We start from the raw sequence: 45,479 nt of genomic DNA, 5'->3' as shown, positions 1-45,479 counted from the left end.
TCGCCCTTGTTGGTGAACGTCGCCGAGTGCCAGAACGCGAAGTTCTCGTCCCGCACCGTCTCGATCACCTCGGGCCGCAGGGGGTCGCTGATGTCCATGATCACGCCGTCGCCCATGCAGGCCCCGGCCGCCAGACCCTTCTCCGCGTAGGCGGTGATGTCGTGGCAGCCCTGGGTCGGACGCAGCAGGCCGTCCTGGTCGTGGTTGCCCCCGTCGGGGAAGAGCACCGGCTCCGCGACCACCGACGCGTCCTGCGGGTCGTCCTTGGGCACCTCGATGACCGAGATCTTGTCGTGCGGGGGCCGGCAGTTCGGATACCGGTCCGAGGGCGCGTAGGAGGAGACGTAGATGTGGTCGCTCTCCTCGCCCTGGATCAGGGTGTTGGTGTGCGATCCGCAGTCCGTGCGCACGGAGGCGATGTACTCGGGGCGGGACTTGTCCGAGATGTCGAAGATCCGGATGCCCTCGAAGGCGTCCGGATCGGCCGGGGTGCTCGCCGGGGCGCCGCACTCGTCGCCGGCGCGCGGGTACTCGACCGAGAAGTAGAGCAGGTCCCCGCTGACCGACACGTCGGCCTGGCCGCCCGGACACAGCACCGCCGCGGTGATCTCGGGCTCGGCGGGGTCCGAGACGTCGTGGACCACGAAGCCGTTGTAGTTGCCCACGATGACGTGGTCGCCGGTGAAGGCGAGGTCGGAGTTGGTGGGCTCGAACCCTTCGGGCTTGGGCAGGTTCGCCATGAGCTCGACGTTGTCGCTCTTGTCGATCTCGTCGACGGGGGTGTCCGCCTGCGCCGGCAGCGCGGAGGCGATCAGTCCCGCGGCGGCCAGGAGGGCCACGGCCGCGCCGGGTAGGCGCCGCCGGAACGGGCGTTTCTTGGACACCCGGGGGGATATCGGCATGAGGGCTCCTCTTCGTCTCCCTACCGAAGGTGAACACGAAGAAGATACATACCGATACGAACGGCGACCATAGGTAAAATCGTCACAAAAGACTACACAGGGCGATCACGCCAGCTCACATGGTGCACACCCGCTCCGTCACCGTCCGTCGACCCTGCGGATACTGGACAAACCGCCCTGCCGACCAGTAGACATCCCGGAAGCGGCCGACCGCCGCTCCGTTCCCCCGCCGAGAGGAGCCCCCGTGCCGCGTCGCACCCTGACGCTCGGAGCCGCCCTCCTCCTCGCCGCGGCCACCGCCTGCTCGGGCGGCGCCTCCGGCGACGAGCCCGACGTGCTCATGCCGGGCGGACCCGGCGAGTCCGCCTCCCCCGCCTCCCAGGAGCAGATCGACGCCGCCAACCAGGAGATCACGCACAACGAGGCCGACGTCGTCTACCTGCTCAAGATGATCGAGCACCACAAGCAGGCGCTGGACATGACCGCGATGGCCCCCGAGCGCGTCGAGAACGAGGACGTGGAGAAGATCGCCGACCGGATCGAGGACGCGCAGGGGCCGGAGATCGAGGCCATGGAGGCCTGGCTGGAGACCAACGTCTACGGGCCGGCCGAGGGCAACCCCAACTACGCCGACTCCTGCGGCCTCACGCAGTGGCGCGAGGGCGACGACGGGGTCGAGGGCGGCGGCCACCACGGCGGGGGCGGCCTGGAGGCCTGCCCCATCGAGATCGACCACACCGACATGCCCGGCATGCTCACCCAGGACCGGCTGGACGACCTGGAGGCCAGCGACGGCGCCGAGTTCGACGCGCTGTTCGTGGAGCTGATGACCGAGCACCACGAAGGCGCCATCGAAATGGCCGAGGACGTCACGGTCGACGGCAAGGACACCGACGTACTGCGGATGGCCAACGACGTCATCGCCGAGCAGCAGGCCGACATCGCCCGCATGGAAGAGGCCCTGGAGGGCTGAGCCCCGGGGCCTCCCCCGCCGCGCGGCCCCCTCTGCGGCCTTCGGTCCGCGGTAAGCGGATGCCGCTGCGCAGGACAGGGAACTGTACCGCGCAGGCGGTGTCGGCGCGGCCGACGAGTGACGGGCGGTGCGGACGCACCCGTCGGCGCGCACGGAACGCTCGGAGCCTCTAGAGCGGACGGATCCGGACGCGAAAGGAGCGGCCGCCCCTATCACGGGGCGGCCGCTCCTTTCGCGTCCGTGGGGAGGGCGCCTAGGCGCTCTTCTCCTCGGGCTCGTCGCCCGGTGCCACGCGCGGGACGATGGTGGGGTTGACGTGCTCCAGCACTGCCTCTCGGGTGATGATCACCTGGCCGACGTCCTCGCGGCTGGGCACCTCGTACATCACCGAGAGCAGAACCTCCTCGATGATGGCGCGCAGCCCGCGGGCGCCGGTGCCGCGGATGATCGCCTGCTCGGCGATGGCCTCCAGGGCGTCGTCGCTGAACTCCAGCTCCACGTTGTCCAGGTCGAACAGGCGCTGGTACTGCTTGACCAGGGCGTTGCGCGGCTCGGTGAGGATCTGCACCAGCGCCTCGCGGTCGAGGTTGTGCACGTTGGTGATGACCGGCAGGCGCCCCACGAACTCTGGGATCATCCCGAACTTGAGCAGGTCCTCGGGCATCGCGTCGGTGAACAGGTCCTCGGCCCGGTGCTCGGAGGGGGTGCGCAGCACCCCGTTGAAGCCCATCCCCTGCTTGCCCACCCGCTGGTCGATGATGCGGTCCAGGCCGGCGAAGGCGCCGCCGCAGATGAACAGCACGTTGGTGGTGTCGATCTGGATGAACTCCTGGTGCGGGTGCTTGCGCCCGCCCTGCGGGGGCACGCTGGCGGTGGTGCCCTCCAGGATCTTGAGCAGCGCCTGCTGCACGCCCTCGCCGGAGACGTCCCGCGTGATCGAGGGGTTCTCGCTCTTGCGGGCGACCTTGTCGACCTCGTCGATGTAGATGATCCCGGTCTCGGCCTTCTTGACGTCGTAGTCGGCCGCCTGGATCAGCTTGAGGAGGATGTTCTCCACGTCCTCGCCGACGTAGCCGGCCTCGGTGAGCGCGGTGGCGTCGGCGATCGCGAAGGGGACGTTGAGGATCTTGGCCAGCGTCTGGGCGAGCAGCGTCTTGCCCGAGCCGGTGGGGCCCAGCAGCAGGATGTTGGACTTGGCGATCTCCACGTCCTCGTCGCGGGGGCGGTCGCCCTCGGACTGGACCCGCTTGTAGTGGTTGTAGACCGCGACGGAGAGCGCCTTCTTCGCCTGTTCCTGGCCGATCACGTAGGAGTCGAGGAACTCGTAGATCTCCCGCGGCTTGGGGAGGCTGTCCCACTTGAGCTCGGTGGAGTCGGCGAGCTCCTCCTCGATGATCTCATTGCACAGGTCGATGCACTCGTCGCAGATGTACACACCCGGGCCGGCAATGAGCTTCTTCACCTGCTTCTGGCTCTTGCCGCAGAAAGAGCACTTCAGCAGGTCTCCACCGTCGCCGATGCGTGCCACCCAGCCACTCCTTAAAACGTAGGCCGCCCCGTCAACGGCGCCCGTGCGCCCGCTGCGCGGTCCGCTGTGCGAGGCGTCCCCAGCGAGCCATCCGCTATTGCAGGATATGCCCTCCGGCGCCGACTCCGTGCGGGGTGATCTGTGCGTCGCTCCTTACGAGCGTAAGCGAAGTGGGAGACCGGCTTCACCATCCGTTCCCCCGCGGCGTGTGGAGCCGGTGCCCCGAGGGCGGGCCCCGCGGGCCCTGCCGGGCCCGCGGAAGCCGCCTACTTCAGCGAGGTCTTGCGGTAGGGGAGCACGAAGTCGACGATGCCGTACTCCTTGGCTTCCTCCGCGGTGAGGATCTTGTCCCGCTCGATGTCCTGCGAGATCTCTTCCTCGGTCTTGTCGGTGTGCCGCGCGAGCGTGCTCTCCAGCTGCTTGCGGATCCGCATGATCTCGTTGGCCTGGATCTCGATGTCGCTGGCCTGGCCGCGCGTGACGTCGGTGGCCGGCTGGTGGATCAGGATCCGGGCGTTGGGCAGGCAGCCGCGCTTGCCCTTGCTGCCGCCGGCGAGGAGCACCGCGGCGGCCGAGGCGGCCTGGCCGATGCACACCGTCTGCACGTCCGGGCGGACGAACTGCATCGTGTCGTAGATCGCCATGAGCGACGTGAACGACCCGCCCGGGGAGTTGATGTACATCTGGATGTCGCGGTCGGCGTCGATCTGCTCCAGGGTGAGCAGCTGCGCCATGATGTCGTTGGCCGAGGTGTCGTCGATCTGCACGCCGACGAAGATGATCCGCTCCTCGAAGAGCTTGTTGTACGGATTCATCTCCTTGACGCCGTACGAGGTGCGCTCGACGAACGACGGAAGAATGTAGCGGTTCTGCGGGCTCGGCGGAGCCATACCGCCTGCGCCGAACGCCTTGTGCGCGTACTCGTTCATGTTCTGGCCCTCCACATGCACCGTACTTCGGGGGTAACCGGCCCTGCGCCCGTTCGCGGCCCCGGCCGCGGCCGGGAGCCCGGCCTCAGGACTGCCCGGAGACGTCGAGGGTGCCCTCGAGCACCTCGTCGATGAATCCGTACTCCTTGGCCTCCTGGGCGGTGAACCAGCGGTCCCGGTCGGAGTCCTTCGCGATCTGCTCCACCGTCTGGCCGGTGTGGAAGGCGATGCGCTCCTGGAACATCTTCTTCACGTAGAGCAGGTCGTCCGCGAGGATCCGGATGTCGGAGGCCGTGCCCCCGATCCCGCCGATCGGCTGGTGCATCATCACGCGGGCGTGGGGCAGCGCGAAGCGCTTGCCGGTCGCACCGGCGCACAGCAGGAACTGACCCATGGAGGCGGCCATGCCCATGCTGACGGTGCGCACGTCGTTGGGGATGTACTGCATGACGTCGTAGATCGCCATGCCGGCGGTGACCGAACCGCCCGGGGAGTTGATGTAGAGCGTGATGTCCCGCTGGCGGTCCTCGGCCGACAGCAGCAGCAGCTCACCCACGATGCGGTTGGCGATCTCGTCGTCGACCTGCTGGCCGAGGAAGATGATGCGCTGACGCAGCAGGCGCTGGGACGTCTGCTCGAACACCTGGGGAATAGGCGACTCGGCCGTTCGGGCATCGACTCGCATGGACTCATTCTGGGTCGGCGGCACTCTCGTCACCTGCTCCGAAATCGAAACGGTTGCGACGCTTGCGACACTAACGCTCTTCACAGGCCCGCTCGCACGCTTGGCGGTCCTGTTCGCTTTGAGCGCATGGCACGACCGGGAAAGGCCGCCCATTCCGCACGAAGCGAACGGGCCCCCGATCCGCGCACGGCGCGGCCGGGGGCCCAGAGCTTCAGAGCGCAAGCCTTACTCGGACTTGCCGTCCTCGGCCTTCTCTTCGACCTTCTCGTCGGCCTTGTCATCGGCACCCGGGTCCGCCTCCTCGGCGGCGGCGTCAACGGCGGCCTCGGCCGTGGCCTCGGCCTCGTCGCCGCCCTGGGCGGTCTCGACGGCGTTGCCGGACTCGTCGCTCACCTTGGCCTTCTCCAGGACCAGGTCCATGGCCTTGGAGCGGACGACCTCGGTGTAGGCGATCTGCAGCTGGTTGGACTGCACCAGGTGCTGGGCCAGCTGGTCCGGGGAGACGCCCATGCGCTGCGCCTGCTCGACGACGTAGGCGGTCAGGTCCTCCTGGCCGGCCGACAGCTCCTCCTGGACGGCGAGCTGGTCGAGGACGAAGCCGGCCTTGACCGCGGAGCGGGCGCTGGTCTTCAGCTCCTCGTCGAACTCCTCCTCGGTCTGGCCCTGGGACTCCAGGTAGGACTCCTTGGTCAGCCCGCCCTGCTGGAGCTGGTTCTCCAGGCTCTGGCGGCGGCGGTCGACCTCCTCGTCGACGACCGAGTCCGGCAGCGGGATGTCGACCGAGTCGACCAGCTTCTCCATGGCGCGGTCGCGGGCCTGGGAGAGCTGCTGGACGCGGCGCATCTCGCCGAGGCGCTTGCGCACGTCGGCGCGCAGCTCCTCGATGGTGTCGAACTCGCTGGCCAGCTGGGCGAACTCGTCGTCCAGCTCGGGGAGCTCCTTGACCTTGACGCTGTGCACCGTGACGGTGACATCGGCGTCCTGGCCCTCGTGCTCGCCACCGACCAGCTTGGTGGAGAAGGTGGCTTCGTCGCCCTCGGACATGCCCGTCAGGGCCTCGTCCAGGCCCTCGAGCATGGTGTTGGTGCCGACCTCGTAGGAGACGCCGCTGGCCTGGACGTCCTCCAGCTTCTCGCCGTCGACGGCGGCGGAGAGGTCGATGGACACGTGGTCGCCCTCGGCGGCCGGACGGTCGGCGCCGACCAGGGTGGAGAACCGCTCGCGCAGGTTGCCCAGCTGCTCCTCGACCTGCTCGTCGGCGGCCTCGGCGTCGTCGACCGTGACCTCGATGCCCTCCCAGTCGGTGACCTCGAACTTGGGTCGGACGTCGACCTCGGCGGTGAAGGCCAGCTCCTCGTTGTCCTCCAGCTTGGTGATCTCCACGTCGGGCTGGCCCAGCGCGAAGACCTCCTCCTTCTGGATGGCCTCGTTGTAGAGCTCGGGGACGGCGTGGTTGACCGCCTCGCTGATCACCGCTCCGCGGCCGACGTAGCGGTCGATCAGCCGGGCCGGCGCCTTACCCGGGCGGAAGCCCTTGATCCGGACCTGCTTGGCCAGCGACTTGTAGGTCTCGTCGAAGGCGTGGTCCAGCTCCTTGAACGGAACCTCGATGGTCAGCTTGACCCGGGTCGGGCTGAGCTCCTCGACATCGGTCTTCACGGGGCGGTACTCCTAGATTTCCGGCTGTTTTCCGGGACGACCCGGCACGCAGGGCACGACGCAAGGCCGCGGTGCCCGGGACGGCACCGGCCGAGCAGTCAGTGATCCGAGCCGTGGGGCCTTGATCCGAGACCGGCACCCGGTCTCGCGTTCGTCCCCCTGCTGATCACACCAAGTCTAGGGCAGAACAGCAGGGGCTCAGGGCCTACGGGAGCCGCAGCGCCCCCGGACCACGAGCCATGACGTACTCGTCGGGGAGGCGGGATTCGAACCCGCGGCCTCATGCTCCCAAAGCATGCGCGCTAACCAAGCTGCGCTACTCCCCGGACTGCTCGCGCCGGCCGTGCCTCCGGGTGTACGACCAACGCTGCGGAGACTGTAGTCTTGTCCCCGTCGGCTCAACGAGTCTAGAGGAAACTCTGACGCACCGGAGCCACGCGGGCGTAGTTCAATGGCAGAACTCCAGCCTTCCAAGCTGGTCATGCGGGTTCGATTCCCGTCGCCCGCTCGGACGACGAAGGGCCAGGGCACCGAAGGAAGTACGGTGCCCTGGCCCTTCGACCGTTAGGGGGGCCGGCCCGGCGCGTGCCCGCTACGTGCCCGTCGGCCCGTCCTCCTCGTCGGGACCGACCGCTCCGGGACCACCTTCCTGATCTTGGGGTTCGCCCGTTTCGGTGTGCGACTCGGCAGCTCCTAAGGCCTCACGCAGCTCCCTCTCCGCTCGCTCCCCCATCGCGTCGGACAGCTCTCGGGCGCGCTCGTCGCGCGCGTGGAGGTAGACGAGTGCCGCGCGGGTACTGGAGTGGCCCATCCTGGTCATCAGCTCCCGCAGCGAGGCGCCGGCTTCGGCCGCGAAGGTGTTGCCCGCGTGCCGAAGATCATGGAAGCGGACACCGGGGAGCTTGGCGTCGATCCGCGCCTTCTGCCAGTACTACGAAGGTGGGCACGGTTTCCGACAGGCACTTGCCCTGCTTGCCGAGACCGACGGTGCCAAGTGCCCGCTGAGACCTTCGGCCTCACGAACCGAGCAGTCCACCGCTCGACCACAAAGGCAGAACCCAACGGCAGGCAGGACGTGTGCCACCCCAAGTTGGGCGACCGCCGCCAGCAGGTCATCCCGGAGCCGAACCCCAGCTCCCGGGATAGGTGCTCCCAGGCGATGCCGGTGTGCAGGACGAACAGAGGATGCCCTAGAGGAGCTTTCGGTCATCGAGACGCTTCCTCCCGGGACGCCGGAAACGCCGTTCGGCTCTGGGGAGCAGCGGCTCGACCCCGGCCCACAGCTCGTCATCGACTTCCCCTGGCCTCGGCCTGGCCACCGGACAACTCCCAGATCATCGCCTCTGTGATGATCCAACCACTCTCAGCCTCATTCCGTTGGGAGTTCCAAGAGGGAAGGCGGCCATCGTCGCATCGACCAGCTTCAATCGGTCACCAAGGGCGCCGACGACACAGCCGCCCCTACGCGAGGAGACCGGGACAGGCCCACTAGGCCAAAGCTGGAATCAGGGAGCTGGCCGGGATCACCCACTAGTGACGTCACCAGCACCTTCGATGCGATCCCTAAGCAGGCTTGACCATTCGCAGCGCGTTGTCGGCTAGCTCCCGCATGCCCTGGAAGTAGCGCGCGTGGGTACGCTTAAGCGCCTCCCAGGAGTCACCACCGAGCACGACGACCTCGATGTCGGACTCATGACGATGCTTGCGTTCGGCGACGAAACGCTCACGCAGAGCGACTTGCCGGTCAGCGAACTCTGCCCTGTGGATGATCTCGCCCGCGGAGCGGTCAAAGACCACAAGGAATTGGGTCATATTAGCGCTCCTAGCTCGTCATCCAACCCGTCAACGCCTCCACTGTAGCCCGCAACCGGTCTTCATGGCCATGGAGGCGCTCCGAGAGAGCGTCACACTGACGCAGCACAGCCCCATCGCACTCGTGCCCGAGCTCTATAGCCCTCGCCTTGACCTCAGCGAGCTGCGCGCCAACGTCCTCAACCTCATGGATCCGCTCACTGATCCGAAGCAGCTTATCGAAGAGTTCTGACCTGGTCAGAGGGGGATCGACCCCTTCAACTGGGTCATCTGGGCGCTCAGGCCCCTCGCCGTACCTCAGCCCTCGCCCCCAACGGTCGCCCAGCTTCTCCACAATCTGAGCCCACGCGTCCTGGAGCTCTGTGCGAACTTGGATTTCCACGGGGAGGTCCGCGACGTAGACCACCACATGCACTGCCCTGTAACCACAGCTGGGCTCAGCTCTGCGGTCCCTCGGTGCGGGCTTCCTCGAGCCATCCGCGAACTCTGTGACGATCCTCTCGACGACCGCGTCCTGACCAGGCCACCCGTCGTCGACGACGATGCGGGCACCAGCCACGTCTTGGACAGACTTCAGCGGCATACTCGGTTCGCGGCGCAGCTTCTGCACTAGGGTTCCCGTGGTCTTCACACGGGTGGCCACTGGATAGCCCAATCGCCTTAGGCGCTTCTCAGCCAGATCCAGGGCATCCTGATAAGCGGCCAAGACCCGCGCAAGCAGGTCGAAGTCAGCGTCACTGATCTCCGTCCCCTTGGCCAGTCGTTTACCGAGCTGGCGGAGCTGCGTCGAGGTGGTGGGAAGCGGCACGGCTGGAAAACTACAGCAAGAGAGGAGCCTCCGCCCTGAACTTGCTCAAGGTCAGCTATAGGAACAGGCCAGCTCGAGCTGACTTGAGGGCGCTCGAGGAGTATCAACGTCTTCGGCCGGTGTCACGGCTTTGAAGAGTTCGACTTCATGGCACCAGAGAGGACGGCATCCCCATCGTCGCGGTCTTCGCTCGCTGCGGACTGGGGCGGGGATCCTGGGTCCAAGTCTGCGCGTTCGGCCGGGTCGCCTCGGGGCCTGGCCTTTTTGTCGTGTGGTGGGTCGTGCGTGCCCCGGGAGGGGCCGGGGCCCCCGGCGGGGATATCTTGGGTCGGGCGGGGAGGGCTCGCCTCGGCCGCTCCGCGTCCGGTCGATCGTGTGAAGGTGTGCAGATGCCGATGCAGGTTCCCGCGCTGACGGCCCGCTGGATCGCCGGGCCGCCGGCCGGTGCGGCCCCGGCCGTGGTGACCGGGGTGTTCGATGTGCTGCACGTGGGCCACCTGCGCTTCCTGTCCGCCATCCGCGACCGCGGGCTGCCCTTGGTCGTGGGGGTGGAGGACGACCGCCGGGTGAGCGCATGGAAGGGCCCGGACCGGCCGGTCAACCCCGACGACGAGCGGGCCGAGCTGCTGGCCGCGCTGCGCTGTGTGGACGGTGTGTTCATCGTCTCCGGACCGCCCGAGGTCAACGACTGGGACTCCTACGCCGGCCTGCTGCGCCCGATGGCGCCCGCAGCGCTGGCCATCACCGCCGGGGACCCGCACACCGAGGCCAAGCGGCGCGGTGCCGAGGCGCTGGGCGCCGAGTTCTGGGAGCTGCCGCTGACCCGCGGCCGCTCCACCAGTGCCACCTTGAACCGCCTCTCCCCCAGCCTGTAGAGCAGGAGCCCGCAGCCCCGGGTTCAGGGGGTGGGGCGCCCCTTCCTCCAGGCGGGCCATGCCCTTCCGGGCCGGGTCAGGCCTCCGCCGGCGGGCCGCACGTCCGCCAGGCGGGCCGGGCGGGGCCGAGGCTCCGGTGGCTCCCGGTGTGAGCGGACGGCGGTTCCGCGGCACGGGGGCCGGCTCCGGTGACGGCCGCTTCCGGCCGCCCGGCTCGAACGGAACGCCCGGGAACAGCCCGCACGGCGGGGCTGTTGACGACGCTGCAGGGCGGCGCCCGATCCGGCGCGCGCCGCCGTGCTTCCGCGCGATGTCCCGATGGGGAACGAGCCCGAGGGGGAATGAGGTCGAGATGGCGATGATGGGCGGGGGCGGGCCCCCGATCTACCGTTCCCTGGTCAACGACGGCAGCGCCGCCAAGACGACGCTGCCCAAGGGCCTCGCCCGGCGCATCGTGGGCTATGCCCGGCCGCACTGGCGCTCCATCGTGCTCTTCGTGACCGGTACCTCACTGGCCTCGGCGATCGTGGTGGCCAACCCGCTGCTGCTCAAGCAGATCATCGACCAGGGCGTCGGCGGCCGCGACACCGGCCTGGTGGCCTCGCTGGCCCTGGCCGTGGCCGGGCTGGCGTTCCTGGAGGCCGTGCTCAACCTGGCCAACCGGTGGCTGTCCGCGCGCATCGGCGAGGGCGTCATCTACCTGCTGCGCACCCAGGTGTTCACGCACGTCCAGCGGATGCCGCTGGCGTTCTTCACCCGCACCCAGACCGGGTCGCTGATCAGCCGGCTCAACACCGACGTGGTGGGCGCCCAGCGGGCCATCACCTCGGTCCTGCAGTCGGTGGTGTCCAACCTCATCAGCACGGTCGCCGTGCTGGCCACCATGTTCGTGCTCTCCTGGCAGATCACCCTGGCCGCGCTGGTGATGGTGCCGCTGTTCCTGGTCCCCGCAAAGCTGATCGGCCGCCGGCTCGCCGGCATCTCCCGCGAGGGGATGAACCTCAACGCCGAGATGAGCTCGCTGATGACCGAGCGGTTCAATGTCGGCGGGGCGATGCTGGTCAAGCTGTACGGCCGCCCGAAGGAGGAGGCGGCCGCCTTCGCCGACCAGGCCGGCCGGGTGCGCGACATCGGCATCACCCAGTCCGTGGTGGGCGGCCTGCTGTTCACCATGATCGGGCTGATCACCGCGCTGGCCACCGCGGTCGTCTACGGCGTCGGCGGCGCGCTGGTCATCGGCGGCGCCTTCGAGCTGGGCACGCTGGTGGCGCTCGCCACCCTGCTCACCCGGCTGTACGCGCCCATCACCGCGCTGTCCAACGTCCACGTCGAGGTGATGACGGCCCTGGTCAGCTTCGACCGGGTGTTCGAGGTGCTGGACCTGAAGCCGATGATCGACGAGGCCCCCGACGCCCGGCCGCTGCCCGCGGGCCCGCTGGACGTGGAGTTCGACGGGGTCTCCTTCCGCTACCCCACCGCCGCCGAGTCCTCGCTGACCTCCCTGGAGCTGACCCCCGCCGCCGAGTCGGGCGACGACACCCAGGTGCTCAGCGGGGTGTCCTTCACCGCCCCGGCCGGGGCGCTGGTGGCGCTGGTGGGCCCCTCCGGGGCCGGGAAGACCACCCTGACCCACCTGGTGACGCGGCTCTACGACCCGACCGACGGTGCGGTGCGCCTGGGCGGGACCGACCTGCGGGAGGCGACGTTCGACTCGGTGCGCGATGCGGTGGGCGTGGTCACCCAGGACGCCCAGCTCTTCCACGACACCGTCGGGGCCAACCTGCGCTACGCCCGGCCCGACGCCACCGACGCCGAACTGGAGGAGGCGATGCGGGCGGCGCAGTTGGGCCACCTGCTGGAGGCGCTCCCCGACGGCCTGGACACCATGGTGGGCGACCGGGGCTACCGGCTCTCCGGCGGTGAGAAGCAGCGGCTGGCGATCGCGCGGCTGCTGCTCAAGCGCCCCTCGGTGGTGGTGCTGGACGAGGCGACGGCGCACCTGGACTCCGAGTCCGAGGCGGCCGTGCAGCGGGCGCTGGCCACGGCCCTGGAGGGGCGCACCTCGCTGGTGATCGCCCACCGGCTGGCCACGGTGCGCGAGGCCGACCTGATCCTCGTCATGGAGGACGGGCGGATCCTGGAGCGCGGCACCCACGACGAGCTGCTGGACCAGGGCGGGCTCTACACGGCGCTCTACCGGACCCAGTTCGCCTCCCAGGAGAAGTCCCGGGCCTGACCCCTGGTGGCCCTGACCGCCCTACCGCCCCGGACGGGGCGGTAGGGCGGTTCCGTATTCCGCCCCCTACCCGAGATTCAGATCACGCAGAAATTCAGTTGCCGCATTTTTGCAGAGACTGCAATATAGAGAGTGGCGAGGACGGACCGACACCGAGGGGGCGCCATGGGACTGCGCGAGCGCAAGAAGCGCGAGACCCACCGCCGCCTGCACCGCGAGGCGGTCCGGCTGGTGCTGGAGAACGGCCTGGACGCGGTCACCGTCGACGACATCGCCGCCGCCGCGGACGTGTCCTCCCGGACCTTCTTCAACTACTACGCCTCCAAGGACGACGCCCTGGTGGGCGAGGGCCCACTGGCCGCCACCGACGAGGGCCGCGCCGAGTTCATCGCCGGCGGCCCTACGGGGGACCCCGTCGAGGACCTGAAGGCCTACCTGCTCACCTTCGTCCGCGACGACCCGGAGGAGCACCGTTCGGCGTTCGAGGACATGCTCCTGCGCAAGCGGCTCGTGCAGAAGGAGCCGTCGCTGATGCCGCGCGCCATGGCGCGGTTCGCCGAGACCGAGCAGCAGATCGCCGCCGACATCGCGGCGCGACTGGGCGAGGAGGACGACGCGATCCGCCCCCAGCTCGGTGCGCACCTGGCCTCCACCCTGATGCGGTTCACCCTGCACCGCTTCAAGGAGTCCGGGCACGGCCCCTGCCAGGACGCCCGGACCGCCGAGGCCTACCTGAAGGACCTGGAGCGGGTCATGGACGAGACCTTCCAGGCCCTGCGGGGGTTCTTCCTGCTCCCGGGCCAGGGCCCCTGAGCCCGGACCGCACCCGCCTCCCGTCCTCCCGGCGGCCCCGCCCCGGGCCCCGGCCCCACACCCCCCGCCCCATCGAATCGACGCGGCGCCCGCCCCGCGCGGGCGCCCACCCATCCCACGGGGAAGCGAGACCCATCCCATGACGACCACCGGCACCGAGGACCCCTCGGCTCCGCCGAGCGGCGGCAGCGGCGCAAAGGAGAAGAAGAGGCCGCACATCGGCTGGATCTTCTTCAGCGTCATGCTGACGATGCTGCTCGGCGCGCTCGACCAGACCATCGTCTCCACGGCCCTGCCGACCATCGTCGGCGAGCTCAACGGCCTTAAGCACCTGTCCTGGGTGGTCACCGCCTACATGCTCGCCGCCACGGTGGGCATGCCGATCTACGGCAAGGCCGGCGACCTGTTCGGGCGCAAGAACGTCTTCATCTTCGCCATCGGCATGTTCCTGGTCGGCTCGGTGCTGTGCGGCATCGCCCAGAACATGCCGCAGCTCATCGCCTTCCGCGCGCTACAGGGCATCGGCGGCGGCGGTCTGATGATCACCGCCCAGGCGATCATCGCCGACGTGGTGCCCGCCCGCGAGCGCGGCCGCTACATGGGCCTGATGGGCGGCGTGTTCGGGCTGGCCTCGGTGGCCGGCCCGCTGCTGGGCGGGTTCTTCACCGACCACCTCGACTGGCGCTGGATCTTCTACATCAACCTGCCGCTGGGCGCCGCGGCGCTGGCGGTCGCCGCCGCCGTGCTGCACCTGCCCACGCCGACCGGCCCGCGGCCGCGCCTGGACTACCTGGGCACGCTGCTGCTTGCGGCGGCCAGCGTGTGCGTGGTGCTGTTCACCAGCTGGGGCAGGGGCGAGTACGACTGGAACAGCCCGGTGATCATCGGCCTGGGCGCCGGCGCGGTGGTCAGCGCGGCGCTGTTCGTGCTGGCCGAGCACCGGGCGAGCGAGCCGATCATCCCGCTCTCGCTGTTCCGCAACCGCGACTTCGTGCTCACCGCGCTCATCGGCGTCACCGTCGGCATCGCGATGTTCTCCACGGTCTCCTACCTGCCGACGTTCCTGCAGATGGTCAACGGCGCCTCGGCCACCGAGTCCGGGCTGCGGATGGTCCCCATGGTGGCGGGCATGCTGACCGCGACCATCACCACCGGGCGGCTGATCTCCTCCACCGGGCGCTACAAGGTCTTCCCGATCCTGGGCACCCTGGTGATCATGGCCGGTCTGGTGCTGCTGTCCCGGATGGACGCCGGCACGAGCTACCTGTACAACGCCACCGGGATGCTGGTGCTGGGCCTGGGCGTGGGCACGGTGATGCAGAACCTGGTGCTGATCGTGCAGAACTCGGCCCCGGCACGGCACCTGGGCACGGCCACCTCGGCGAACAACTACTTCCGGCAGATCGGGGCGTCGTTCGGCATCGCGGTGTTCGGGTCGATCTTCGTCGGACGGCTCAACGAGCGGGTGGCCGACCTGCCCGGCGGCGGGCTGCAGGTGGAGGGCGGCGAGGCCGGGATCAGCTCACTGACCCCGGACATGCTGCAGGCCCTGCCGCCCGAGGTGCGCGAGGTCGTGGTGCACGCCTTCGCCGGCGCGCTTCCGCCCGTGTTCCTGTACGGGGTGCCGATCGTGCTGGTCGGGTTCGTGCTCTCGCTCTTCATCAAGGAGCGCCCGCTGGCGACCACCGTGGGCGCCGCCGAGGAGCCCGGAGACGGCGGCGGTCCCGGCGGAGAGGGCCCCGCGGAGCGGCCCGGCGACCCCGGGGAGCCGGAGAAGGCCGGCGCCTCCGCCTGACCCCCGGCCGACCTGCGGCCGGGCGCCCGCCCCCGCTGTCGGGGCGGGCGCCCGGAACGGCGGAGGGCGGACAGGAGCAGGAGTGGGGTGGCGCGGGGGCCCACCTCACTTCTTCTTTTTCTTCTTCTTTTTCTTCTCGCCCTTGCCGGAGCCGCGCTCGGGGGCCCCGTCCCCGGCGCCTTCCGGAGCCGCGGACGCCTTCTCCTTCTCGGCCCGCTTGCGCTCCTTCTTGCGCCGCTTCTTGAGGTCCTTCTTCTTGGGCTTCTTCGCGTCCTTGGACGTGAGGTGGGGGCGGAGGGGGTCGGGCACCGGCACCACCCCGGGGCCGCCCTCGAAGATCCAGTCGTCGAGCTCGTCCAGCAGCCCGTCCTCGGTGAAGTCGCCCAGCCACACCGGCCGCCCGCCGGACGCACGCCCCTTGGAGGAGGGCTGGACCACCACCACGTTGGCCTTGAAGCAGATGCCGAGGCACTTGCTCACGCGGACGGGCACGGACCGCCCTTCATGGTCCTCGATCCCGCCGAGCCGCTTCAGCTGCCCCTTGTGGTCCACTCCGGGGACCTTCTTCTTGGTCCCGCAGCAGCACCCCCGGCAGACGACGAGCTTGCACGGCTGGTCCGCTGGATCCGCTCCCACCTTCTCGCGCCCCTTCCGCGCCCTGTGCGGCGCGATGTGCCCATTGCCGCTTACCACGGTAGACGTGCGGGCCGACCGCGAAGAACGCGGCCCCGCGGCCCCGTCGGCCGGGGAAGCGCCGCCCCGGCCCCGCGACCGCAGGCCCGGGGCGCCCCCGGCGGTAGGGTGATCCGGCGCCGGGCCCGGCGCCGAGGAGGAACCGACCCGTACCGACGGAGGGCGGTGAGCGCGTGGCCGCCGACGACCGCGCCCCGAACGTGATCGAGGCCGACCGGGTGGACCTGGTCCGCTCCGGCAAGCCCCTGCTCGACCAGGTGGACCTGGTGGTGCGCCCCGGCGAGCACTGGGCGCTGCTGGGCCCCAACGGCGCGGGCAAGACCACCCTGCTCCACCTGCTCGGGGCCCGCGCCCACCCCACCCGCGGCACGGTGCGCGTGCTCGGCCACCTGCTGGGGCGGGTGGACGTGCGCGCGCTGCGGGCCCGGATCGGCCACGTCGACCCCCGCCACGACCTGCGGTCGGCACTGCCGGCCCGCCGGGTGGTGCTCACCGGGGCGACCGGGAGCATCGAGGTCCCGCCCCGCTGGGAGCCCTCCCCCGCACAGCGGGCGCGCGCCGAAGAGCTTCTGGACCTGCTCGGCGCCGCGGCCCGGGCGGACGACCCGTGGACCACGCTGTCCCAGGGCGAGCGCGGCCGGGTGCTGATCGCCCGCGCGCTGATGGCCGAGCCCGACCTGCTGCTCATGGACGAGCCGGCCACCGGGCTGGACGTGGCCGCGCGCGAGGGGCTGCTGGCGGCGGTGGACCGGCTGCGCGCCGCGCGCCCGCACATGGCCACGGTGATGGTCACCCACCACCTGGAGGAGCTGCCGGCGACCACCACCCACGCGCTGCTGCTGCGGGCCGGGCGGGCGGTGGCCCACGGACCCGCGGACTCCGTGCTGACCTCGAAGCACGTCTCGGAGTGCTTCGACCACCCGATCGGGATCGAGCGGCGCGGCGGCCGCTGGAGCGCCCGGGCCCGCCCATGAGCGCGGTGCGACGCCCGGGGCCTTCCCCGGGCGCCGCACCTCCTCACGTCTGCGCGCGCCGGCGCGGGCGGCTATCCCTTCCCGTCTGCGCCGCCGTCCTCGCCGCGCTCCTTGGCCGCCTGCTTGCGGAGGTACTCGGTCGCCGCACCGCCGGCCTTGTCGATCGTGTCGTCGTGCGCGCCGCCGGTCTTCTCCTTGGCGAATCCGACCGCCTTGTCCACCCCGTCGGCGAGCTTCTCGCCGTGGTCCGCGGCGGCCCTCTTGGCCTTGTCGAAAGCGTCCCCGATTCCGGACATTCCGTCCCCCTTCGGCGCGTCCGGCCAATCTCTCTCCGTAGGCGATACCCACGGCCGCGACCGATCATGCCCGCTCGGAGCGGGGACCGGGTACGGCACGGCCACCGGACGGGCGCACAGCGGGGCCGACGGGCGCGCCCCGGGGGCCGGGTCAGATGTGCAGCACCAGCCGGGCGATGTTGAAGTAGATGAGCAGGCCGGTGGCGTCGACCAGGGTGGCCACCAGCGGCGCGGAGACCACCGCCGGGTCCACCCCGACGCGGCGGGCCAGCAGCGGCATGCAGCTGCCGATCGCCGCGGCCCAGACGCAGATGGAGATCACCGACAGCCCCACCACCCCGGCGACCAGCGGTCCCACCAGGGCCGAGCCGATCACCAGCGCGACGCAGGCCAGCATCAGCCCCAGCAGCAGGCCGACCCGGGCCTCCTTCCAGGCCACCCGGGGCAGGTCGCGCACCCGCACCTCGCCCACGGCCAGGGCGCGCACGATGGCGGTGGCCGACTGCGAGCCCACGTTCCCGCCGGTGCCGGTGAGCATCGGCACGAACAGGGCCAGCGCGGTGACCTCCTCCAGCGTCGCCTCGTAGGCCTGCATGACGTTGACGGTCAGGGTGGCGGCGACGATGAGGAGCAGCAGCCAGGTGGCCCGGGCGCGGGCCAGGCGCACCACGCCGGCGGCCACGTAGTGCCCGGCCACCGGGCTGGCGCCGGACTGGCGGGCGATGTCCTCGGAGTCGGCGGCCTCGATCAGCTCCAGGGCGTCGTCGAAGGTGAGCAGCCCGACGAAGCGGTCCTCGGAGTCGACCACCGGCAGGGCGACCAGGTTGGCCTCCTGCATCAGGCGGGCGGCGTCCTCGGCCGGCTCGGCGGCGCGCACCCGCGGCACCAGGACGTCCACCACGTCCTTGAGCTCGGCCTCGTCGTCGGCGCGCACCAGGTCGGCCAGCTGCACGGTGCCGTCGAACCGGCGGCCGTCGGCGACCACCGGCAGGGTGTAGACCGTCTCGGCGTCGGCGCTCTTGGCCCGCACGACCTCCAGGGCGCGCCCCACCGTCAGGTCGCGGTGCAGGATCACCGTCTCCGGGGTCATGTACCGGCCGACCGAGCCCTCGGGGTAGCCGAGCAGCGCGGCGGTCATCTTGCGCTCGGCGGGGCTGAGCCCGGCCAGGGCCCGGGTGGCGATCTTGGCGGGGGCCTCCCCGATCAGCCGTGCGCGGTCGTCGGGGTCCATCTCCTCCAGCAGGTCGTGGAAGGCCGCATCGCGCAGGCCGACCAGGATCTCCTGCTGGTGGACGGGGTCGAGCTCCTCGAAGACCTCCAGCTCGCGGTCCTTGTCCAGGAGCCGGAAGGGCACGATCGCACGGTGGCTGTCCATGCGTTCCAGCTCGTCGGCGATCTCATAGGGGGCGTGGCCGGCCAGCCATAGGCGGATCCCGGTGAGGTCGTTCTCCTCGATCAACCGGATGAGCTCTTCGCCGTTGTCCTCTTCGGACATCCCGAGCACCCCCCTTGCTCCCTCGTCCGTTGCGGCGCGCGTGCCCCGGGCGCGCGCGGGCCCGCGGCGGGCACCGTGCGACGGTACCCCCGCCCGGGGGCCCACTCGGGGAAGGCATCAGGAACGCCAGATGACCACGAGCGCCGTGTCGTCGTTGCCGCCCTTGCCGAGGGTGTCCACGATGCGCTCGATGCCCTTGCGGAAGCCCTGCCGGGACCCTTGGGCCACCATCTGGTCGGCCGCGCCGAGAAGCCGGTCGACGCCCGCGTCGAGGTCCTCGCCGGGGGTCTCGATCAGCCCGTCGGTGTAGAGCATGATCGCGTCGCCGGGGCGCAGGCGGCCCTCCGCCGGCGTGTAGGTCATCTCGGGGATGACCCCGAGCACGACGCCCTTGGCATCGGTAGTCGACCACTGTCCGGCGCCGTTGTCGAACTGGACCGCCGGGGGGTGTCCGGCCGAAGTGATGAGGTAGTCGCCGGTTTCCAGGTCGATGCTCAGGTGCACCGCCGTGACGAATCCCTCACCCTCGGCCGTGCGGACCAGGTGGTCGTTGCAGTAGGCGAGGAACTCCTCGGTGGGCACGGCGCTGAGCATGCCGCTGAAGGCGCCGGAGAGCAGCAGGGCCCGGGTCCCGGCGTCCACGCCCTTGCCCGAGACGTCCACCAGGGCCAGGTCCAGGCGCCGGTCCTGCTGCCGGGAGAGGAGGAAGTCGCCGCCGAAGGAGGACCCCCCGGCCTGGCGCAGCACCGCGCCGGCGCCCCAGCCCGAGGGCAGGTCGGGCAGGCGGCCCTGGGCGCGCAGCCGGTCGCGCAGCTCCAGCAGCATCTTCTCGCCGCCGAAGCCCTGCACGCCCAGCCGCTCGCGCACCCCCGACAGCAGGTAGGCCAGCACCCCGGCGACACCGATGGTGACGGCCAGGCCGGGGCCGACCTGGCCGAAGTCCAGGGCCAGGGCGGTCGCCAGCAGCGCGGCGGCCACCACCCCGAGCAGGAATGCCAGGCTCTTGCGCTTGAGCAGGAGTCCGCCGGCGAGCACGGTGAGGATGACGGCGCTGGGCGGGAACCAGCCGGGTGGGCCCCATACGGCCCCGGCGCAGATCCCCACCGCGAGCAGGACCAGGGTGATGAGCACCAGCCGGTAGCGGAAGAGCACTTTGCGCCGGAGAAAGGCGGCCGCGCGCTGCCAGAGGGAGCGGAGGCGGCGGCTGATCTTCGCGGCAGGCGTGGAGTTCATCGTTCCCGCACCTTAGCGCGGGAAAACCGGTCGAGCACGCCGCCCCGTCGGCAAATCCGGCAGCGGTCCCCAAAAGGGACCATCCGATATCGCGCCTGCGTGCGGCCCGGAAATCGCGCAGAACTCCTCATGGTCAAGTATGGCCGGACGAGCGGGCGCGCGTCAGGCATCCGGCGATCTCACACCCGATTCGACGGAAAAACATTCGCCTCCGGCGGGGCGCGGGCGGTAGGAACCGGTCATGGCAGAGTATGCAGATCCCGGCCGCCCGCACTGGTCGGTCCGGCCCATCGAGTCCGACGAGTTCACCGACTTCGCCCGCGTGTGCGGGACGGCGCTGCTCGCCACCCGCGACCCCGCCGACGAGGGGTTCCGCCGCCCGGTCACCGAGCTGGGGCGCACGCTGGCGGCCTTCGACGGGGACCTCATGGTGGGCACCACCGTGGTGCACCCCTTCACCATGACGCTGCCGGGCGGCCCGCGCCCCGTCGCCGGGGTCTCGGCCGTGGGCGTGTGGCCCACCCACCGGCGCAGGGGCGTGCTGACCGCGCTGATGCGCCGCCAGCTGGCCGACGTCCACGCGGCCGGTGAGAGCGTGGCCGCGCTGTTCGCCTCCGAGGGCGCGATCTACGGCCGCTTCGGGTACGGCCCGGCCAGCCGGGCGATCAGTGCGACCCCGCCGGCGCGGGAGGCGGCGCTGCGCCCGGACGTGCCGCGCGACCCGGCGCTGTCGCTGCGCCTGGGGACGCTGCCCGAGATGCGCAAGGAGATGGAGCGCGTGCACGGCCGGGCGGCCGCGCGGCGCGTCGGGGAGTTCCAGCGCAGCGGGGCCTGGTGGGACCTGCTGCTGCGGGACGAGCCGGGCGGGCGCGAGGGGTACGGCGCCAAGATGTGCGTGGTGGCCGAGGGCCCCTCCGGGCCGCTGGGGTACGCGGTGCACCGCGCCCGGCCGGGCTGGGACGACTTCGAGATGCCCACCGGGCGCATGCAGGTCACGCAGTTCTTCGCCGTGACCCCGGCCGCCGAGGCGCTGCTGTGGGAGCACCTGCTCGGGCGGGACCTGATCCGGGACCTCGAAGTTCCCATGCTCCCCGAGGACACGCCGCTGTTCCACCTGCTCACCGACCGGAACCACATGCGCGCGACGGTCGGCGAGCCGCTGTGGATCCGCCTGGTCGACCTGCCGCGGGCGATGGAGGAGCGCTCCTATGCGGCGGCCGTGGACACGGTGCTGGAGGTGGCCGACCGCGACTGCCCCTGGAACGCGGGCCGGTGGCGCCTGCACGCCGACGGCGCGGGGACGGCGTCGTTCACCCGTGTGCAGGGGGATGCGGGGACCGAGCCGGACCTGGTGGTGGACGTGGCCCCGCTGGGAGCGGCCTACCTCGGCTCGACCAGGCTCGCCTCCTACGTCGCGGCCGGCATGGCCGAGGAGCGGACCCCTGGGGCGGCCGCGAGGCTGGACGTGGCCCTGACGATCGACCACGAGCCGTTCTGCTCGGTGATCTTCTAGGCCGCGCCCGGAACCGCGCGGGCCGAGGGCCTCACCCCGAGCACGGTGGCCGGTTCCGCCTGCGGACCGGCCACCGCCGTCCGGCCGAACGGGGCGGCGTTCCGAAAGGTGTGACGCTCTCGGCGCTTTTCAGCGGCCGCCAACCGTATTACCGTCGCTGCAGGACGTCGCCCCGGCCGATTTCCGGGGACGTCCCGCCCGGCGGGTCCGCTCCCCGGCAGCGCAGCGGGCCCGCCGATCGCCGACGGAGGCCGGCCCCGGTGCCGTGATGAGGCCCCGTGAAGGGGCGCCCCCCTGAAGGGGCGCCGCGGCGGCGCTACGGGGACGCTACGGAAGCGGCGGCAGCTCGCCGGTCTCCTCGTAGCGGCTTAGCATGTCGATGCGGCGGGTGTGCCGCTCCTGCCCGCTGTAGGGCGTCTCCAGGAAGCGCTCCACCAGGCGGGTGGCCTCCTCCAGGCTGTGCATGCGCGCACCGATCGCGACCACGTTGGCGTCGTTGTGCTCGCGCCCCAGCACCGCCGTCTCCTCGCTCCAGGCCAGCGCCGCGCGCACGCCCTTCACCTTGTTCGCGGCGATCTGCTCGCCGTTGCCGGAGCCGCCGATGACGATCCCCAGGGAGCCCGGGTCGGAGGCCACGCCCTCGGCGGCGCGCAGCACGAAGGGCGGGTAGTCGTCGACGGCGTCGTAGACGGCGGGACCGGCGTCGGCGACCTCGTGGCCGTGCTCCTTGAGCCAGGCGACCAGGTGCTCTTTCAGCTCGTAACCCGCGTGATCGGAACCAAGATAAACTCGCACGCCCCTAGTGTGGCAGGTCAGCGGCGCAGGAACGCCGCGGCCCGCCCCTCCCCGGACGCACCGGGGCGGAGCGGGCCGCTGCAGGCCGCGTCGGCCCGCCTCAGAACACCAGGGTGCCGTTGGCGGCGTAGGCGACGCCCAGGCCCAGGGCCGCGAACAGGGCCATGGACAGGATCGCCACCACGTTCGTGACGACCATGGCCTTGACGTCCTTGCTCAGCGGACCGGCCTTGGACACTTCGGGCTTGCTGCTCACGTCACACCTCGACTGGGGAACCGGGACAAAACGCCACCGATCATCCTATGCGGCCGCCCCAGGTGCCCCGTCCGGCCCCACCCGTCACCGCTGGATGGCCTTGACCTCGCAGAACTCGTCCAGGCCGTGCAGGCCCCACTCCCGGCCCACACCGGACTGCTTGTAGCCGCCGAACGGGGCGAGCGGGTTCACCCCGCCGCCGTTGACCTGGACCTGCCCGGCGCGCAGCCGGCGGGCCACCCGCATGGCGCGGTCGGCGTCGCCGGACCACACCCCGGCCGCCAGCCCGTACTCGGTGTCGTTGGCGATGCGCACGGCCTCCTCCTCGTCGTCGTAGCCGATGACGACCAGGACGGGGCCGAAGATCTCCTCCCGGGCGATGCGCATGTCGTTGGTGACGTCGGCGAAGACGGTGGGGCGCACGTAGTAGCCGCGCTCCAGGCCCTCGGGGGCCCCGGCGCCCCCGGCGACCAGCCGCGCACCCTCGGCCGAGCCCGTCTCGATGTACTCCAGCACCCGCTCGCGCTGCTGGGCCGAGACGACCGGGCCCATCCGGGTCCCCGCGTCGGCGGGGTCGCCCGGGGCGTACTTGGCGGCGGCCTCGGCGGCCAGGGCGACCGCCTCGTCGTAGCGGGCGCGGGGCACGAGCATCCGGGTCAGGGCGTTGCAGCTCTGCCCGGTGTTGCGCATCACGTCGGCCACGCCGGCCTTGACGGCGGCGGGCAGGTCGGCGTCGTCGAGGAGCACGTTGGGCGACTTGCCGCCCAGCTCCAGGGCGACCTTCTTCACGGTCGCGGCGGCGACCTCGCTCACCCGCTTGCCGGCGCGGCCGGAGCCGGTGAAGGAGACCATGTCCACCTCAGGGTGCGCGGCGATGGCCTCCCCGACCTCCGGGCCGGTGCCGGTGACCAGGTTGAACACGCCGGCCGGCAGGCCCGCCTCGTGCAGCGCCTCGGCGAGGTCGTAGGCGCTGAGCGGGGCGACCTCGCTGGGCTTGAGCACCACGGTGTTGCCGGCGAGCATCGCCGGGACCACCTTGAGCACCACCTGGTGCAGGGGGTAGTTCCACGGCGTGATGGCGCCGACCACCCCGAAGGGCTCGCGCACCACCACCGAGCTGCCCACCTCCTCACCGGTGAAGTAGCGCTCGCCCACCTGGTCGACCAGGTCCAGGAAGGTGGAGAACATCAGCAGGGGCAGGCCGATCTGCACCTTGGCCGCGAAGCGCAGCGGCGCGCCCACGTCGGCGGCCATGGTGGCCGCCATCGTGTCGGCCCGGCCGCGCAGCAGGTCCAGGGCCTTGCCCAGGGCGGCGCGGCGCTCGGCCACGGGCAGGTCCGACCAGGCCGGGAAGGCGGCGCGGGCCGCGCGCACGGCGCGGTCGGCGTCGGCCGCGGCCCCGGCGGGCACGGCGTCGATGACCTCCTCGGTCGCCGGGTTGACGACGTCGATGGAGGTGTCGGAGGCGGAAGGCGTCCAGGCGCCGTCGATGTAGAGGGATCGCATGCCGCCCACCTTCCCAGAACGCTGTTAGGTTAATCCGTCCGGCCCCTCCGCACGGACGTCCCGGGCCGCCCGAACGCGGGCGGCCCGGGGCACGGGGCTCGGGCGCTCAGCCCCAGTGGGGAGGCCGGTCCTCCAGCAGGCGCGCCAGGTCGTCCTCTTCCCGCTCCCCCCACGACGAGCCGCGCTCGTCGTCGGTGATGTCGGGAAGGACGGGTGGCCCGTCGTCGAAGTCCGACAGGTCGACCCGCCGCTCGTCGTCAGGTCCGCTCATCGCCGGTCCTCCCGGTGCTGGTCTCGGTACGGGTTCGGGTGGTCGTCAGTCGAAGACGGGCTCGCGGGTGCGGCTGCGCTTCAGCTCGAAGAAGCCGTCGGTTCCGGCGACCAGGAGCACGCCGTCCCACAGCCGTCCGGCCGCCTCGCCCTTGGGCGCGGGGGTCACCACCGGGCCGAAGAAGGACACCCCCTCGACGGAGATCACCGGGGTGCCGACCTCCTGGCCGACACGGTCGATCCCGTCCTGGTGGGAGGCGCGCAGGGCCTCATCGTAATCGGAGGACTCCGCGGCGTCCGCCAGGTCGGCCGGAAGGTCGAGCTCCTTGAGGGCGTCGCGCACCGGCCCGATGCCCAGCTCCTCCCCCTGCACATGGAACCGGTTGCCCAGCGCCGTGTAGAGGTCGCCCACGACCTCGTTGCCGAAGCGCTGCTCGGCCGCGGTCGCGACCCGCACCGGCCCCCAGGCGGTGGTGAGCATCTCGCGGTAGCGCTCGGGCAGGTCCTCGCGGCCCTCGTTCAGCACCGCCAGGCTCATCACGTGCCAGCGGGCCCGGACCGGCCGGACCTTCTCGACCTCCAGCAGCCACCGCGAGGCCAGCCAGGCCCACGGGCACGCCGGATCGAACCAGAAGTCCACGGTCTTGGTGTCGCTCATCGCTTCGCCCTCGTCTCAGGGTCGTCGTCGCTGCGGGGGTCGCTCGGGCGGCCCAGGGCCGCCCGTGCACCACAACCCCGCCACCGCGCGCGGCATTCCGGTTCCGCATACGCGGCCGGGAAGTGGCAGGATCAACGGCGGAAACCGAATCACGTGGGCCGCCGGAGGCGCACCGCGCTCCGGGGGCCGTTTGTCGAGTCCGGCCGGCGATGCCGGCGGCCGGGAAGGGAGCGGTACGTGGCGGGCAATCTGACACGCGACGAGGCACGCGAGCGCGCAAGGCTCCTCGACGTCGCCTCCTACGACGTCGAGCTCGACCTGACCACCGGTGACGCGACGTTCACGTCCACCACGGCGATCCGCTTCGACTGCAGCGAGCCCGGGGCGTCCACGTTCGTGGACCTGGTGGCGCCCGAGGTGGAGTCGGTGGAGCTCAACGGACGCTCCCTGGACCCCGCCCGCGTCTTCGACGGCGGGCGCATCGCCCTGGAGGGCCTGGAGGCGCAGAACGAGCTGAAGGTGGTCGCCCAGGCGGCCTACATGCGCACCGGCGAGGGCCTGCACCGGTTCGTCGACCCGGTCGACGGCAAGGTCTACCTGTACACCCAGTTCGAGACCTCCGACGCGCACCGGATGTACACCTGCTTCGACCAGCCGGACCTGAAGGCCCGGTTCACGCTCTCGGTGACCGCTCCCGCGGACTTCGAGGTGGTCTCCAACAGCGCGCCGGACACCGAGCGCGCGCCGGTCGAGGGACGCGATGACGCGGTGCGCTGGCACTTCCCGGCCACCGAACCGATCTCCACCTACATCACCGCGCTCATCGCCGGGCCGTACCACGTGGAACGCGACTCCCACGACGGCATCCCGCTGGGCGTCTTCTGCCGCGCCTCGCTGGCCGAGCACCTGGACGCCGACGCCATCTTCGAGGTCACCAAGCAGGGCTTCGACTTCTACCACCGCGTCTTCGGGATGCGGTACCCCTTCGGCAAGTACGACCAGCTGTTCGTGCCCGAGTTCAACGCCGGGGCGATGGAGAACGCCGGCGCCGTCACCTTCCTGGAGGACTACGTCTTCCGCTCCCGGGTCACCGACGCCCGCTACGAGCGGCGCGCCGAGACGATCCTGCACGAGATGGCGCACATGTGGTTCGGCGACCTGGTCACCATGCGCTGGTGGGACGACCTGTGGCTGAACGAGTCCTTCGCCACCTACTCCAGCGTGCACTGCCAGGCCGAGGCCACCAAGTGGACCGATGCCTGGACCACCTTCGCCAACGTGGAGAAGGCCTGGGCGCTGCGCCAGGACCAGCTGCCCTCCACCCACCCCATCGCCGCCGACATCCCCGACATGCAGGCGGTGGAGGTCAACTTCGACGGCATCACCTACGCCAAGGGCGCCTCGGTGCTCAAGCAGCTGGTGGCCTACGTGGGCGTGGACGCGTTCTTCGCCGGGGTGCGGGAGTACTTCAAGGAGCACGCCTACGGCAACACCGAGCTCTCGGACCTGCTGCGGCAGCTGGAGCGCGCGTCGGGCCGCGACCTGTCGGACTGGTCCCGGCAGTGGCTGGAGACCGCCGGGGTCAACACCATGCGCCCGGAGTTCGCCACCGACGACGAGGACCGCTTCACCTCCTTCGCGGTGCTCCAGGAGGCCGCCGAGGACTACCCGACGCTGCGCGACCACCGCCTGGCGGTCGGCCTGTACGACCGCACCGACGCGGGCATCGTCCGCCGCCGCCGGGTGGAGCTGGACGTGAGCGGGGCCCGCACCGAGGTGCCCGGCCTGGTCGGCGAGAAGCGCCCGGACCTGGTGCTCATCAACGACGACGACCTGACGTTCACCAAGGTCCGCCTGGACGACCGGTCGCTGCGCACCGTGGTGGAGGGCGTCGGGGAGATCACCGGGTCGCTGCCGCGCGCGCTGTGCTTCTCGGCGGCCTGGGACATGACCCGCGACGCGGAGATGGCCGCCCGCGACTACGTCCGCCTGGTCGAGTCGGGCATCGGCGGCGTGAACGACGTGTCGGTGGCGCAGATGCTGCTGCGCCAGGCCGTGTCGGCGCTGGTGAACTACGCCGACCCGGAGTGGGCGCCGACCGGGTTCGAGCTGCTGGCCGACCGGCTGCGCGACCTGCTGACCGCCGCCGAGCCCGGCAGCGACCTGCAGCTGGTCTACGCGCACGGGTTCGCCGACGCCGCGATCTCCGACGCCCACCTGTCGCTGCTCCAGGGGCTGCTGGACGGCGCCCTGGAGGTCGAGGGGCTGACCGTCGACACCGACCTGCGCTGGACGCTGCTGCGCCGCCTGGTGGCGCGCGGCAAGGCCGGCGAGGAGGAGATCACCACGGAGCTGGCGGCCGACAACACGGCCACCGGCCAGCGGCACGCGGCCGGCTGCCGGGCGGCGATCCCGACCTCTGAGGCGAAGGCCGCGGCCTGGGACCGGATCACCTCCGGCGACATGGCCAACGCCGAGTTCCGGGCCACGCTGCTGGGCTTCACCGAGCCTTCCCAGGCCGAGCTGTTCCGGCCCTATGTCGAGCCGTACTTCGCGCGGCTGAACGAGGCCTGGGAGAAGTGGACCAAGGAGTTCGCGCAGTCCTTCGCCGAGATCGCCTACCCGAGGCACCTCGTCGAGGAGCAGACCCTGCGCCGGACGGACGCCTACATCGAGGCGCAGTCCCCGGCGCCGGCGCTGCACCGCCTGCTGATCGAGGGCCGCGCCACCGTCGAGCGGGCGCTGCGCGCCCGCCGGCGCGACGCCGAGGCCGGCGCCGCAGAGTGACCGCGGCTGGGGCCGCGGCCGCGGGACCCCGGTGACACCTGACGGCGGGGAGGGGCACCGGCCCTTCCCCGCTCACGGCCCCCGGCCGGGTACCGGGCCGCCGGGGTGCCAGGGGAAGGGCGGCGACGAGAAGGGGGCTCTTTCCTCGGCGCTGCCGGTCGGCCGCCCGGCCTCTCGCGGTCCAGGGACAGCGGCAACGACGGCACGGCAGGTACCCCGCTCACGCCCGTTTGCCGGGCGCCGGGCCTCTCGCGGTCCGGGCAGGGCGCGTGGTGGGGCCGGGTGTCGCCGACCCGCGCCTGCGGCGCCCCGCCCGGCCCGCGCCGGGCGCCCCCTTCGACCAGTACCCCCTTCTGACCTGGGCGAATACGCGCCGTCACAGTTCGGGGAGGGTGGAAGCGCGCCGATCGACGCCCCACGGCGGCTCCCGGGCGCGATCCCGGCCAGACCAGAACGGGATTCGGTTCCACGGTGCCCGCAATGCCCCTAATTGTCCGCCTGTCGAGAGGGGGCGGGCGGAGGGGCAGGGGCGGGGCGCCCGCCTGCCCCGGGTCTCGCGCCGCCGCCGACCCGCCTCCGGCTACCCCGAGTGACCGGGGGCGCCGCAAACGGGGCCGGGGTGCCGATAGAAGGAGCGTCGGGCACCGAATCCGGTTCTGGTCTGGCCGCCGCCGTACACCCGCCCGGTCCCGGGCGGCGCTCCGGGCGCGCGCGAGGCCCGCACCCCCGTGCGATCCGGACGAACGGGACGCCCGGCGGGCCCGATCCGCCGGAGACCGCCCCGGGAGGTCCCGTTCTCCATCGAGAGCGGTGATGTCGCCACCCGATTGCACATTGCGTGGCGATATCACCACTCTCGATGCCCAAACACCGCCTCACGCGCCCGGTATGCCCGGAACGCGAACAGCGAGGGGCCCTTCCAAGGCCAAGGCGGCGGGCCACCCGGCAGCCGACCGCCGGCGCCGGGGAACCGCCCCGCCTCCTCGTCGCCGCCCTTCCCCTGACACCCCGGCGACCCGGCGCCCGGCCAGCAGGCGTGAGCGGGGCACCGGCCGTGCCGTCGTCGCCGCTGTCCCCGGACCGCGAGAAGCCCGGCGGCCGACAAGCAGGGCCGGGGAACCGCTATGCCTTGTCGTCGCCGCCCATCTCCCAGCACCGAAGGGTGCCGACGCCCGGCAAGCAGCCCGGAGTGGGGCACCAGCTGTCCCGTCGTTGCCGCTGTTCCCGGACCGCGAAAGGCCCGGCGGCCGACCACCAAGCCCGGGGAACCACCGCTCCTCTTCATCGCCGCCCTTCCCCTGGCGCCCCGCCGACCCGCCGCCCGGCAAGCAGCCATGAGCGGGGCACAGGCTGTCCCGCCGTTGCCGCCCTCTCCCTGGCACCGAAGGGCCCCGCCGCCCCGGTCGAGGCGCGTGAGCGGGGCACCTGCTGCGCTGCCCCCTCCGCTGCCGGCTCAGCCGCCCCGGCACAGGCCGGCCGTGACCGGCTGGAGGGCGCGGCGCACCGCCGCCGACAGGTGCGGGTCGGCGAACAGCTCGTCCAGCAGTACCGGCTCGCCCTCGGCACTGGTCAGGGGCATCCGCCAGTTGGGGTACTCGGTCGAGGTACCCGGCTGGTTCTGCATGCGCCGGTCCCCCACCAGGTCGGTCAGCGCCAGGCCGACCAGCCGGGCCGGGGTTCGGGCCAGGTAGGCGTGCAGCGCCGCCACCACCGTGGACGGCGAGGAGACCGGGTCCACGTCCGCGTCCAGCAGGCCCAGCTCCACCAGGCGCCGGCGCCAGGCCTCCACCTGGGCCTCGGCCTCGGCCCGCTCCTCGGCCACCGGGCGCTTGAGCAGCCCCAGCCGGTCGCGCAGCTCCACGTGCTCGGCCGTCAGGAAGGAGGCCACCGGGGGCAGGTCGTGGGTGGCGACGGTGGCCATGCACTCGCGCCGCCAGTCCTCGGGCCGCTTGGGCGCCCCCTCCTCGTCGCGCTCGAACCACAGCACCGAGGTGCCCAGCACGCCCCGGTCGGCCAGGTGCTCGCGCACCCACGGCTCCACCGTGCCCAGGTCCTCGCCGATGACCAGGGCGCCGCTCTCGCGCGCGGTGAGCAGCAGCGACCCCACCATGCCCTCGTGGTCGTAGCGCACGTAGGCGCCCTCGGAGGGGTCGGCGCCCTCGGGGATCCACCACAGCCGGAACAGGCCCATGACGTGGTCGGCGCGCACGCCCCCGGCGTGCCGCATCGACTGGCGCAGGGTCTGGCGGAAGGGGCCGTACCCCTCCTCGGCCAGTCGCACCGGGTGCCACGGCGGCTGCGACCAGTCCTGCCCCTGCTGGTTGAAGGCGTCCGGCGGGGCGCCCACGCTCACCCCCTCGACCAGGGTTCCGCGGTACATCCAGGCGTCGGCGCCGCCCGAGCGCACGCCCACCGCCAGGTCGTGCACGATCCCCACGGGCATGCCGGCGGCGCGGGCGCTGGCCTGGGCGGCGGCCAGCTGGTCGTCGATCACCCACTGCATCCAGCGGTGGAAGTCGACCTCGGGCCAGCGGCGCAGGGCGCGGGCCCCCACCTCCTGGCCGGCCACGTCGCGCAGCTCCGGCGGCCAGGACCGGTAGTCGGGGCCGTGCTCCTCGGCCAGGGAGCACCAGGTGGCGTACTCCACCAGCGGGGCGCCTTCGCGCTCCAGGTAGGCCTGGAAGGCGGCCTCGCGGGCGGGCGAGCGCGGCACCTGGTACAAGGCCTCCAGGGCGGCGCGCTTGGCGCTCCAGACGGCGTCCCGGTCCAGGAGGTCGGCGGTGCGCCCGCGCTCGCGCAGGGGACGGGCCAGGCGCTGCACGGCCTCGCGCTGGGTGGGGTCGAGCCGGGTGTACTCGGGGACGTCCTCGACCCGGATGTAGAGCGGGCTGGAGTAGCGGCGGCTGACCGGCAGATAGGGAGAGGGCTCGAGGGGGATCTCCGGCTCGGTGGCGTGCACCGGGTTGACGGCGGTGAAGGCCGCGCCCAGGTCGCGGGCGCTCCAGTCGGCCAGCTCGGCCAGGTCCCGCAGGTCGCCCAGGCCCCAGGACGCGCGCGAGCGCACCGAGTACAGCTGAGCGGTCAGGCCCCAGGCCCGCCGGTCGCCCAGGGCGGGCGGGGGGTCCAGGCGGTCGGGCACCACGAGCAGCGGGGCGCTCTGCGCCACGCCCCCGCACTCGGCGTGCAGGGAGTGCACCCCGGTGGGCAGGTCGGGGCCGGGGCGGGCCCATCCGCCGTCGGCCAGCTCGACCCAGGCACGGGTGCCGTCGGGCAGCGGCAGGCGGGGCGAGCGGCCGGAGCGTGCCACCACGGCGGGCGGCAGCATGCGGCGGGCCTGGTCGGCCCAGTGGGCCTCCAGGGAGGCGCGCGGGTCGGAGGCGTCCACCCCCAGGGCGGCCAGCACGTGGCGGAGGGTGTCGGCACCGACCCGCACCCGGCGGCCCCGCCAGTCCTCATAGGTGGTCGCAACGCCGTGCTCTTCGGCCAGCCGGGCCAGGTCCGCATCGCTCACAGCACACGATGATGCCGCATGGAGGGCCCTTCGGGCCTTGAACGCCATGCACCGTTCGGGACCGGAACGGACCGGATCCGGGTCCGGTTCGGCCTGCGGAGGGGGTTCGCCGCGTTCTGGGCCGGTGGCCGGAACCGCCGCGGCCGGGGGTCACGGTCCGGCGCGGGCCCGCGCTCCGCCCGCTCACCGGCCGTCGCTCCGGGGGCGGAGCGGGGGCGAGGAGCGGGCCGCCTCTGCGTCGGGGCAGGTCATGAGGTCGGCACCGGTGACCACCGCCCCTCCCCCGCCGCCTCCGCCCTCCCGGGCGGATCCTCGCCCGGCGGTGGGAGGGGCTCCGGACCACCGACCGGCGATGTCCGTTCTGTCCGGAACCCGAAGAGGACGCGCACAGCGCCGCCGCGGACCGCGCCCCCTGCCTCCGGGTTCCCCTGCTCGGCCCCGCATGCGAACCGTGCCGGGAACCGGACGCCCGACCGGCCGCCCCCAGCGGCGACGCCCGGCGACCGCACCGGCCGCGGAGCCGAGCGGTCCGGTGCCGCCCTCTCAGGCCCCGTGCACGGTCGGTCCGAACATGTGAACAGATCCTTCTACCCCAAACATGGGACCCTTTAACAATAGGACGAATCGTGTGATTGAGTAGGGCAATGCTCCAGTCCTACCGACGGCTGTTCGCCGTGCCCCATCTCGGGTCACTGCTCTTCTGGTCGCTGGCGGCGCGCATGCACATCGCGGGCATGCCGATCGCGGTCACCTTCCTGGTGGCCGGCTGGACCGGCTCCTACGGACTGGCCGGCCTGGTCGCCGGCGGGCTGACGGTGGGAACCGCGCTCGGCGGGCCGATCCGCGGGCGGATGGCCGACAACCGCCCCAACGACCGCCTGCTGCTGATGTCGGCCCTGGTCTACGGCCTCGGTCTGGGCTCGATGGCGCTCCTGCCGGCCGGGCTGTGGTGGGCCTCGCTGCCGCTGGCCGTGGTCACCGGCGTCTTCCAGCCGCCCGCCACCCAGATCGGCCGCTCGCTGTGGCCGCGCATCACCTCCGGGCCCACGCGGCAGTCCATGTTCGCCGCCGAGGCGACCCTGCAGGAGCTGCTGTTCATCGTGGGGCCGCTGCTGGCCGCGGCCGTGGTGGGCCTGGGCGGCGGCCGGGTCGGGCTGCTCACCCTGGGCGCCGTCGCCTGCACCGGCGCGGTCGGCTTCGCGCTCGCGCTGCGCCGGGCCGGGCACACCCGCCCCGCCCGCGACGCCGGGGCCGAGGCCTCCCCGGACGCGGCCCCGCGCCGCACGCTTCTGGCCGACCCCCGCCTGCTGGTGGTGATCGGCGTGGTCATGCTGATGGTCGCCGGGCTCGGCTCGGTCGACCTGGCCATGGTGGCCTGGGCCCGGGAACTGGGCACCCCCGGCTATGCCGGCGGGCTGATGGCGGTCTACGCCTTCGGTTCGCTGGTCGGCGGGCTGATCGCGGGCACCGTGGCGGGGCCGCCGCGGATCGCGCTGCGGGCGTTCGGCGCCGCCGCCGGGGCCGCGCTGCTCGTCCCGCTCCTGCCGCCGGTCCTGGAGCTGCCGACCCCCTGGCTGCTGACCCCGGTGCTGTTCGCGGCAGGCCTGGCGATCGCCCCCACCGTCGCCGCCGTCACCGAGCGCCTGGGCGACCTGGCCCCGCCGGACCGGCGCGGCGAGGCCTACGGCTGGATGACCACCGCCACCACCGGCGGCATCGCGCTGGCCTCGCCCCTGACCGGCTGGCTGATCGACCACGGCGGGGTGGCCCTGGGGGTGGCCGGGGCCGCCGCCCTGGCCACCCTCGCCGCGCTGCTCAGCCTCGGGATCAGGACTCCAGGACGGACAGGTCCGGACGGCGGTCCGCCCACGGGCGGGCCCGCTCCAGCTGGGCCGACAGGGACAGCAGCAGGCCCTCCTCCCCCATCCGCCCCGTCAGCATGACGCCGACCGGCAGGCCCCCGGGGGTCCAGTGCAGCGGCACGCTCACCGAGGGCTGGCCGGTCACGTTGAACATGGAGGTGTAGGGGGTGAACGCCGACATCCGGGCGAACTCCTCGCGCGGGTCCTCGGCCGCGAAGTGGCCCACCGGCGCCGGGAGCTGCGCCAGGGTGGGGCACAGCAGCGCGTCGTAGGCCTCCAGGCGCGGCATCGCCCGGCGCACCGCCGCCTGAATGCCGCCGGTGGCGCGCATGTAGTCCTCCACCGAGGCCGCGCGGGCCTGCGCCCGCATGCCGCGGGTCAGGGGGCGCAGCCGCGCCTCGTCCTCCTCGGGAACCGGGGTGGCCACCGCCATGCCCGCCCAGACCACCTCGAACATGCGCAGCAGCGAGGCCTCGAAGGGCGGATCGACCTCCTCGACCTCGTGGCCGAGGGAGGCCAGCAGCCGGGAGGCCTCCTCGTAGCCGTCGGCGGCCTCGGGCGCGAGCCGGGCGCCGGGCACCGGCGGCGCCGAGAAGCGGCCGATGCGCAGCCGCCCCGGCTCGGAGCGGGCGTGGTCCAGGAAGGTGCGCCCGTCGGCGGAGGGCGGCGCGGCGAAGTAGTCGCCGGGCGCCCCGCCGGCCATGGCGTCGAGCAGCGCGGCGGCGTCGGCCACGGTGCGGGCCAGCGGCCCGCTGGTGGACAGGCCGATGTAGTCGGGCTGGAGCGGGGCGTTGGTGATCCGGCCCCGGGTCGGCTTGAGGCCGAACAGCCCGCAGACCGAGGCCGGGATGCGGATGGACCCGCCGCCGTCGCTGGCGTGCGCGGCCGGGGCCAGCCCCGCGGCGACGGCCGCCGCGGCACCGCCGCTGGACCCGCCGGCCGAGCGGGAGGGGTCCCAGGGGGTGCGGGCGGGCGGCGCGACGTCGTTCTCGGTGTAGCAGGGGACCCCGAACTCGGGGGTGTTGGTCTTGCCGGTGAGCACCGTTCCGGCCGTGCGCAGCCGGGCCGCGACGTCGGCGTCGACGTCGGCGGTGCGCTCGGCGAAGGCGGCGGACCCGGAGGTCCAGCGCACGCCCGCCACCGGTGTGAGGTCCTTGACCGGGACCGGGACGCCCAGCAGCGGGGGCAGCGCCTCCGGCGTGTCGTGGACGACCCGTTTCTCCGCATTCCGGGCTTGTTCGCGTGCGATTTCCCCGGTGACCGTAATGAAGGCCCCCAGCGCGGGGCCGTACCGCTCGATCCGGTCCAGGTAGTGGTCGGCGATCTCCACCGGGGAGAGCTCCCGGCGGCGCACCGCCGCGGCCTGCTCCAGCGCCGTCAAGTCGTGAATCTGACCCATGGTCGAAGCCTAGACCCCGGGTGCGGCGGCACCGACCTGGGAACATCTCTAGAGAGGCTGGCCGAAAGGTAAGCCTTCCCTGATATAACCCCGAGGACACGCGTGCACCCGGAATCCACCGGGGAAGAAAAGTGTGAGTTTCAATGGACTAGGACTCGCATATGGATCGAACTACTCTTTCCGATGTGGAATCGGCAACCAGTGAGAAGGACGGCGCACAGCGCCAGGAGACGGCTTCCCCGGCGCCTTTCTTCGTGCCGGCGGGAAGGACGCCCAACCGTACGGCGGGCCCCGAAGGCGCGGCCCGGACGACCTATGGCGATCTGCTCACTTCCAAGGACGCACGCCGCTGGGCCGTTCGCGGAGCCGCCGCGCTCCTGGTCGGCCTGGCGACCGGACTCCTCACCGGCGACTGGCGCATCGGTGCCACGTTCGCCGCGGGCACCCTGGTCGGATTCATCGTGTACACCTCCCGGCGGCACTCGGAGGTGCCGCGGTGGCGCAAGCCCTCCATGGCCCAGCGGCGCACCGAGGCGCAGCTGCGCGTGATGAAGAAGGTGGGCTACCAGGTGCTGCACGCCCGCGAGGTGCCCGGCGGCAACGGGCAGATCGACCACTTCATCGTGGGACGGCGCGGGGCGTTCGCCATCGACTCCGAGTCGTGGGACAAGCGGCTCCCGCTCCGCAACAAGCTGGAGAAGCTCTACCACGGGCGGTTCTCCAAGAACGAGCGCATCGACGAGGCGCTGACCGAGGCGCGCGAGGCCGAGCGGCTGATCAGCGAGGAGCTGGGGCGGCAGGTCACGGTGCGGGCGGCGCTGGCGATCTACGGCCCGGGCATGCCCTGGGACAGCCACAACCTGCGCGGTGTGGACATCATCCAGGGCCAGAAGGTGCGCAAGTGGCTGCGCTCGGGCAAGAGCAGGCTCACCGAGAAGGAGATCGAGGAGATCCACCGGGCGGCACAGAAGGTGCTGCCGGCGCGGTACTGACGGCGCCCGGCGGACGCCGGGGGCCGCCGGGCGCCGCGGCGCGCACCGAGGACACGACAGCGACGGCCAGAGCGACGAGACGAAACGGGCGGCGCCGGTCGGGACCGGTCCGCGAGGGGCGGGGCGCAGGCCCCGCCCCTCCTTCGTGCCCCGCCACGACCGCCGCCACCTCCCTACGTCTCATTATTCGGACGTCCGATCTTCTGTACCGAGACACGAGCAGGGGGCGCACGGGGCTAAGATCGACGGAAGAGCACGTATCGATCGGGAGCATCCCATGCCAGAACTCCGCTCACGCACGGTCACCCACGGCAGGAACATGGTCGGCGCGCGCGCCCTCATGCGCGCCACGGGGGTAGAGCGCGAGGACTTCGGCAAGCCGATCGTGGCCGTGGCCAACAGCTTCACCCAGTTCGTCCCCGGGCACGTGCACCTGCGCGAGGTCGCCGACGTGGTCGCCGGCGGGGTGCGCGAGGCCGGAGGCGTGCCCCGCGAGTTCAACACCATCGCCGTGGACGACGGCATCGCCATGGGCCACGGCGGCATGCTGTACTCGCTGCCCAGCCGCGAGGTCATCGCCGACGCGGTGGAGTACATGGTCAACGCGCACTGCGCGGACGCCCTGGTGTGCGTGTCCAACTGCGACAAGATCACCCCGGGCATGCTGCTGGCGGCGATGCGGCTGAACATCCCCACCGTCTTCGTCTCCGGCGGCCCGATGGAGGCCGGGCGCGTCACCGTGGTCGAGGGCACCGCCACCAAGGAGCGCAAGCTCGACCTGATCAACCCGATGATCGCCTCGGCCGACGAGAGCGTCTCGGACGAGGAGCTGGCCGAGCTGGAGGAGGCCGCCTGCCCCACCTGCGGCTCTTGCTCGGGCATGTTCACCGCCAACTCGATGAACTGCCTGACCGAGGCGATCGGGCTGGCCCTGCCGGGCAACGGCACCGTGCTGGCCACCCACGTGGCGCGCAAGCGGCTCTACGAGGACGCCGGGCGGCTGGTCGTGGACGTGGCGCGGCGCTACTACCAGGACGACGACGAATCGGTGCTGCCGCTGTCGGTGGCCTCCCCGGCCGCGTTCGGCAACGCCATGGCGCTCGACATCGCCATGGGCGGGTCCACCAACACCATCCTGCACCTGCTGGCGGCGGCCACCGAGGGCGGCGTCGAATTCGGCCTGCCGGAGATCGACGCGATGTCCCGCAAGGTGCCCTGCCTGTGCAAGGTGGCGCCGAACACGGAGAAGTACCACATCGAGGACGTGCACCGGGCCGGGGGCATCCCCGCGATCCTGGGCGAACTGGCCCGCGGCGGGCTCATCGACACCTCGCTGCCCACCGTGCACGGCATGACCGTGGGCGAGTGCCTGGCGCAGTGGGACATCGCCGAGCCCACGGTGTCCCCCGAGGCGGTGGAGCTGTTCCACGCCGCCCCGGGCGGGCGGCGCACCACCAAGGCCTACTCCCAGGACGTGCGGTGGGACAGCCTGGACACCGACCGCGCCGAGGGGTGCATCCGCTCGGTCGAGCACGCCTACAGCGCCGACGGCGGGCTGGCGGTGCTCTACGGCAACCTGGCCGCCGACGGCGCCGTGGTCAAGACGGCGGGCGTGGACGAGGAGCTGATGACCTTCAGCGGCCCGGCGAAGGTCTTCGAGAGCCAGGAGGACGCGGTCGACGGCATCCTGGGCAAGCGCGTGGAGCCGGGCGACGTGGTCGTCATCCGCTACGAGGGCCCCAAGGGCGGCCCGGGCATGCAGGAGATGCTGTACCCGACCAGCTTCCTGAAGGGGCGCGGCCTGGGCAAGGCGTGCGCCCTGGTCACCGACGGGCGCTTCTCCGGCGGCACCTCGGGCCTGTCCATCGGCCACGCCTCCCCCGAGGCGGCGGCCGGCGGCGACATCGCCCTGGTCGAGGACGGGGACCTGGTCAGCATCGACATCCCGAACCGGGGCCTGGTGCTGGAGGTGCCCGAGGACGAGCTGGCCGCCCGGCGCGAGCGGCTGCTCAAGGAGCTGGGCGGGTTCAAGCCGCGCGCCCGCGAGCGGAAGGTGACCCCGGCCCTGCGCGCGTACGCGGCCATGGCCACCTCCGCCTCCACCGGCGCCGCCCGCGACGTCACCCAGGTCGAGGGCTGAACCCCCGGGTCGCCTGCGGGCCGTGCGGTCCGCAGGCGGCCGCCCCGCAGGGCGGCCGGCTCCCTTGCGTGGATCGACAGTGGTGGTACCACCACTGTCGAAGCGTCCGGTGAGCCGACGAAGAACCCGCTAGGACCGTCTCCAGAAGTCCTGCGGGGAGGTCGGGCGCTGTGGGGACCCGCGAGGCCTCCGGCCCCTTCGGGGTCCGGGCGCCGGGGCGGGCGGGGGCGGGCTCAGCCTCCGCCGCAGCAACCGCCTCCGCAGCAGCCGCCGGACGGGGCCGGGGACTCGGCCACTCCCCCGACCGCCACACGGGACAGCAGCTTCACCGTGTCGCCGTGGCCGTCGGGGCAGGGCGCCGGGGCGCCCGACTCGGCCATCGGACGGGTCAGCTCGAAGGTGGTGCCGCACGCGCGGCAGGCGTACTCGTATCGGGGCATGGCCGCATCCTAGCCGGGCCGGCCTGGCCCGCCGGGGCGGCCGGGCCGGGCGGGACGCCGGTTGAGGCCCCGCCCGGCCGCCCGTGCGGTCAGGCCGCCTGACGTGTCATGTACGGCGCCCACTGGGGGTCGCCGTGCTGCTCGCCGTTGATCAGCCGCCAGTGCAGGCCGCGCGGCACCGTGGGGGTCACGTTGAGCCTCCACCCCAGCTCGTCCAGGAGCCGGTCGGCCTTGCGGTGGTTGCACGGCTTGCACGAGGCCACCACGTTCTCCCACACGTGCGCGCCTCCCCTGGAGCGCGGGACCACGTGGTCGATGGTCTCGGCCCGCTTGCCGCAATAGGCGCAGTGGTGCCCGTCCCGGCGCATGAGCGCGACCCTGGTGAGGGGGATCCGCCTGCGGTACGGGACCCGGATGTAGCGGTGCAGCCGGATCACCGACGGCACCGAGAGCACCGTCGACGCCGAGTGGAGCACCGCGCCCGCGGCGTCGCCGTGCACCACCTCGGCCTTGTCCCGCAGCACCAGGAGCACCGCGCGGCGCAGCGGGAGCGTGGTCAGCGGCTCATAGCTGGCATTGAGCAGCAGCACGTGGCGGCTTACCGGACCGCCCTCCGTTCCGAGCGCGGCCCTCATACCGTCACCCCGGACCTGCGTGTCTCTACCCCGGCCAGCCGATCGGCCAGCCAGGAGACCTCCTTGTGGGCCGGCCTGACGACCGGCGCTGTCGACTCTTCCACACGGACCTCCCGTGGGTGGTTCCCGCCGAGTGACGTCCCGCAATCAGTTTGCTTTGTCCGACCGCTCCCCCGCCACCCCGTTTCTCACCGGCGACGGCGGTCCACTGGGCTCCGATAATCGCGCAGACGGCCCCCGCCGTCCGGGAAGCGCGCCGACCGGAACGGCTTTGCGGCCGCGTCCGGCCGTCCTGAGGGGGGACACACACGGGGGGTCACCGCCCGTGGGGCCCCCTTAAGTAGAGTTCGGGCATGCCTGATCTCCGCTACCCGCCGGCCGAGCGCCAGGACCTGGTGGACGAGCTGCACGGGATGCGCGTCGCCGACCCCTACCGGTGGCTGGAGGACCCCGAGTCCGCACGCACCAAGGAGTGGTCCCAGGCCCAGGACGCGCTCTTCGCAGCCGCCGCAGAGGGCTTCACCGGCCAGGAGGGGTTCGCCGCCGACATCCGGGGCCTGCTGTCGGCCGGGTACACCGGCCCGCCGGTCTGGCGCGGCGACCGCTCCTTCTCCATCCGGCGCGCCCCCGACGCCGAGCACGGCGTGCTGGTGACCTCGGCCCCCGGGGAGGGCGAGCGGGTGCTCGTCGACCCCGGCGCCCTGGACCCGACGGGCACCACCACGCTCGACTACTGGCGGCCCGACCGGGAGGGCCGGCTGCTGGCCTACCTCCTCTCCGAGGGCGGGGACGAGGAACCGCTGCTGCGGGTGATGGACGTGGTCACCGGGCGGACCGTGGACGGCCCCATCGACCGGTGCCGGTACTCGCCGGTGGCGTGGCTGCCCGGCGGAGAGGCCTTCTACTACGTGCGGCGCCTGCCTCCCGAGGCGGTTCCCGAGGACGAGCGGCAGTACCACCGGCGGGTGTACCTGCACCGGGTGGGCGCCCCCGTCGAGTCGGACACCGCGGTGTTCGGCGAGGGCCGGAAGATGACCGACTACTTCGGTGTCGCGGTCGGCCGCGACGGGCGCCACCTGCTGCTGACCGCCTCTGAGGGCACCTCCCCCAGCAACGACGCCTGGATCGCCGACCTGAGCGAGGGGCCGCCGGAGGCGCCGCGGCTGCGCCCGGTCCAGGTGGGCGTGGACGCCGAGGCCTCCCCGCACGTGGGCAGGGACGGGCGGCTGTACCTGTTCACCGACCGGGACGCACCGCGCGGCCGGCTGTGCGTGTGCGACCCGGCCGCGCCCGGAGCGGAGAACTGGCGCCCCCTCATCGGCCCCGACCCCGAGGCGGTGCTGGACGACTACGCGCTGCTCGACGGGCCGGGCCTGGACCGGCCCCAGGTGGTGGCCTCCTGGCGGCGGCACGCGATCAGCGAGGTCACCCGGCACGACCTGGAGACCGGTGAGCTGCTGGAGACCGTGCGGCTGCCCGGCCTGGGCAGCGTGGGCGGGCTGATGGACCGGCCCGAGGGCGGACACGAGGTGTGGTTCACCTACACCGACCCCACCACCCCCGTCGGCGTGCACCGGCTGGACGCGCGCACCGGGCAGGTGGAGCGGTGGGCGTCGGCGCCCGGCGCGGACGGGCTGGACCTGCCCGCGGTCCGCACCGAACAGGTGGTGACCGCCTCCCGGGACGGCACACCGGTGCGGATGCTGGTGGTGCGCCCCGACGACGGCGACGACCGGCCGCGCCCCACGGTGCTGTACGGGTACGGGGGCTTCTCCATCTCCATGACGCCCGGCTACTCGGCCACGGTGCTGGCCTGGGTGCGGGCCGGGGGCGCCTACGCGGTGGCCAACCTGCGCGGCGGCCTGGAGGAGGGCGAGGAGTGGCACCGGGCGGGGATGCTCGGGGCCAAGCAGAACGTGTTCGACGACTGCGTCGCCGCCGCGGAGCACCTGGTGGCCTCGGGCACCGCACGCGCGGACGGGCTGGCGGTGATGGGCGGCAGCAACGGCGGCCTGCTGGTGGGCGCGGCCGTCACGCAGCGCCCGGACCTGTTCTCGGCCGCCGTGTCGTCGGCCCCGCTGCTGGACATGGTGCGCTATGAGCGGTTCGGGCTCGGGCGGCTGTGGAGCGTGGAGTACGGCAGCGCCGACGTGCCCGAGGAGCTGGAGTGGCTGCTGGCCTACTCGCCCTACCACCGGGTGCGCGAGGGGGTGCGCTACCCGGCGACGCTGTTCACGGTCTTCGACAACGACACCCGGGTGGACCCGCTGCACGCGCGCAAGATGTGCGCGGCGATGCAGCACGCGACGTCGGCGCCGCCGCAGGAGCGCCCGGTGCTGCTGCGCCGGGAGGCGCAGGTGGGGCACAGCGCCCGCTCGGTCAGCCGCAGCGTCGCCCTCAACGCCCACCAGCTGGCGTTCCTGGCCCGGTACACCGGTGTGGAGGCGGGGGCCGCGGTGCAGGGCACGCCGGAGACGGCCCAGGCGGACCCGCTGCTCAAGGGCGGCTGACCCCGGTACGGCCGCCGTCCCCGCCCTCTCCTCTCCGGCGGCGCCGCACCGGAGCGGTACGGCAGGGGCGGCGGCCCGGCCGGGCGCCTCCGCGGCGAGCGGGAGCCGCCGACCGGTCGGTCTGCCACCCCCGATACCCTGGGATGCCGTGCCCGGACGGGCCTAACGAGTCGGACCAGGGGGGACGGAAGAGTGCTGGACACGGGGACGCGGACACCGGACGCGCACACCGCCGACGACGAGGGCGGCGCCGCGCCGGCGAAGGGCGGGCGCCACGTGCACCACGCCCAGGTGCGCTTCGCCGACCTGGACCCGCTCAACCACGTGAACAACGTGCAGATGCTGACCTACCTGGAGGACGCCCGGGTCGCGTTCCTGCGGTGGGACTCCGCCGACGGGCCCGCCGGGGACGGCGGCACGCTCGGCGCCATGGTGGTGGCCCGGCACGAGGTCGACTACGTCGCCCCGCTGCTGATGCGGCGGGAGCCGGTGCGCGTGGAGACCCGTGTCACCGAGGTCCGGCGGGCCAGCTTCCGGCTGGCCTACGAGATCCTCGACGACGAGCGGGTCTACCTGCGCGCCGAGTCCGTCATCGTCGCCTACGACCTGGACCGGCAGCGCTCGCGCCGGCTCACCCCCGCCGAGCTGGAGTACCTGGAGGGCTACCTGGACCCGGCCTGAGGGCGCGTGGGCCGCCTCCTCGTCCGCGACTGGCAGGCCCCGCAGCGCGCCCTGGAGATCCAGACGGCCCTGCGCCTGCACACCCTGCTGCACGGCGGCGCGGACATGGACGGCGACGGGTGGTGAGGATGGGGCCGCTTCGAGGCCGAGGAGCCGTGGCTTCCGGATCCTGCGGTTGCAGCCCCCGGAAAAGGAATCGACAGGCCTGCCGCGGCTTGCCACAGTGATTCGCCATGGCACCCTTCGAGGTTCTGACGGCTGCGGACGTGCAGCTCATGCAAGAGGTGGCGCAGCGTGTGACGGCCGTGCGCCCGGACCTGCTGAACAGCGACGCGACGTTCGGCGAACTCGCGTGGAACTGGGGAAAGGGGCACGCCGCCGAGGGCGCCTTCTGGCCGCGCAGACTGTGGTTCTCCGGCGGGGAACCGGTGGCCTGGGGGTGGGCGCGGCTCCCGCACCGAGTCGTGCGCAACGACGGGTCGGTCAAGGACGTCACGGACGCCTCCCTGACCTATCTGGTGCACCCCGACCATGCCGGGCTGATCGACGAGGTCATCGAGTGGTACGAGGGCGTGGCGGTAGGGACCGACCGCACGGTGGTACCGAGCGCCGCCGACGGGTTCGCCCTGGAACGGTGGGCCGCGCACGGCTACAGGACCGACCCTGCCTCGCTCGGCGACACCGGTGACTGGACGCAGCTGAACGAGCGGGACCTCGGCGAGCTGGAGCATCCGGTGCTCCCCGACGGCTTCCGGTTCCGGACCGCCGACGAGGCGGGGGCGGAGGCGGCGGTCCGGGCCCACGTGGACGCCTGGGCCCCGTCTGCGTACACGGCCGAAAGCTACAGGGGCGTCCGGGGGACGGCGCCGTACCGCGGCGACCTGCACGTCCTGGTCGAGGCACCGGACGGGACGATGGCCTGCTCGACCATCATGTGGCTGGACGAGGCGAACGCGACCGCGGAGTTCGAGCCGGTCGGGACGCATCCGGACTACCGGAGACGGGGGCTCGGCAGGGCGATGCTCCTGCACGGGATGCACCTGGCACGGGAGGCGGGGGCCGGGCACGTGACGGTCGCCTGCCTGGGAGCACCGGGCCACCCGGCAGCGCGGGGCCTGTTCATGAGCGTCGGCTTCCGAGAGCTGTCCCGGGATGCGCCACTCATCAAGCCCGCGTCTGCGGAGTGACCGCAGCTCCCACTGGAAGGGGGCGGTCGGCTCCTGACCACGAATCGAGAGTGGTGACATCACCACTTGATCGCACATTCAGTGGCGATATCACCACTCTCGATCGCCCGGCGAACCATGCGTAGCCGACCACAGAACAAAAAGCCCAGCGGTAGAGCGCCCGAGCCGGTCTGAGCTGCTGCGGACCACAGGAATCGATAGGAAACGGCCGACCGGACGGCTCCAGAAAGCACTCGGATCGAGAACGTCAGCGCTACAAATCCCCCGAGGCCGCCGCACCGGCACAAGGCCGACACCACGACGAACTCCGCGGGCCCCGCGTGACCATTCGGAGAGTGGTCACCACAACCCTGCCCCTCCTGGCATCAGGAGCAGTCATGCTTCCGCACGGCGTACAGTTCCGCAGTGACTGTCCCCGCGCGTGCGGGGAGCCGAGTCCGCGGTGCCGCCGTAGCCGAAGAGCCGGGGCCATTCCTACGGCGCGGGACTCGCACCGGAATGGAAGGCCTCGCGAAGACCACACCCGGCCCATTCCCACGGGCGTGAGCCTCGCCGACTGTCGATCCGGTCGTGTCCGCCGGCGTGGTGGAGCCCTCCGGGCCCCGGCCGCCCGCATCGACACCCCCGTTGATCTCGGGAGAGTCGGGGTAATACCGGCGAGTATTACCCGACTCTCCCGAGATCAACAGCGAGGAGGGGGCGCGCACCCAGGGCGGGGGCGCCGACCACGCTGCAGCGGTCGCACCGCTCACAAGGACGCGGCCGATAGCTCCACCACCCCAGCGGACACGACCGTCGATCCGCATGGCGCCGGAGAATCATCCGGGAGCGGCGCAAGGCCGATATCGAGTCCATCCAGTCCTGGGAACCATCCCCGCGCGTGCGGGGAGCGGTCACTGACCTGGGGGTCGTCGTCTTCGGGGCGCTCTTCTGCGCCACTTTACGTGTCCCGGCCCTTCGCCACCTGACGAATGCCCACCACCCTCGTCGGCGAACCCGGTCGCCTGCGCTCGGCGCCGCCCCTCCTAGGCTGGCCGGGTGCGGGTACGGAATCGTTGGGTCATCCTGTGCATCAGCATGGTGGCGCAGATCGCCAGCGTCGCCGCCATGTACGGGGTCCCCTACGTCCTCCCCCACCTCCGGGACGCCTACGGGCTGTCGACCGCCCAGGCCGGGATGCTGGTCGGGCTTCCCGCGTTCGGGCTGCTCATCACGCTGCTCGCCTGGGGCGTCGTCATCGACCGGGTCGGCGAGCGCCCCACCATGGCCCTCAGCCTGGCGCTGACCGCCGGTTCGCTCACCCTGCTCCCCCTCGCCTCCGGCCCCTGGACACTCGGCGGCGTACTTCTTCTCTCCGGCGCCGCCGGCGGGCCGGTGAACGCGGCGAGCGGGCGCCTCATCCTGTCCTGGTTCGCCGCCCGCGAGCGCGGCCTGGCCATGGGCATCCGGCAGTCCGCCCTGCCCCTGGGCATGGGCCTCTCCGCCGTCGTCCTGCCCAGCGCCGCCGAGCACTGGGGATTCATCGGTGCGATGCTGCTCCCCGCCGCCCTGGCCGCGGTCGCCGCCCCCGCCGTGCTGCTGCTGTCGGCACCCCCGGGGTCGCCGGAGCCCGCGTCGTCCCCGGCGCCCCCTCCATCCCCCTCAAAGCGCACCGCCACGGACGAGGAGGCCGGGAAGCACACGGGCGAGGCGGGAGCCGAAGACCCCGCGCCCCGCCCCCGGCACGCCTCCCCCTACCGCGCTCCGACCATCTGGCGGGTGCACGGGGTGAGCATGCTGCTGGGCGTCCCGCAGATCTCCCTCATGGCCTACGCCCTGGTCTACCTCGTCCAGGAGCACGGCTGGTCCGGCCCGGCCGCCGGCGCCGTGGTGGCCGCCGCGCAGGTCCCCGGCGCCGCCGGCCGGCTGCTGCTCGGCCTGCGCTCGGACCGCACCGGCGAGCGGATGCGCCCGGTGCGCACGCTCGCCTCGGTCTCGACCTGCTGCCTGCTGCTCCTGGCCACCGCGCCCGCGCAGGCCCCCTGGACCGCTGTGCCGCTGCTGCTGGTGTGCCTGGTGCTGTCGATGAGCCACAACGGGCTCACCTTCACCTCGGTGGCCGAGATCGCCGGGACCACGTGGGCAGGACGGGCGCTCGCCACGCAGAACTGGCTCCAGGCCGTCAGCACCACGCTCACCCCGGTGCTGATGGCGCCGGTGATCGAAACGGCGGGGCTGCCCGCCGTGTTCGCCGCCTGCGCGGTCTTCGCGGCGGCGGCCGTGGCCGCCGTCCCGGTCACTTCAAGGAGATCGTGACCGTCTCGCCGCCGCCGTCGTCGTCGCGGTCGTCGCGCGCGGCGGCCTCCGACGCGGAGGCGACGGTGATCCCGGTGGGGTCCTCGACCTGCGGCCGGTCCTCCTCCTCGGGCACGTTCACCATGCTGTGCGCGGCGTAGACCAGGTACTCCCACAGCCGGGCGTCGAGTTCCCGGGGCAGTTCGAGGGAGTCCACGGCGGCGCGCATGTGCTCCAGCCAGCGGTCGCGCTCGGCCGCGCCGATCCGGAACGGGAAGTGGCGCATCCGCAGCCGCGGGTGCCCGCGCTGCTCGGAGTAGGTGCGCGGCCCGCCCCAGTACTGCATGAGGAACAGGC

Annotated in this window: 36 protein-coding genes, 2 tRNA genes and 2 pseudogenes (1 of these 40 only partly in view); 16 read left to right on the top strand and 24 right to left on the bottom strand. The window is 72.4% G+C overall.

Features of this window, described 5'->3' with window-relative positions:
* A partial coding sequence (locus tag C892_RS0126200) for an LVIVD repeat-containing protein (protein ID WP_040685613.1) occupies positions 1-902 on the bottom strand: 902 nt, incomplete at its 3' end.
* Positions 903-1,146: 244 nt separating this feature from the next.
* On the opposite strand from C892_RS0126200, the gene C892_RS0126195 reads away from it, so the two are divergent.
* The gene (locus tag C892_RS0126195; RefSeq protein ID WP_017559637.1) at positions 1,147-1,875 is read left to right on the top strand and encodes a DUF305 domain-containing protein; all 729 of its coding nucleotides are present in this window, start codon (positions 1,147-1,149) and stop codon (positions 1,873-1,875) included.
* A 253-nt stretch (positions 1,876-2,128) separates the two neighbouring features.
* Here C892_RS0126195 and clpX read toward each other — a convergent pair whose 3' ends face one another.
* The 5 genes from clpX to C892_RS0126170 form a co-directional block, all read right to left on the bottom strand.
* Positions 2,129-3,403 carry an ATP-dependent Clp protease ATP-binding subunit ClpX gene (clpX, locus tag C892_RS0126190; protein WP_017541501.1) on the bottom strand — a complete coding sequence of 425 codons (1,275 nt, stop codon included), beginning with the start codon at positions 3,401-3,403 and terminating at the stop codon, positions 2,129-2,131.
* 266 nt (positions 3,404-3,669) lie between these two features.
* Positions 3,670-4,332 carry an ATP-dependent Clp protease proteolytic subunit gene (locus C892_RS0126185; RefSeq protein ID WP_017541500.1) on the bottom strand — a complete coding sequence of 221 codons (663 nt, stop codon included), beginning with the start codon at positions 4,330-4,332 and terminating at the stop codon, positions 3,670-3,672.
* Between the two features lie 85 nt (positions 4,333-4,417).
* On the bottom strand, positions 4,418-5,017 hold the full coding sequence (locus tag C892_RS0126180) for an ATP-dependent Clp protease proteolytic subunit (RefSeq protein ID WP_083934482.1): 600 nt from the start codon (positions 5,015-5,017) through the stop codon (positions 4,418-4,420).
* A gap of 225 nt (positions 5,018-5,242) precedes the next feature.
* Entirely contained in the window at positions 5,243-6,676 is a 1,434-nt protein-coding gene (gene tig, locus C892_RS0126175) for a trigger factor (protein WP_017559634.1), read from the bottom strand.
* A 251-nt stretch (positions 6,677-6,927) separates the two neighbouring features.
* Positions 6,928-7,002 (bottom strand) — tRNA-Pro (locus C892_RS0126170).
* A gap of 111 nt (positions 7,003-7,113) precedes the next feature.
* On the opposite strand from C892_RS0126170, the gene C892_RS0126165 reads away from it, so the two are divergent.
* Positions 7,114-7,184 (top strand) — tRNA-Gly (locus tag C892_RS0126165).
* Between the two features lie 84 nt (positions 7,185-7,268).
* Here C892_RS0126165 and C892_RS29640 read toward each other — a convergent pair.
* The 4 genes and pseudogenes from C892_RS29640 to C892_RS30180 all read right to left on the bottom strand — a co-directional run.
* Positions 7,269-7,607, bottom strand: a pseudogene (locus C892_RS29640) (tyrosine-type recombinase/integrase); the annotation flags it as partial.
* Positions 7,608-7,774: 167 nt separating this feature from the next.
* Positions 7,775-7,995: pseudogene (locus C892_RS32455) on the bottom strand (transposase); the annotation flags it as partial.
* Positions 7,996-8,239: 244 nt separating this feature from the next.
* Positions 8,240-8,488: a hypothetical protein gene (locus C892_RS0126155; RefSeq protein WP_017559632.1), complete on the bottom strand. Its 249-nt coding sequence runs from the start codon at positions 8,486-8,488 to the stop codon at positions 8,240-8,242.
* A gap of 10 nt (positions 8,489-8,498) precedes the next feature.
* A complete protein-coding gene (locus C892_RS30180; RefSeq protein WP_017559631.1) occupies positions 8,499-9,296 on the bottom strand; it encodes a RelA/SpoT domain-containing protein in 798 nt (265 codons plus the stop codon).
* 389 nt (positions 9,297-9,685) lie between these two features.
* Here C892_RS30180 and C892_RS0126145 point away from each other — a divergent pair, with 389 nt between their 5' ends.
* The 4 genes from C892_RS0126145 (at position 9,686) to C892_RS29630 (ending at position 15,015) form a co-directional block, all read left to right on the top strand.
* The gene (locus tag C892_RS0126145) at positions 9,686-10,171 is read left to right on the top strand and encodes an adenylyltransferase/cytidyltransferase family protein (RefSeq protein WP_017541497.1); all 486 of its coding nucleotides are present in this window, start codon (positions 9,686-9,688) and stop codon (positions 10,169-10,171) included.
* A gap of 352 nt (positions 10,172-10,523) precedes the next feature.
* Positions 10,524-12,407: an ABC transporter ATP-binding protein gene (locus tag C892_RS0126140; RefSeq protein WP_017541496.1), complete on the top strand. Its 1,884-nt coding sequence runs from the start codon at positions 10,524-10,526 to the stop codon at positions 12,405-12,407.
* Between the two features lie 165 nt (positions 12,408-12,572).
* Positions 12,573-13,220 carry a TetR/AcrR family transcriptional regulator gene (locus C892_RS0126135; RefSeq protein ID WP_017559630.1) on the top strand — a complete coding sequence of 216 codons (648 nt, stop codon included), beginning with the start codon at positions 12,573-12,575 and terminating at the stop codon, positions 13,218-13,220.
* 139 nt (positions 13,221-13,359) lie between these two features.
* The gene (locus C892_RS29630) at positions 13,360-15,015 is read left to right on the top strand and encodes a DHA2 family efflux MFS transporter permease subunit (protein ID WP_051060609.1); all 1,656 of its coding nucleotides are present in this window, start codon (positions 13,360-13,362) and stop codon (positions 15,013-15,015) included.
* A gap of 105 nt (positions 15,016-15,120) precedes the next feature.
* Here the strand turns inward: C892_RS29630 and C892_RS0126125 are convergent, their stop codons facing one another.
* The gene (locus tag C892_RS0126125) at positions 15,121-15,567 is read right to left on the bottom strand and encodes a hypothetical protein (protein WP_017559629.1); all 447 of its coding nucleotides are present in this window, start codon (positions 15,565-15,567) and stop codon (positions 15,121-15,123) included.
* Positions 15,568-15,881: 314 nt separating this feature from the next.
* Between C892_RS0126125 and C892_RS0126120 the strand changes: the two genes are divergently transcribed.
* Positions 15,882-16,682, top strand: a complete 801-nt coding sequence (locus C892_RS0126120; protein ID WP_017559628.1) for an ABC transporter ATP-binding protein — start codon at positions 15,882-15,884, stop codon at positions 16,680-16,682.
* A gap of 71 nt (positions 16,683-16,753) precedes the next feature.
* Here the strand turns inward: C892_RS0126120 and C892_RS0126115 are convergent, their stop codons facing one another.
* From C892_RS0126115 to C892_RS0126105, 3 genes are all read right to left on the bottom strand, one after another.
* A complete protein-coding gene (locus tag C892_RS0126115; RefSeq protein WP_017559627.1) occupies positions 16,754-16,978 on the bottom strand; it encodes an antitoxin in 225 nt (74 codons plus the stop codon).
* Between the two features lie 151 nt (positions 16,979-17,129).
* Positions 17,130-18,473, bottom strand: a complete 1,344-nt coding sequence (gene mgtE, locus C892_RS0126110; protein WP_026124648.1) for a magnesium transporter — start codon at positions 18,471-18,473, stop codon at positions 17,130-17,132.
* A 117-nt stretch (positions 18,474-18,590) separates the two neighbouring features.
* Positions 18,591-19,706: a PP2C family protein-serine/threonine phosphatase gene (locus C892_RS0126105; RefSeq protein ID WP_017541490.1), complete on the bottom strand. Its 1,116-nt coding sequence runs from the start codon at positions 19,704-19,706 to the stop codon at positions 18,591-18,593.
* A gap of 241 nt (positions 19,707-19,947) precedes the next feature.
* Here C892_RS0126105 and C892_RS0126100 point away from each other — a divergent pair, with 241 nt between their 5' ends.
* On the top strand, positions 19,948-21,219 hold the full coding sequence (locus tag C892_RS0126100) for a GNAT family N-acetyltransferase (RefSeq protein ID WP_017559625.1): 1,272 nt from the start codon (positions 19,948-19,950) through the stop codon (positions 21,217-21,219).
* 327 nt (positions 21,220-21,546) lie between these two features.
* On the opposite strand, the gene C892_RS0126095 is transcribed toward C892_RS0126100, so the two are convergent.
* The 5 genes from C892_RS0126095 to C892_RS0126075 form a co-directional block, all read right to left on the bottom strand.
* A complete protein-coding gene (locus tag C892_RS0126095) occupies positions 21,547-22,014 on the bottom strand; it encodes a ribose-5-phosphate isomerase (protein ID WP_017559624.1) in 468 nt (155 codons plus the stop codon).
* Positions 22,015-22,114: 100 nt separating this feature from the next.
* Positions 22,115-22,270 (bottom strand): hypothetical protein, encoded by a 156-nt coding sequence (locus C892_RS31940; protein ID WP_017559623.1) that lies wholly within the window; start codon positions 22,268-22,270, stop codon positions 22,115-22,117.
* Between the two features lie 84 nt (positions 22,271-22,354).
* Positions 22,355-23,776 (bottom strand): aldehyde dehydrogenase family protein, encoded by a 1,422-nt coding sequence (locus C892_RS0126085; protein WP_017559622.1) that lies wholly within the window; start codon positions 23,774-23,776, stop codon positions 22,355-22,357.
* A 106-nt stretch (positions 23,777-23,882) separates the two neighbouring features.
* Positions 23,883-24,047: a hypothetical protein gene (locus C892_RS31935; protein ID WP_017541485.1), complete on the bottom strand. Its 165-nt coding sequence runs from the start codon at positions 24,045-24,047 to the stop codon at positions 23,883-23,885.
* 45 nt (positions 24,048-24,092) lie between these two features.
* Entirely contained in the window at positions 24,093-24,704 is a 612-nt protein-coding gene (locus C892_RS0126075; RefSeq protein WP_017541484.1) for a mycothiol-dependent nitroreductase Rv2466c family protein, read from the bottom strand.
* Positions 24,705-24,941: 237 nt separating this feature from the next.
* Between C892_RS0126075 and pepN the strand changes: the two genes are divergently transcribed.
* Positions 24,942-27,491: an aminopeptidase N gene (pepN, locus tag C892_RS0126070; RefSeq protein ID WP_017559621.1), complete on the top strand. Its 2,550-nt coding sequence runs from the start codon at positions 24,942-24,944 to the stop codon at positions 27,489-27,491.
* A 1,453-nt stretch (positions 27,492-28,944) separates the two neighbouring features.
* Here the strand turns inward: pepN and malQ are convergent.
* Positions 28,945-31,002, bottom strand: coding sequence for a 4-alpha-glucanotransferase (malQ, locus tag C892_RS0126065; RefSeq protein ID WP_017559620.1), 2,058 nt, complete (start codon positions 31,000-31,002; stop codon positions 28,945-28,947).
* Positions 31,003-31,646: 644 nt separating this feature from the next.
* Between malQ and C892_RS30945 the strand changes: the two genes are divergently transcribed.
* Positions 31,647-32,945, top strand: a complete 1,299-nt coding sequence (locus tag C892_RS30945) for an MFS transporter (protein WP_017559619.1) — start codon at positions 31,647-31,649, stop codon at positions 32,943-32,945.
* Here the strand turns inward: C892_RS30945 and C892_RS0126055 are convergent.
* Positions 32,830-34,263 carry an amidase gene (locus tag C892_RS0126055; RefSeq protein WP_026124647.1) on the bottom strand — a complete coding sequence of 478 codons (1,434 nt, stop codon included), beginning with the start codon at positions 34,261-34,263 and terminating at the stop codon, positions 32,830-32,832. The genes C892_RS30945 and C892_RS0126055 overlap by 116 nt on opposite strands.
* Before the next feature lie 254 nt (positions 34,264-34,517).
* Between C892_RS0126055 and C892_RS0126050 the strand changes: the two genes are divergently transcribed.
* Positions 34,518-35,255, top strand: coding sequence for a nuclease-related domain-containing protein (locus C892_RS0126050; RefSeq protein WP_017559617.1), 738 nt, complete (start codon positions 34,518-34,520; stop codon positions 35,253-35,255).
* Positions 35,256-35,532: 277 nt separating this feature from the next.
* The gene (ilvD, locus tag C892_RS0126045; RefSeq protein WP_083934479.1) at positions 35,533-37,395 is read left to right on the top strand and encodes a dihydroxy-acid dehydratase; all 1,863 of its coding nucleotides are present in this window, start codon (positions 35,533-35,535) and stop codon (positions 37,393-37,395) included.
* Positions 37,396-37,628: 233 nt separating this feature from the next.
* Here ilvD and C892_RS0126040 read toward each other — a convergent pair whose 3' ends face one another.
* Together C892_RS0126040 and C892_RS0126035 are read right to left on the bottom strand one after the other, a co-directional pair.
* A complete protein-coding gene (locus C892_RS0126040; protein WP_017541477.1) occupies positions 37,629-37,835 on the bottom strand; it encodes an FmdB family zinc ribbon protein in 207 nt (68 codons plus the stop codon).
* 89 nt (positions 37,836-37,924) lie between these two features.
* The gene (locus tag C892_RS0126035; RefSeq protein ID WP_017541476.1) at positions 37,925-38,425 is read right to left on the bottom strand and encodes an HNH endonuclease; all 501 of its coding nucleotides are present in this window, start codon (positions 38,423-38,425) and stop codon (positions 37,925-37,927) included.
* A gap of 398 nt (positions 38,426-38,823) precedes the next feature.
* Between C892_RS0126035 and C892_RS0126030 the strand changes: the two genes are divergently transcribed.
* The 4 genes from C892_RS0126030 (at position 38,824) to C892_RS0126010 (ending at position 45,143) form a co-directional block, all read left to right on the top strand.
* A complete protein-coding gene (locus C892_RS0126030; RefSeq protein ID WP_017559615.1) occupies positions 38,824-40,980 on the top strand; it encodes a prolyl oligopeptidase family serine peptidase in 2,157 nt (718 codons plus the stop codon).
* 192 nt (positions 40,981-41,172) lie between these two features.
* The gene (locus C892_RS0126025; RefSeq protein WP_017541474.1) at positions 41,173-41,661 is read left to right on the top strand and encodes an acyl-CoA thioesterase; all 489 of its coding nucleotides are present in this window, start codon (positions 41,173-41,175) and stop codon (positions 41,659-41,661) included.
* Between the two features lie 233 nt (positions 41,662-41,894).
* Positions 41,895-42,848, top strand: coding sequence for a GNAT family N-acetyltransferase (locus C892_RS0126015; protein ID WP_017559613.1), 954 nt, complete (start codon positions 41,895-41,897; stop codon positions 42,846-42,848).
* A gap of 1,038 nt (positions 42,849-43,886) precedes the next feature.
* On the top strand, positions 43,887-45,143 hold the full coding sequence (locus C892_RS0126010; RefSeq protein WP_193374813.1) for an MFS transporter: 1,257 nt from the start codon (positions 43,887-43,889) through the stop codon (positions 45,141-45,143).
* On the opposite strand, the gene C892_RS0126005 is transcribed toward C892_RS0126010, so the two are convergent.
* On the bottom strand, positions 45,124-45,479 hold the 3' portion of the coding sequence (locus C892_RS0126005) for a globin (RefSeq protein WP_017559611.1). 139 nt of this gene lie beyond the right edge of the window; the window shows 356 of its 495 coding nt (coding positions 140-495); its start codon lies off the right edge, out of view; its stop codon occupies positions 45,124-45,126. The two genes, C892_RS0126010 and C892_RS0126005, sit on opposite strands and share 20 nt — an antisense overlap.

The organism is Nocardiopsis baichengensis YIM 90130 (assembly GCF_000341205.1).
Taxonomy (GTDB): domain Bacteria; phylum Actinomycetota; class Actinomycetes; order Streptosporangiales; family Streptosporangiaceae; genus Nocardiopsis_A; species Nocardiopsis_A halophila.
The sequence above is the reverse complement of the archived record's forward strand: the minus strand, read 5'-3'. Positions and strand labels throughout refer to the sequence as shown.

Excerpts from the sequence above, each read along its gene's own strand:
- C892_RS0126185 (WP_017541500.1), bottom strand. The coding sequence starts at position 4,332 with ATGAACGAGTACGCGCACAAGGCGTTCGGCGCAGGCGGTATGGCTCCG.
- C892_RS0126180 (WP_083934482.1), bottom strand. The coding sequence starts at position 5,017 with ATGCGAGTCGATGCCCGAACGGCCGAGTCGCCTATTCCCCAGGTGTTC.
- C892_RS0126155 (WP_017559632.1), bottom strand. The coding sequence starts at position 8,488 with ATGACCCAATTCCTTGTGGTCTTTGACCGCTCCGCGGGCGAGATCATC.
- C892_RS0126145 (WP_017541497.1), top strand. The coding sequence starts at position 9,686 with ATGCCGATGCAGGTTCCCGCGCTGACGGCCCGCTGGATCGCCGGGCCG.
- C892_RS0126140 (WP_017541496.1), top strand. The coding sequence starts at position 10,524 with ATGGCGATGATGGGCGGGGGCGGGCCCCCGATCTACCGTTCCCTGGTC.
- C892_RS0126135 (WP_017559630.1), top strand. The coding sequence starts at position 12,573 with ATGGGACTGCGCGAGCGCAAGAAGCGCGAGACCCACCGCCGCCTGCAC.
- C892_RS29630 (WP_051060609.1), top strand. The coding sequence starts at position 13,360 with ATGACGACCACCGGCACCGAGGACCCCTCGGCTCCGCCGAGCGGCGGC.
- C892_RS0126115 (WP_017559627.1), bottom strand. The coding sequence starts at position 16,978 with ATGTCCGGAATCGGGGACGCTTTCGACAAGGCCAAGAGGGCCGCCGCG.
- mgtE (WP_026124648.1), bottom strand. The coding sequence starts at position 18,473 with ATGTCCGAAGAGGACAACGGCGAAGAGCTCATCCGGTTGATCGAGGAG.
- C892_RS0126105 (WP_017541490.1), bottom strand. The coding sequence starts at position 19,706 with ATGAACTCCACGCCTGCCGCGAAGATCAGCCGCCGCCTCCGCTCCCTC.
- C892_RS0126100 (WP_017559625.1), top strand. The coding sequence starts at position 19,948 with ATGGCAGAGTATGCAGATCCCGGCCGCCCGCACTGGTCGGTCCGGCCC.
- C892_RS0126085 (WP_017559622.1), bottom strand. The coding sequence starts at position 23,776 with ATGCGATCCCTCTACATCGACGGCGCCTGGACGCCTTCCGCCTCCGAC.
- C892_RS31935 (WP_017541485.1), bottom strand. The coding sequence starts at position 24,047 with ATGAGCGGACCTGACGACGAGCGGCGGGTCGACCTGTCGGACTTCGAC.
- C892_RS0126075 (WP_017541484.1), bottom strand. The coding sequence starts at position 24,704 with ATGAGCGACACCAAGACCGTGGACTTCTGGTTCGATCCGGCGTGCCCG.
- C892_RS30945 (WP_017559619.1), top strand. The coding sequence starts at position 31,647 with ATGCTCCAGTCCTACCGACGGCTGTTCGCCGTGCCCCATCTCGGGTCA.
- C892_RS0126055 (WP_026124647.1), bottom strand. The coding sequence starts at position 34,263 with ATGGGTCAGATTCACGACTTGACGGCGCTGGAGCAGGCCGCGGCGGTG.
- ilvD (WP_083934479.1), top strand. The coding sequence starts at position 35,533 with ATGCCAGAACTCCGCTCACGCACGGTCACCCACGGCAGGAACATGGTC.
- C892_RS0126040 (WP_017541477.1), bottom strand. The coding sequence starts at position 37,835 with ATGCCCCGATACGAGTACGCCTGCCGCGCGTGCGGCACCACCTTCGAG.
- C892_RS0126030 (WP_017559615.1), top strand. The coding sequence starts at position 38,824 with ATGCCTGATCTCCGCTACCCGCCGGCCGAGCGCCAGGACCTGGTGGAC.
- C892_RS0126015 (WP_017559613.1), top strand. The coding sequence starts at position 41,895 with ATGGCACCCTTCGAGGTTCTGACGGCTGCGGACGTGCAGCTCATGCAA.